Annotated in this window: 44 protein-coding genes and 2 pseudogenes (1 of these 46 running past the window's edge); 26 read left to right on the top strand and 20 right to left on the bottom strand. The window is 41.8% G+C overall.

Translation table 11 applies throughout. From position 1 onward, the window contains the following. Nucleotides 1-30: 30 nt before the first annotated feature. A complete protein-coding gene (locus tag RMY63_RS14775) occupies nt 31-1,101 on the bottom strand; it encodes a filamentous hemagglutinin N-terminal domain-containing protein (protein ID WP_322729422.1) in 1,071 nt (356 codons plus the stop codon). Nucleotides 1,102-1,280: 179 nt separating this feature from the next. On the opposite strand from RMY63_RS14775, the gene RMY63_RS14780 reads away from it, so the two are divergent. Next, nucleotides 1,281-1,619: a hypothetical protein gene (locus tag RMY63_RS14780; RefSeq protein WP_322729423.1), complete on the top strand. Its 339-nt coding sequence runs from the start codon at nt 1,281-1,283 to the stop codon at nt 1,617-1,619. 743 nt (nt 1,620-2,362) lie between these two features. Here the strand turns inward: RMY63_RS14780 and RMY63_RS14785 are convergent. Further along, the gene (locus RMY63_RS14785; protein ID WP_322729424.1) at nt 2,363-2,488 is read right to left on the bottom strand and encodes a hypothetical protein; all 126 of its coding nucleotides are present in this window, start codon (nt 2,486-2,488) and stop codon (nt 2,363-2,365) included. A 117-nt stretch (nt 2,489-2,605) separates the two neighbouring features. On the opposite strand from RMY63_RS14785, the gene RMY63_RS14790 reads away from it, so the two are divergent. Together RMY63_RS14790 and RMY63_RS14795 are read left to right on the top strand one after the other, a co-directional pair. Next, the gene (locus RMY63_RS14790) at nt 2,606-3,958 is read left to right on the top strand and encodes a histidine phosphatase family protein (protein ID WP_322729425.1); all 1,353 of its coding nucleotides are present in this window, start codon (nt 2,606-2,608) and stop codon (nt 3,956-3,958) included. 179 nt (nt 3,959-4,137) lie between these two features. After that, nucleotides 4,138-5,487 (top strand): dihydroorotase, encoded by a 1,350-nt coding sequence (locus tag RMY63_RS14795; RefSeq protein WP_322729426.1) that lies wholly within the window; start codon nt 4,138-4,140, stop codon nt 5,485-5,487. Nucleotides 5,488-5,914: 427 nt separating this feature from the next. Here the strand turns inward: RMY63_RS14795 and RMY63_RS14800 are convergent, their stop codons facing one another. The 5 genes from RMY63_RS14800 to murC form a co-directional block, all read right to left on the bottom strand. Next, nucleotides 5,915-7,468, bottom strand: coding sequence for a PAS domain S-box protein (locus RMY63_RS14800; protein ID WP_322729427.1), 1,554 nt, complete (start codon nt 7,466-7,468; stop codon nt 5,915-5,917). Between the two features lie 517 nt (nt 7,469-7,985). After that, entirely contained in the window at nt 7,986-8,489 is a 504-nt protein-coding gene (locus RMY63_RS14805) for a low molecular weight protein-tyrosine-phosphatase (RefSeq protein ID WP_322729428.1), read from the bottom strand. 205 nt (nt 8,490-8,694) lie between these two features. Further along, nucleotides 8,695-9,042, bottom strand: a complete 348-nt coding sequence (locus RMY63_RS14810) for a YbaB/EbfC family nucleoid-associated protein (RefSeq protein WP_322673862.1) — start codon at nt 9,040-9,042, stop codon at nt 8,695-8,697. Nucleotides 9,043-9,363: 321 nt separating this feature from the next. After that, a complete protein-coding gene (gene murB / locus RMY63_RS14815; protein ID WP_322729429.1) occupies nt 9,364-10,365 on the bottom strand; it encodes a UDP-N-acetylmuramate dehydrogenase in 1,002 nt (333 codons plus the stop codon). A 123-nt stretch (nt 10,366-10,488) separates the two neighbouring features. Beyond that, nucleotides 10,489-11,952: a UDP-N-acetylmuramate--L-alanine ligase gene (gene murC / locus RMY63_RS14820; protein ID WP_322729430.1), complete on the bottom strand. Its 1,464-nt coding sequence runs from the start codon at nt 11,950-11,952 to the stop codon at nt 10,489-10,491. A 404-nt stretch (nt 11,953-12,356) separates the two neighbouring features. Here murC and nadD point away from each other — a divergent pair, with 404 nt between their 5' ends. Both nadD and RMY63_RS14830 read left to right on the top strand, forming a co-directional pair. Continuing rightward, entirely contained in the window at nt 12,357-12,983 is a 627-nt protein-coding gene (gene nadD, locus RMY63_RS14825; protein ID WP_322729431.1) for a nicotinate (nicotinamide) nucleotide adenylyltransferase, read from the top strand. Between the two features lie 116 nt (nt 12,984-13,099). Then, entirely contained in the window at nt 13,100-14,113 is a 1,014-nt protein-coding gene (locus RMY63_RS14830; RefSeq protein ID WP_322729432.1) for a type I glyceraldehyde-3-phosphate dehydrogenase, read from the top strand. A 79-nt stretch (nt 14,114-14,192) separates the two neighbouring features. Here the strand turns inward: RMY63_RS14830 and thiL are convergent, their stop codons facing one another. Then, nucleotides 14,193-15,218 carry a thiamine-phosphate kinase gene (thiL, locus tag RMY63_RS14835; RefSeq protein WP_322729433.1) on the bottom strand — a complete coding sequence of 342 codons (1,026 nt, stop codon included), beginning with the start codon at nt 15,216-15,218 and terminating at the stop codon, nt 14,193-14,195. 89 nt (nt 15,219-15,307) lie between these two features. Here thiL and RMY63_RS14840 point away from each other — a divergent pair, with 89 nt between their 5' ends. Next, nucleotides 15,308-15,889 (top strand): Uma2 family endonuclease, encoded by a 582-nt coding sequence (locus RMY63_RS14840; protein WP_322729434.1) that lies wholly within the window; start codon nt 15,308-15,310, stop codon nt 15,887-15,889. An 80-nt stretch (nt 15,890-15,969) separates the two neighbouring features. On the opposite strand, the gene RMY63_RS14845 is transcribed toward RMY63_RS14840, so the two are convergent. Then, on the bottom strand, nt 15,970-17,076 hold the full coding sequence (locus tag RMY63_RS14845) for a peptidylprolyl isomerase (protein ID WP_322729435.1): 1,107 nt from the start codon (nt 17,074-17,076) through the stop codon (nt 15,970-15,972). Nucleotides 17,077-17,249: 173 nt separating this feature from the next. Here RMY63_RS14845 and efp point away from each other — a divergent pair, with 173 nt between their 5' ends. The 3 genes from efp to RMY63_RS14860 all read left to right on the top strand — a co-directional run bounded on the left by efp (nt 17,250) and on the right by RMY63_RS14860 (nt 18,884). After that, a complete protein-coding gene (gene efp / locus RMY63_RS14850; protein WP_094349903.1) occupies nt 17,250-17,807 on the top strand; it encodes an elongation factor P in 558 nt (185 codons plus the stop codon). A gap of 109 nt (nt 17,808-17,916) precedes the next feature. After that, nucleotides 17,917-18,474, top strand: coding sequence for an acetyl-CoA carboxylase biotin carboxyl carrier protein (accB, locus tag RMY63_RS14855; RefSeq protein ID WP_322729436.1), 558 nt, complete (start codon nt 17,917-17,919; stop codon nt 18,472-18,474). A gap of 62 nt (nt 18,475-18,536) precedes the next feature. After that, nucleotides 18,537-18,884 (top strand): ArsR/SmtB family transcription factor, encoded by a 348-nt coding sequence (locus RMY63_RS14860; protein WP_104909018.1) that lies wholly within the window; start codon nt 18,537-18,539, stop codon nt 18,882-18,884. 275 nt (nt 18,885-19,159) lie between these two features. Here the strand turns inward: RMY63_RS14860 and RMY63_RS14865 are convergent, their stop codons facing one another. Beyond that, nucleotides 19,160-19,771 (bottom strand): GerMN domain-containing protein, encoded by a 612-nt coding sequence (locus RMY63_RS14865; RefSeq protein WP_322729437.1) that lies wholly within the window; start codon nt 19,769-19,771, stop codon nt 19,160-19,162. A gap of 280 nt (nt 19,772-20,051) precedes the next feature. Then, complete coding sequence (locus RMY63_RS14870) at nt 20,052-21,866, bottom strand: proline--tRNA ligase (protein ID WP_322729438.1); 1,815 nt, start codon at nt 21,864-21,866, stop codon at nt 20,052-20,054. A 204-nt stretch (nt 21,867-22,070) separates the two neighbouring features. On the opposite strand from RMY63_RS14870, the gene RMY63_RS14875 reads away from it, so the two are divergent. Continuing rightward, the gene (locus RMY63_RS14875) at nt 22,071-22,640 is read left to right on the top strand and encodes a Uma2 family endonuclease (RefSeq protein ID WP_322729439.1); all 570 of its coding nucleotides are present in this window, start codon (nt 22,071-22,073) and stop codon (nt 22,638-22,640) included. A 274-nt stretch (nt 22,641-22,914) separates the two neighbouring features. Further along, nucleotides 22,915-24,294, top strand: a complete 1,380-nt coding sequence (locus RMY63_RS14880; protein WP_322729440.1) for a 1-acyl-sn-glycerol-3-phosphate acyltransferase — start codon at nt 22,915-22,917, stop codon at nt 24,292-24,294. A gap of 379 nt (nt 24,295-24,673) precedes the next feature. On the opposite strand, the gene RMY63_RS14885 is transcribed toward RMY63_RS14880, so the two are convergent. After that, a complete protein-coding gene (locus RMY63_RS14885) occupies nt 24,674-25,075 on the bottom strand; it encodes a filamentous hemagglutinin N-terminal domain-containing protein (RefSeq protein ID WP_322729441.1) in 402 nt (133 codons plus the stop codon). A gap of 305 nt (nt 25,076-25,380) precedes the next feature. Continuing rightward, nucleotides 25,381-25,620, bottom strand: a pseudogene (locus tag RMY63_RS14890) (type II toxin-antitoxin system prevent-host-death family antitoxin); the annotation flags it as partial. A 329-nt stretch (nt 25,621-25,949) separates the two neighbouring features. Here RMY63_RS14890 and aroF point away from each other — a divergent pair. The 11 genes from aroF to RMY63_RS14945 all read left to right on the top strand — a co-directional run bounded on the left by aroF (nt 25,950) and on the right by RMY63_RS14945 (nt 41,284). Then, a complete protein-coding gene (gene aroF, locus RMY63_RS14895) occupies nt 25,950-27,059 on the top strand; it encodes a 3-deoxy-7-phosphoheptulonate synthase (RefSeq protein ID WP_322729442.1) in 1,110 nt (369 codons plus the stop codon). A gap of 147 nt (nt 27,060-27,206) precedes the next feature. Beyond that, the gene (locus tag RMY63_RS14900) at nt 27,207-28,904 is read left to right on the top strand and encodes an aromatic amino acid ammonia-lyase (RefSeq protein ID WP_322729443.1); all 1,698 of its coding nucleotides are present in this window, start codon (nt 27,207-27,209) and stop codon (nt 28,902-28,904) included. Between the two features lie 319 nt (nt 28,905-29,223). Beyond that, nucleotides 29,224-30,669: a cytochrome P450 gene (locus RMY63_RS14905; RefSeq protein WP_322729444.1), complete on the top strand. Its 1,446-nt coding sequence runs from the start codon at nt 29,224-29,226 to the stop codon at nt 30,667-30,669. A gap of 35 nt (nt 30,670-30,704) precedes the next feature. Then, on the top strand, nt 30,705-32,225 hold the full coding sequence (locus RMY63_RS14910) for a long-chain fatty acid--CoA ligase (RefSeq protein ID WP_322729445.1): 1,521 nt from the start codon (nt 30,705-30,707) through the stop codon (nt 32,223-32,225). Between the two features lie 313 nt (nt 32,226-32,538). Continuing rightward, nucleotides 32,539-34,392, top strand: coding sequence for a ScyA-related TPP-binding enzyme (locus RMY63_RS14915; protein WP_322729446.1), 1,854 nt, complete (start codon nt 32,539-32,541; stop codon nt 34,390-34,392). Nucleotides 34,393-34,647: 255 nt separating this feature from the next. Then, nucleotides 34,648-35,793 carry a 3-oxoacyl-ACP synthase III family protein gene (locus RMY63_RS14920; RefSeq protein WP_322729447.1) on the top strand — a complete coding sequence of 382 codons (1,146 nt, stop codon included), beginning with the start codon at nt 34,648-34,650 and terminating at the stop codon, nt 35,791-35,793. Nucleotides 35,794-36,109: 316 nt separating this feature from the next. Next, complete coding sequence (locus tag RMY63_RS14925) at nt 36,110-36,769, top strand: PEP-CTERM sorting domain-containing protein (RefSeq protein WP_322729448.1); 660 nt, start codon at nt 36,110-36,112, stop codon at nt 36,767-36,769. A gap of 172 nt (nt 36,770-36,941) precedes the next feature. Next, nucleotides 36,942-37,574, top strand: coding sequence for a PEP-CTERM sorting domain-containing protein (locus RMY63_RS14930; RefSeq protein ID WP_322729449.1), 633 nt, complete (start codon nt 36,942-36,944; stop codon nt 37,572-37,574). A gap of 171 nt (nt 37,575-37,745) precedes the next feature. Further along, nucleotides 37,746-38,900, top strand: coding sequence for a bifunctional chorismate mutase/prephenate dehydrogenase (gene tyrA / locus RMY63_RS14935; protein ID WP_322729450.1), 1,155 nt, complete (start codon nt 37,746-37,748; stop codon nt 38,898-38,900). A gap of 80 nt (nt 38,901-38,980) precedes the next feature. Beyond that, a complete protein-coding gene (locus RMY63_RS14940) occupies nt 38,981-40,714 on the top strand; it encodes a multicopper oxidase family protein (RefSeq protein ID WP_322729451.1) in 1,734 nt (577 codons plus the stop codon). Nucleotides 40,715-40,777: 63 nt separating this feature from the next. After that, the gene (locus RMY63_RS14945) at nt 40,778-41,284 is read left to right on the top strand and encodes a hypothetical protein (protein ID WP_322729452.1); all 507 of its coding nucleotides are present in this window, start codon (nt 40,778-40,780) and stop codon (nt 41,282-41,284) included. A gap of 154 nt (nt 41,285-41,438) precedes the next feature. On the opposite strand, the gene RMY63_RS14950 is transcribed toward RMY63_RS14945, so the two are convergent. Then, nucleotides 41,439-43,061: a tetratricopeptide repeat protein gene (locus RMY63_RS14950; RefSeq protein WP_322729453.1), complete on the bottom strand. Its 1,623-nt coding sequence runs from the start codon at nt 43,059-43,061 to the stop codon at nt 41,439-41,441. A 669-nt stretch (nt 43,062-43,730) separates the two neighbouring features. Between RMY63_RS14950 and RMY63_RS14955 the strand changes: the two are divergent. Then, nucleotides 43,731-43,928, top strand: a pseudogene (locus RMY63_RS14955) (endonuclease domain-containing protein); the annotation flags it as partial. Here RMY63_RS14955 and RMY63_RS14960 read toward each other — a convergent pair. Together RMY63_RS14960 and RMY63_RS14965 are read right to left on the bottom strand one after the other, a co-directional pair. Further along, a complete protein-coding gene (locus tag RMY63_RS14960) occupies nt 43,925-44,524 on the bottom strand; it encodes a DUF4058 family protein (RefSeq protein WP_322729454.1) in 600 nt (199 codons plus the stop codon). The pseudogene RMY63_RS14955 and the gene RMY63_RS14960 overlap by 4 nt on opposite strands. Before the next feature lie 76 nt (nt 44,525-44,600). Further along, entirely contained in the window at nt 44,601-45,140 is a 540-nt protein-coding gene (locus RMY63_RS14965) for an SH3 domain-containing protein (protein ID WP_322729455.1), read from the bottom strand. A 352-nt stretch (nt 45,141-45,492) separates the two neighbouring features. On the opposite strand from RMY63_RS14965, the gene RMY63_RS14970 reads away from it, so the two are divergent. Then, the gene (locus tag RMY63_RS14970; protein ID WP_322729456.1) at nt 45,493-46,311 is read left to right on the top strand and encodes a TauD/TfdA family dioxygenase; all 819 of its coding nucleotides are present in this window, start codon (nt 45,493-45,495) and stop codon (nt 46,309-46,311) included. 100 nt (nt 46,312-46,411) lie between these two features. Here the strand turns inward: RMY63_RS14970 and RMY63_RS14975 are convergent, their stop codons facing one another. From RMY63_RS14975 to RMY63_RS14990, 4 genes are all read right to left on the bottom strand, one after another. After that, nucleotides 46,412-47,920, bottom strand: a complete 1,509-nt coding sequence (locus tag RMY63_RS14975; RefSeq protein ID WP_322729457.1) for a UbiD family decarboxylase — start codon at nt 47,918-47,920, stop codon at nt 46,412-46,414. A gap of 661 nt (nt 47,921-48,581) precedes the next feature. Further along, nucleotides 48,582-49,304 (bottom strand): carbonic anhydrase, encoded by a 723-nt coding sequence (locus RMY63_RS14980; protein ID WP_322729458.1) that lies wholly within the window; start codon nt 49,302-49,304, stop codon nt 48,582-48,584. 199 nt (nt 49,305-49,503) lie between these two features. Next, nucleotides 49,504-53,217, bottom strand: coding sequence for a diguanylate cyclase domain-containing protein (locus tag RMY63_RS14985; RefSeq protein ID WP_322729459.1), 3,714 nt, complete (start codon nt 53,215-53,217; stop codon nt 49,504-49,506). An 879-nt stretch (nt 53,218-54,096) separates the two neighbouring features. Further along, on the bottom strand, nt 54,097-54,888 hold the full coding sequence (locus tag RMY63_RS14990) for a hypothetical protein (RefSeq protein WP_322729460.1): 792 nt from the start codon (nt 54,886-54,888) through the stop codon (nt 54,097-54,099). Between the two features lie 155 nt (nt 54,889-55,043). On the opposite strand from RMY63_RS14990, the gene RMY63_RS14995 reads away from it, so the two are divergent. Both RMY63_RS14995 and RMY63_RS15000 read left to right on the top strand, forming a co-directional pair. After that, entirely contained in the window at nt 55,044-55,949 is a 906-nt protein-coding gene (locus tag RMY63_RS14995; protein ID WP_322729461.1) for a hypothetical protein, read from the top strand. 13 nt (nt 55,950-55,962) lie between these two features. Then, nucleotides 55,963-57,671, top strand: partial view of an Hsp70 family protein gene (locus tag RMY63_RS15000; protein WP_322729462.1) — the 5' portion only. The gene runs 238 nt beyond the window's last position; 1,709 of the gene's 1,947 nt are visible here — the first part of the coding sequence; it begins with the start codon at nt 55,963-55,965; its stop codon lies beyond the right edge, outside the window.

Here is a 57,671-nt window from a genome sequence, read left to right on the forward strand (position 1 = left end):
TACATTGTCGCAGTTTTTGATCCCATTTTTTCAGATTTTGTGAGAAATCCGCGTAGAAGTAGTTGATACTTGTGTTCCATCCTGCACACTCAAGCGTTTGGTGTTAATTGTCAAGTTTCCTGCATTTCCAGTACCTTCAGCACCTTCAGTTCTAGTAAACAAGCCGCTACGAGAATTACGAGCATCACTTAGTTCCACAGAATCAGCAGCATTAACCTCTATCTTTGCAGCAGAAATCAATGAGCCTCCTGTGACAACCAAATTCCTGCTCTGAATCTGAACATCACCGCCAATATCACGAACATCGACAAATGCTTTGTCTTGTAATCGAATATCGCCAAAATTATTTACAGAGGCGTACCCCAATACCCAATTGTTATCTTTCTGGTTCAAGCTCACTTCTCCAACACCAGCAACACTACCTAACTCAATCCGTACTCTTGGAACTGTCGAATTCGCTTGTTTTAAAGCTTCTAGTTTACCTCCTTGTAACGTCACATCACCGCCCACAAGTGCTAGAGTTTTACTAGGTTCCACTCTGAGATCAGATCCTTCTACACGAATACTTCCTGCTGTTCCCTGAAATTGCAAACCAATGGGGACACTTACCGTTAGCAGAGGTGTGCTTTGAGAAGGAAACGCGCTAAACAGAGCGCCATCTGCAAATTTGAGACTATTTGCTGTAGTTGCAATCAAAGAACCTTTGATGTTCAATTCAGCCTTAGATCCAAAAATAATTCCATTGGGATTGATAAAAAACAAGTTAGCAGAGCCATTGGCTTTAATCAGACCGTCAATAACAGAAGCAGAACCACCCGTGACGCGGCTGATGATATTTTGAATATCGAGAGCGTTATTGAAGTAAGCCTGAGTGTCAGTGGGTACAGAAAACTGCTCAAAACTGTGGTAAAGATTACTTCCAGCTTGAGTTCCTCCTTCAATAATTCCGGTATTCTTCTCGAATGTGGAATTATTGGGTAAAGTCCTATCAGGCGTAATTTGAGCAAAAGTGCAATCCCAAACATTGACGTATGCACCACTAATAACTACAGAAATTATTAGCCTTAATAGCCAAGATGAACTGCGTAAGTTTTCAGCCATTTGATGATTTTTTAACAACATTATTAAGTATGACTTTTTTTGCTATTTCTACCGAAAAAGAATTAAAGTTTTGTAATTAATTGATACAAAAGGCACGAAATTAATACTAAAATACGAAACATAAAAAGTAAACAGAGGTAATTTTGCCTCGACGACAAATAGCCAATTAGGTGATTAAAATGCATTATTGTACTAAAATAAAAATCCTCGCTTTAGACCATGTTGAATCAATTATTTTGGAGGAAATTACAGTAGCCGAGGCTGAAAAAATTATTGGTGGAAATTTAGCTAAAACAGAACTAGAACCAGCGATTAATGAATGTAAAGTTTCATCTGTAGGAGATTGTTTATGCGAGGGTGAAAATAATAAGTATTGGCTCATACATTTTTCCCCAATAGACCCCCACCATACGGAAAATAGAGATCCGCTAAAAAATCAAAGCTATTTGTATAATTCTTCCATCACTTCATTGAACTTCAGTAGTACGGAATCAGTAATATTACAAAGTAAATCTTAAGTAAGGTGTGTTATGGGTTTAGCCTAATGCACCGCCACATAATACGGTGCGTTAGGCGTTTGACCAAAATTTTTCGTGACAAATCATATTAAAATATGCGCCTAAGAGGATGTTTTAAAAGTCATGATTAATGTATCAAATATTTTTACCCCACCCTAACCCTCCCCTTATAAAGGGGAGGGAACTAGATTATTTTCCGGTTTCCCCGCTTGTAAAGGGGGATTAAGGGGGGTAATCATTCTATTAAAATCACAGCCAACCACTTTTAAAACATCCTCTAACACACCCTACAGTAATTTTATTTTTACTTTATAAATAAATAGTCTCTCATTGGTACGCAACCAGTAATATTACAAAGAAAGGCTCCAGGGCTGAGGGCAGATCGCGCAGCGTGTCGTAGACAAGGCTTTTAGAAAGAAGTATTAATAAAAAATTTGGTTCTGGGTTATTGCCCAGTTTAAAAAAGATATTGGTACGAGCAATACCGCGAAATACAAAGCCTCCACAGCCTAAGTATCACGTTTTTAAACGTGCGAACATAGCTGCCCTCTAACCAGGGTACTTCTGCCTTCTGAATGTTGGCGATGAGTTATATATTAATTTAGAAATTAATGTTACACATCCAACTTTTCTGCTTATTTGTGTGCAGTTTTCATTCCTGGGAAATGCACTTAGGCGATCGCGTGAGTGCAGAAAACTGCATAATTATCTGTGTTCAACCTAATACCCGTGAATGAATTTTCTCAGATATCTCTTAAATGCTCTTGATGGGCGATTTTGAGCGTTTTACGAATGGCTCTCATTTGCCATTGCCTTCGACGTAGCGATCGCAGCCAATCGTTAACATAACAGCGCTTTTTGCTGCTCATTTTGCCTCTTCTAAGAGAATAAAGTTTCGTACCTGCCTCAATCCACCTTCTTGAGTCGATAATTATGCAATCATTTTGCAGTAAAATTAATCGTCAAGATCAGAGGAGGGCTTTGAGATGACTCGTGTCATCATTGTGCGCCACGGTCAAAGCGGTTATAATACCGAGCGGCGTATTCAAGGACGCACTGATGCGTCAACATTAACCGAAAAAGGTCGTAACGATGCCAGTAAAGTAGGCAAAGCCCTCAGCAATATCTTATTTAATACGATTTACAGTAGTCCCTTACAACGAGCGAAACACACAGCAGATATTATCCAGAATGAGTTAGCTACTCAGGCTAAACAATCTGCTGTACTCCAAGTTTCTGATTTGCTGCTAGAAATCGACCTGCCTTTATGGGAAGGGCTGTTGACTGCCCAAGTCAAGCAAAAACTTGCTGAAGATTACCGCACTTGGCATCAACACCCCGACGAACTGCGGATGCTGCTTAATGATGCAGAAGGAACAAGAGAACATTTTCCCGTTCTTGCTTTATACGAACAAGCACGGCAGTTTTGGCAAGAAATTTTGTCTCAACATCAAGGCGAAACTATTCTCATAGTGGGACATAACGGAATTAATCGCGCCTTGATTAGCACAGCGTTGGGAATCCCTCCCAGTCGTTACCACTCAATACAGCAATCTAACTGTGGCATCACTGTATTAAATTTTGCTGGAGGATTGGGCGAACCAGTCCAGCTAGAATCCTTAAATCAGACGCAACACACCGGAGAAACTCTACCTTCATTGCGACCGGATCATCAAGGAGTACGATTGTTACTAGTGCGTCACGGTGAAACCGACTGGAATCGCCAAACTAGGTTTCAAGGGCAAATTGATGTCCCCCTCAACGATAACGGTAGACAACAGTCACAAAAAGCAAGCGAATTTCTCCAAGAAGTAGCAATTGATAATGCTTGCAGTAGCACAATGCTGCGCCCTAAAGAAACAGCAGAGATTATCTTAAAACAACATCCGAATGTAAAGTTAGAATTGCAAGATGGTTTAAGAGAAATCAGTCATGGTCTCTGGGAAGGAAAATTAGAAACAGAGATAGAGCAAGAGTTTCCGGGAGAATTGCAGCGATGGCGGCTGATACCAACGCAAGTGCAAATGCCTGAAGGGGAAAATTTGCAACAGGTGTGGGAGCGCAGCGTTGCAGCTTGGCAATCAATTCTGCAAACAGCATCAAATAATCAATTCAAAACTGTATTAGTAGTAGCTCATGACGCTACTAACAAAACCTTGCTTTGTCACATTCTCGGTTTATCGCTGGAAAACTTCTGGAGTTTTCGCCAGGGTAATGGTGCAGTCAGTGTTATCGACTACCCTGCTGGAATCGATGGTTTACCAGTACTGCAAGCAATGAACATCACCTATCACTTTGGTGGAGGCGTACTAGATAAAACAGCAGCGGGGGCATTGTAAAAAAGTTAGGAGTGAGGAGTTAGGAGTTCGGAATAAAGTTAGGAGTGAAAAATTATGAGTAATGAATAAAGTTAGAAGTGATGAGCAAGGAATAAATAACTCATAACTTCTAACTCTTAACTCTTAACTCTTAACTCCTAACTCCTAACTTTATTCTTAACTCATAACTAAAAACTTTTATGACTGAACTGCTGCAAAAAGTACGAGTGATTGACCCTGTTTCTAAAATCGACGAACTCTTTGATGTGCTGATTGCTGATGGTTATATCCGAGAAGTGGCTTCGGACATTTCTGACATCAGTTCCGATACTCAAATCAGAGATTGTCAAGGATTAGTTCTCGGCCCTGGATTAGTGGATTTGTACAGCCACTCTGGTGAACCTGGCTTTGAAGAACGAGAAACCCTCTTGTCTTTCTTACAAGCTGCTGCTGCTGGCGGCTTTACTAGAGTTAGCATTTTACCCGATACATCGCCAGTTATTGATAACCCTGCGCTTGTGACACAGTTGCAGCAGAAGAGGGCAGAGGTGCACAGAAGCCGAGAGGCAGAAAAGAGTTTATCTCCCCTGCTCACGCCAGTTGCTACAACGGAGGGAACCTCCGCAACGCACTGGCTCCCCTGCTCCCCTGCTCCCCTGCTTCATCTCTGGGGTGCTATCACCGTAGATATTGCTGGGAAGCAGATGACGGAATTGGCAGATTTAGCGTCTGCTGGAATTGTTGGTTTTACTGATGGTAAACCTTTAGAAAATTTGGCGCTGGTGCGGAGAGTGTTAGAGTATCTCCAGCCATTGGGTAAACCAGTAGCATTTTGGCCTAACGATCGCCAGTTAACAGCGAATGGGGTAATGAGAGAAGGGACAGATGCTCTGTGTTTTGGTTTACCCCCAATACCCGCCAGCGCTGAAACTACTGCGATCGCAGCAATGCTTGAATTGGTTGCAACCATCGGCACACCAGTCCATATCATGCGTGTCTCCACAGCTCGCAGTGTGGAATTAATCGCCTCAGCCAAAGCAGCTGGTTTACCCATCACCGCCAGCACCACCTGGATGCATCTTTTACTTGATACCAAAGCAGTTAAGAGTTATCACACCAGCTTGCATTTAGACCCGCCTTTAGGTAATCCCAGTGATATGGCGGCGTTACGTGCAGGGGTACGTGCGGGTGTAATCGATGCGATCGCTATCGATCACACACCCTACAGCTACGAAGAAAAAGTCCAAGCCTTTGCCGAAGCACCCGCTGGGGCAATTGGTTTAGAGTTAGCATTACCTGTGCTGTGGCAATATCTCGTTGAAACTGAGGAATTTACAGCTTTAGAATTATGGCGGGCATTGAGTAGCAATCCAGCCGAGTGTTTGGGGCAAAAAGTAAGTGCGATTGTACCTCATCAACCAGCAGAACTTACTTTATTTGATCCCCAGCAAACCTGGAAAGTCGAACGTAAAAGTCTTTATACACTTTCACAAAATACACCTTGGTTAGGGCAACAGTTGAAGGGTCATGTTGTGCAAACCTGGTGTTGAAAAAGCGTACTTAAAACTACAGAATATAACTCATCCCCTAAAAGATTAAGATAGATTTCCCTTACCCTCTGAATTACTATTTTGTAAATTTCTCTTTTACTATAATTATATTTGTAAGCATCCACTAGCAAGGCAAACTAACACTTACACTAGTTCCTTTTTCAGGAATGTTAGCAATCGTCAATTCACCACCATATAATTTATAGCAGTCGAAGTATAGGTTAGGACTATGTTGGTTGCTGAAACCTTTGATAATACTGAGTTTCTACTCAGCACGGGCTAAACGCCCCGCTTCCGCTAACAGCACTCAGCACTTTGCTATAACTATATGCTGAACAATAGCTACAGATTTATTTTCCGAATTGAATCAGCCTGCTTTCTCCTTGTGTTGACCTATTACTCTTTGATATAAAAGGGTTTTGCTGTCTTATGATTTGCATTCGCCCTGTGGTCGATTACATTCAGAACTCGTGGGATCTGTAAATTGCGGACTATTTTCCATAAAGCCCAATTCTTGATCAACAAAAGCATCTGTAGTCAAGTTAAAACTTTCAGCTAAATGGTGATTAATCCCTAAATAATGTTCATCAGAATTTACCCAAGAAACAAACCCAGGTACTGCATCTAAAACCGTTTGTAATTGCTCTTTTGCTTGTTGCAGATTTTTTTCTGCTCGTTTGTATTCTGTAATATCCTCGGAAATACACAACAGGTATTCGGGTTGTTGGTTTTTGTCATATAAAGGAATTTTAGTTGTGTGTAAAATTCTTCTACCAAAACTAGGGCTGTCAATAGGTTCTTCAGAAATATCTTGAGGTAAACCGCTAGCAAAACTTTCTAGGTCTTTTTGGCAGAAATAGTCTGCTTGTTCTTTTGGGAATAATTCGTAATCTGTTTTGCCAATAGCCTGCTCTGCTGTAATGCCAAAAATATTTTCGCAGGTATGATTCCAAAGCTTGAATGTCCCAAAACTTTCTGGTTTAGCATCTTTAACAAAGACGGCTACAGGCAGGTTATTAATCATCGACTGTAAAAAGTTGCGAGTCTGCTGGAGTTCCTCTTGTGCTTTTCGGCTTTCAGTAATGTCAATGCCTGTACAGACAATATAATCAATTTGATTATCCCGATTAAGTAAGACTTTATTTGACCAAGAAATTAAGCGGCGATCGCTATCCTTAGTAACTAAAGAAGTTTCGTAACGTTGAGGAAATTCTCTATCAGCTAAATTTTGAAATATATCTTTGATACATTTTGTTGTTTCAGGTAACAGCAGCACATCCCAAACAAATCTTCCTTTAACTTCATCAAATGTGTAACCCGTAGCTTGTTCGCAAGTATAGTTAAAGCGAATAATTTTTCCCTGAAAATCTAATACAATAACTAAAGCATCTGCTAGATTTAAAACAGCAGAAACAAAATTACGCTCCAATCGCAGTTCTGTTTCTATTTTCTGGCGTTCTACAAGTTTAACTCGTGTATGATTGTAAAGTTCGGCTTGTAGAATAGAAACTGCCAGCAGACTGGTAGGAGTAACTAATCCAATTAATTCTCCTTGATCCCCAACAATAGGCAGATGGCAAATCCGATTTTGCCTCAGCAAATTCAAGGCAGTAAAAACATCTTTAAAATCTTTTAACCTTAATATTATTAACTCTCTGGTCATCACTTGGGCAACACTGATATCCTCTATATTTTTACCTTGTGCTGTCAGCTTAATTAAATCTCGTTGCGTAATTATCCCCACCAACTGTGAGTTTTCTATAACTAAAACACAACTGGTGGCTTGAGATGTGTTGCTAGCTATATCTTTACCTGAGTTGGTCAAATAATTGCTATCTTTGATTGCCAAGCTATCATGATTACCTGATGCATCATTGATTAGTGCAATCACATCTGGAAGCATAATCTCAGAGCTAACAACAAGCGGATGATGAATGATTGTCTGTTGTAAATTATCAGAAATGAGAGAGTTAATGAACATTATGTATAGATGCCTGGAATAAAATTATTTATAAAAAAGATGCAAATAATATTTTGGCTTATAATGAATCAAAACGCATCAGTGTTTTCTATGATTATTTTTTTCTAATTTTTTATGGAAATTTTATATTATTTGTAATAAACTCTATACATTTTTAAATATGGAGTTTTTAAGTAGAGTATATTATTGTCTCATGGCTTGAGTTATGAGCTTTTCCCTGATTTCAACAAACTACGGTTTTCAAGGTAGATTCAGCTTAACCGTAATCCAAGCAACTGGAACTAAGTAAAAATTCAGATTTGAGCAAATGACTAAGCTTTAAAACATTGGACTATATTCAAAATGCAGCTATCAGTTGCAATTCCACAAAGATATATTTTGCTGATTTGATTAAGAAAAAGTAGCGTATTCTTGTTTTACTTGGGTTCCTGACTACTATTTATACTCAACTTGGTGGTCAATCGTTTACTCCTGAGTAGGCTTTCTTGTAACTCCGAAGAAATGGGCGAACCAGGAGTCATAACTCTTCACTTTTAACTTTTGTGAGCAGACCTTCACAAGCATCGATCAGTAAATCAATCACCTGATTAAATCCTTCTTGACCACCGTAATAGGGATCTGGAACTTCCTTTAGAGTGTGTCGAGAGCAAAACTCGCATATCAAACGCACTTTATGCTGATATTGCTTAGTTTGATCAAGAGTGAGGATGTTCTCATAATTTTCTCGATCCATAGCCAAAATCAGATCAAAGTCTTGAAAGTCAGACTTTTGAAACTGGCGTGCTCGACCACGCAGTTTAATTCCCAACTTAGTAGCAGCCGCAGCACTCATACGTCTGTCAGGTGGGCTACCAACGTGATAGCTAGATGTACCAGCAGAGTCACAGAGGATGCGTACGCCTTTGGGGTCGGCGGAGTCATCGTTCAAGCCAGCCTGCTCAATTAGATGATTCATGATATTTTCTGCCGATGGCGATCGGCAGATGTTACCTAAGCAGACAAACAGCAACTTGTAAGGCATAGATATACTTTGTCAATAGTCAATAGTCATTTGTCCTTTGTCTGGTGACTAATGACCAATGACCCTTACGGGTGACGCTTCTCTACGAGACGCTTTGCGTTCGCGGAGCGTTCCGTTCGCGTAGCGTCCCGTAGGGAAGGAAAGGCGAAAGGCGCTAGCCTCTCCCTTTGGGAGAAGACCGCGCTAGCTCACTAATGACCAATGACTAAAATCCAGGTAACTCCAACCCACTGGTTAATTCTTCCATACGTTCTCGCATTGTTGCTGTGGACTTGTTGTAGGCTTCTTTCATTGCTACTGTTACAAGATCAGAAAGTACTTCTGCACCTTCTGCTAAAGCATCTGGAGAAATTTCTACCCGCTTGGGTTCTTGGTTCCCACTGACAATCACCCTCACAAGACCACCGCCAGATTCTCCTTGAATCTCCATTTGCTCCAATTCTTCTTGGAGTCGCTTTGCGCCTTCTTGAACTTGCTGTGCTTTCTTAAAAGCTTCAGCTAATTCTTTCATTTTTCCCAAGCCAAAGCCGAATCCTTGTCCTTTACCTGTCATAATTGGTTTTACGCGTGTGCGTTGAATAACAAATCAAATTCAATTATAGATGCGGTAAGTAATTTGCCTCTTTTTTTACCAATAATTAATGCATTATAGAATGGGGAGTAGGGAATAGGGAATGGGGAATCGGGAATAAGGAATTGGGCATCCCTTCGGTTTACCTCAGCTCCGGTTCCATTTCCGCTTTTTTGAGATGCTCGGCACGAGTAACTCAGGGCAAGTGGGCATTGGTTTCTCCCACTCCTCATCTCCCCCTGCTCCCCCTGCCTCCCCACTCCCCACTCCCCACTCCCCATTCCCCATTCCCACTCCCACTCCCTATCCACAAGCACCTTGAAACTCTCCGAGCATTTTGACTTCTGGCTCTAAATTAATAGACCAACGTTCTTGTACTTGATGTTGGATGTGGCGAATGAGACAGAAAATATCACTAGCTTTTGCCCCACCACGGTTAACGATAAAATTAGCATGGAGTAGTGCAACTTGTGCGCCACCAATTTGGTAGCCTTTCAGACCCGTTTGTTCAATTAACCAGCCAGCACTGTAAGGTTTCGGATTGCGAAACACACTACCACAACTGGGAAAGTTGTATGGTTGAGTGTTTAAGCGATGCTTTTTATGTTCTTTGGTGATTGCCACAACTTTTGCTGGGTCTGCACCTGGCGCGAGTTGTAAGGTGGCTTGGGTGACTATGCGATCGCCACCTTGTAATAATGAAGTTCGGTAGCTATAACCTAACTGTTCCGGGGTAAGAGTTTCCAACGTACCATCAGGTGAAAGTACCTGAGCACTAACTAACATATCTGCAATACAGCTATTATGTGCCCCCGCGTTCATTACCACTGCACCTCCGGCTGTTCCAGGGATACCAACAGCCCACTCCAATCCTTGCCACCCTAATTCTGCTGCCGCCAATGCCAAGCTAGGAATTGATTCTCCAGCAGCAACGGTTAATTGACCGGTTTGGGGGTCAAAGTTGCTGAAGCGGAGATGACGAGTAGCAATGACTAAGCCTGATATACCACCATCACTCACCAGCAAGTTAGAACCTGCTCCCAGTGTTGTCACCTTTAAATTACGTTCTTTTGCGTATTTAAGACTTGCTTGCAGTGCTTCTAAGTTTCGGGGGGCAACGTATAAATCAGCGGCTCCCCCAACTCTATAGGAAGTAAATGCTGACAAAGAAGCCTGGGACTTGATCGCACAATCAGTACTGGGTAAGTAAATTACTTCGCTCTCCACTGAATTAGCTGTTTGCTGTTTCTTTGTATTCAAAGCAGGAACTGTGCAGACGTTTCCAGCTGCCTGGGAAATGGTCATCTTTACTTGTTTTGGTAAAATTTTTACATTAATTTACCGCAAAGATACGGTAATCGAATTCACCGATGAAACCGTTGCTAGAGGGGCGCTTTGCTTGGAAATAAAACTTCGCAAAGTCTCCACTTAGGATGTGGCTTTAGCCGGCTCACAAAGTGTCGTAATTATTTCAGGAATCACCTGGTTCAAATTTCCAGCCCCTAAAAACAGCGCCAAGTCTCCTGGGCGTAGTGTTTCTAGCAAGTACTCACACACTGCGGGTAAAGTTGGTTGATAAACTACCTGCGAATGCTGTTTAGCAATTTCTGCCGTTAGACGTTCACCACTAATTTGCCCTAAATTAGGTTCACCTGCACTGTAAATATCAGTCAGCACAACCAAATCAGCATGGGTAAAGGACTCAGCAAATTCTTCTAAAAAGGTCAGTGTACGGCTATAGCGATGGGGTTGGAAGATGGCAACCACTCTTTGCCCTGGTCTTGCCTGTAAACGTGCTGCGGCGAGAGTAACGCGAAGCTCGCTAGGATGATGAGCATAGTCATCAATAAAGGTAATGCCATTGACTTCACCTCGGAACTCAAAGCGTCGTCTTGCTCCTTCAAAAGTGGCGATACCTTTGGCAATTGCTCCAAATTCTAAACTCAAAGCACGACCAACAGCTACTGCGGCTAGGGCATTGCTGAGATTGTGCCGACTGAGCAGGCGCAACGTCAACACGCCCAAAGCTTTGCCTCTTTCCCAAACCAAAGCCGTAGTACCATCAGCACGATAATCAATATTGGTGACGGTGTAATCGGCGTCGGTATCTGAGTGTAAGCTGTAGGTAATTGTGGGTTGCAAGCGATCGCGTACTGTCGCACAATCAATGCTACCTATTAACGTTTTACAACCCTTAGCAAATGTCTGGAAGGTGTCAATGACTTCTTCTAATGTATCGTAGTGGTCAGGGTGATCGAGTTCAATATTGGTGATGATACCAATTTCGGGAGCGTGTTTTACCAGAGAACCATCTGATTCATCTGCTTCAGCTACCAAATATTGGCTTTGTCCCAATCGAGCATTACCTTCCCAAGCATTGACTTCGCCACCGACTAAAATCGTTGGGTCTAGACCTGCTTCCAGAAGCATATAGCCAATCATACTACTGGTTGTAGTTTTGCCGTGTGTTCCTGCCACTGCAATACTGTAGTAATCGGCAATTAAAGCTGCTAGTACATCTGAACGATGTAAAACTGGACAACCTAATTCCAGCGCTGCTTTGTATTCTAAATTATTAGTATTAATTGCTGTTGAACAAATGACTTGAGGCAGTTTTGACTTAGTAGCAGTAAGTAATTGTTCTTGTGAATTTAATACTACTGTATTAGCTAATACCTGAGGGTAAAAGAATTCGAGATTGCTTGCCTCTTGTTTACCAAAAATATGAGCACCGATAGATTCCAACTTGTGCGTAATGTGATTAGGACGAAGATCCGAACCTGATACTGGAAATTGACGCTTTGCAAGAACGTATGCCAGAGCAGACATACCTATGCCACCGATGCCAATAAAATGAAATGGTCTACCACTAAAATCTACAGAATTAGTCATTTATTACTCCTCTTACACCACACCACACCATAATCACAAATGACACGCGTATCATAACAGGAATTTGATTTTTACCGTAACTACTCCTGTATCATGTTCATGTTTGCTGCCCAAATGATGTTTATGCTCTGGTTTTCCTGGTTGAGAATGATTTTACCTTGGTTGGAGGTTTTTGCTATTTCTGAACTGTTCTTAAGATTATTCGCAAAATTTTGGTCGCGTCGGGACAGAAATTCTTGTAATGACAAATACATATTTTTGGCTACCTTACTGTAATTGACTACGATAGTACATTGTTAGCGAAACTGATTTTAAATTGCATCAAGTCTACTTTGAGAATTGAGTACAATAGTACATTGGTAATGAAACTATTTTTCAATTGCATAAAACCCACGCATAACTAGATGCAGGAACTAGCAATTTTTGGTGGCACATTCGATCCAATTCATTGGGGACACCTGCTCGTAGCCGAGACAGCTTTGCATCAAGTATCCCTTGAAAAGGTAATTTGGGTGCCATCTTTAAATCCTCCTCACAAAGAAGCAGCTTTGTTTGGGCATCGTGTAGAAATGCTGCAATTAGCTACAAAAGATAACCCATCGTTTACTGTCTCACTAGTGGAGGGAAAACGCTCTGGGACTTCTTATGCCATTAGCACCCTGATCGATTTATCTGCTTGTTACCCAAATACTCACTGGTACTGGATTGTGGGCTTGGATACTTTCCAAACCTTACCCGGTTGGTACCGGGGACACGAATTAGCACAAATGTGTGATTGGTTAATCGCACCCCGACAGCTAGGTGGTGAGACTATAACTCAAAGCAAATTAATCTGCAAGCAAGTGGAGCAACAACTTAAGGAGCAGTCTTTGATCATTCACTGGCAACTCTTGAATATACCTTTAGTGGGAGTTTCGTCAAGTCTAATTCGCAAATTTTGCCGCGATCGCCAGTCAATTCGTTATTTAGTCCCGGAAACGGTCAGATCATATATCATTAACAACAATTTCTACTCGAACAAATCTGAATAAATTATGTGTTTTTTTATTGATCTAACACTTTATGGTTAATAGTGACCCCCCCCTTTGCGATATGATTGGGGTCAACGATATCAACATATAAGCATAAATACAGAGGGCAAGACACTGTGATTAGAGTTGCAATCAACGGTTTCGGGCGGATTGGACGTAACTTTGCGCGTTGCTGGGTGGGTAGAGAGAATAGCCGGATCGATCTTGTCGCTATTAATGACACTTCAGACCCTAGAACCAATGCTCACCTGCTGAAGTATGACTCGATGCTAGGGAAGATCAAGGGTGCTGAGATTAGTGCCGATGATAACTCTATCATCGTTAACGGTAAGACCATTAAGTGCGTATCCGACCGTAACCCAGAAAAATTGCCCTGGAAAGATTGGGGAATTGACCTAATTATCGAAGCAACCGGGGTATTTACTAGCAAAGAAGGAGCGCTCAAGCACGTAAATGCTGGAGCCAAGAAAGTTCTGATTACCGCTCCTGGTAAAAACGAGGATGGCACTTTTGTGGTTGGTGTGAATCATCATGACTATGACCACAACAAACACCACATTATCAGTAACGCTAGCTGTACTACCAACTGCTTGGCACCAATTGCCAAGGTGTTGAACGATAAGTTTGGCATCATCAAAGGTACGATGACCACCACCCACAGCTATACAGGCGATCAGCGCTTGCTAGACGCTTCTCACCGGGATTTGCGACGGGCAAGGGCCGCAGCGATAAACATTGTACCCACCTCTACTGGTGCAGCAAAAGCAGTGGCGCTGGTTATCCCAGACCTTAAAGGCAAGCTAAATGGCGTTGCCTTGCGCGTACCAACCCCGAACGTCTCAATGGTAGATTTCGTAGTTCAGGTTGAGAAGCGTACTATTACTGAAGAAGTTAACCAAGCTCTCAAAGATGCTGCCGAAGGCCCACTTAAAGGCATTTTGGACTACAGCCAACTAGAACTAGTATCTTCCGATTATCAAGGTAGTGATGCTTCTTCGATTGTCGATGCTAGCTTGACTTTGGTTATGGGCAATGACTTAGTAAAAGTTATGGCGTGGTATGACAACGAGTGGGGTTACAGCCAACGAGTCTTGGATCTGGCAGAGTTGGTAGCTGAAAAGTGGCAATAATTAATTTGTCATTAGTCATTAGTCATTAGTTATTGGTCATTAGAAAAAGGACAAAGGACAAAGGACAAAGGACAAAGCACTATTGACCAAAATGTTGAAATCCCTGGCTAAGATTCAGAACTTGGTCGGGGAATTTTTTTTGCTCGTCGTGTAATATTACTGTCGATCCGGCTGTAATCCTGCCTGCGATCGCAGCTACTTCACCAAGATGTTGCACTAAGGCTGATGCTAACTCTTGTGGTAAGCACAGTACTAATTCAAAGTCTTCGCCACCATATAGGGCATATTTTAGCGCTTGGTCTGGTGTCAGCCAATGGTTAAAAGTTTTTGGTATGGGAATTTGTCTGTGTTCTAAGACAGCGCCAACGCCACTGGCGTGGCAAATTTGGATAATCGCATCTGCTAAACCATCGCTGCTATCCATACCAGCAATGGAGAATTGGGAATTAGAAGTTAAGATTTTCCAGAGGATTGGTAAGACATCTAATCGTGGCTGTGGGCGTTGGTGGGCGCGGATTAGAGCCGTCTTTTCTTCTTTGTTGAGGTTTTGTCCTAATTCGGGATGCAAAAGCAGTTCTAAGCCCGCTCTTGAGGCTCCATGAACGCCTGTAACAACGATCGCATCTCCTACAACAGCAGTAGAACGGCGGATAATTTGACTAGGGTTAACTTGACCAAAAGCGGTAATTGCCAGAGTAGTAACAGGCGATCGCACCACATCACCCCCAACAATTGGGGTATTGTTGTATTTTTGCAGGCATTCCGTCATTCCTTGGTACAAGCGTTCTACCCAACTCACCCTAAGTTCACCGGGTAGTCCCAACCCGACAGTGATTCCCAATGGGGAAGCGCCCATTGCTGCTAAATCTGATAAATTGGCAGCCGCAGCTCGCCAACCAGCATCTTCTGGGGAAGTAGTGAGATTACTAAAATGTACGCCATCAACCAGTACATCTGTAGTCACTACCAAAGATTGCCCTGGTGCAGTTTCAAGTACTGCGGCATCATCGCCGATAATTTCTGGAGGACAGAAGCGCTGTAATTTTTCTAAAAGACCTTGTTCACCAATGTCTTTTACCTGTTGAGAAGATAAATCACTGTTCACAATCGGTTTTCCGTGTTGCAAAATTACGAAGAAAACTGATGATTTACTTTACTGTTTAAGATAAGGGTATCGTCTAGGAGTCAGTTGGAATGGTAACAACACCAGTAACCAGCATCACATTTGAGGAGTACTTAACCTATGATGATGGTAGCGATTTCCATTATGAACTGGTGGATGGCAAGCTAGAGCTAATGAATCCACCTACTATTGAACATTTTCTGATTGTCGATTTTTTGGATACTGCCTTGAAAGCAGAAATCAAACGTTGTAACTCTACTTGGCTGTGTTTTCGGGAAAGTGGGGTGAGAACGGGTAGAAATAAATCTAGGTTGACTGATTTGTGTGTAGTGACACTGGAGCAAGCTAGAGAATTGTTGAATGCTTCAGCAGTATTTGAGTCACCACCGTTACTAATTGTCGAGGTGGTTAGTCTAGAGTCGGTGAAACGGGACTATCGCCATAAGCGATCTGAATATGCGGCCTTAGAGGTTCCTGAATATTGGATTGTAGACCCACTGAAAGCAAAAGTTTCGGTGTTATTACTGGAAGATGGATTTTACGAAGAAACGGTTTTTACTGCCACTCAGCAAATTGTATCACGGACTTTTCCAGAATTAGCGATCGCAGTTGAGCAGATATTCACCGCCGGGAATCTAAATCAGGGGAGTTAGGAGTCAAGAAGTTAGAAGTTAAGAGTTAGTAATTATTCTCTCCCTGCTCCCCTGCTTCCCTTGCTTTCCCTGCCCTCTTGTTATGCAGCTTGCGGCTCAACCAGATTTTCTATTCCTTGAACCACGGTTGCCGATTCAATTTTGTCACCAGCCTTCAGTTTATCCAAAACTTCTTTGCCTTCGGTGAGATAGCCAAAAACAGCATAGCGACCATCCAATAGGTTGCGTCCGGCGGGGGTAAGTTCTGGTTCAAACAAAAAGAAGAAAAATTGTGATGAACCTCCATTAACTTCACTTTCGGGACGAGCCATCACTACTGCACCAAAGGCAGAGAAAGGTAGAACTGGCATATCAACGTAACGACCAGCTTCTTCTAAAGTGATGCCATAAGTAGGTGCTTTATCGCCTTGAACTAAGACTTCTAAGGGAATAGCACGATATTTGCCTGTTTTTGGGTCAATAAAACCCACATCTTTCCCAGCAGGATCTCCAGTTTGCAGAAAGTAAGATTCTTCAGAACGGGTAAATTCTAAGCCATTATAAAAACCCCTCTGTACCAAATCTACAAAATTCCCAGCAGTTACAGGGGCGCTGTAACCGTCTACGACAAGGGCCAAATCGCCTTTGTTGGTTTTGATTTCTACAGTGGCACGACCTTTAAGTTGTGGCAGGTTACTGTATTGGGCAGGAACTTCAAAGGGGAATTGTTTCACCATTGCCTCTTCTAGCCCAGTAACGAGATTTAGCAGTTTATTTCTCTCTTGCAGAATTTGTTCTTTATCTTTGTTGTTCGCCAATTCTTCCAATTTACCAACCCCAGCTTTCAACTCGGTAATCCAAGCTTCGGCTTGAGGTTGGCGTTCTGCAGGAACGCTTGTTAAGATTTGGGAAGGTTTATCGAGAATGCGGGATGCTTGGCTGATGTCTTTGGAAATAGCACCCCAACGTCGATTCGCCCGCAGTTGGGCAGAGATGTCCTCTAAACTGCCTTGTAGTTGCCGCACAGGTTTGTTATCTATCGGGAGTGCATACCGCAACAAAGCCTTTCCGTCGGTAATTGCATTGCCAGCTGGCAGTGCGGCGCTACTGGAGGGAGTCCACCCAGCTGTAGTTATGCCTAAAAATATTGTTATCAGCAGTATTGCCATTAGGCTGTTCTTCAGCCAGGATTTTAATAAGTTAAGCATGGGATAACTCAAATGCAGCAGTGAATTGTTGACTGGACGTAACCCATCAATAATCTTCCCACGTTAAGGGCGAAGGATAAATGACAAATGACTAATGACAAATGACAAATGCCCAATGACGACCCTAGAAGGGTACAATAAATGCCGATTGTCTTCCAAAATTTGAAAGTTTCATGATCTCCAGTAACGACTTTCGACCCGGTGTTTCAATTGTATTGGATGGGTCTGTATGGCGAGTGCTTGAATTCTTGCACGTCAAACCAGGCAAAGGTTCTGCCTTTGTACGAACTAAACTAAAAAATGTCCAGAGTGGGAGCGTTATGGAAAAAACGTTCCGCGCAGGGGAAACAGTGCCGCAAGCCACTCTAGAAAAAAGCACGATGCAGCATACCTATAAAGAAGGCGATGAGTTTGTCTTTATGGATATGGAAACCTACGAAGAAGGCAGATTGACTCGCGAACAAATTGGCGATCGCGTCAAGTACCTCAAGGAAGGTATGGAAGCTGAAGTTATTCGGTGGGGCGAACAGGTGCTAGGAGTAGAGTTACCTAAGTCTGTGGTTCTGGAAATTGTACAAACAGACCCAGGTTTAAAAGGTGACACCGCCACAGGTGGCTCAAAACCAGCAACTCTGGAAACTGGTGCAGTTGTGATGGTTCCTTTATTTATTTCCCAAGGAGAACGTATCAAAGTTGATACCCAAGAAGATAAATATATCAGCAGGGAATAACTTTCATCTCTAGGGAGATGCTTGCTCCCGATTGAAATCCCTACATAGGGATTAATTCCCTGCCACACTTAAGATGCTCATTTACGGATAGGTCGAGGTAATAAAAACTGTGCCATTGGACTTTAATGAAATCCGCCAACTTCTGGTAACTATCGCACAAACAGATATTGCAGAAGTTACGCTCAAAAGCGATGATTTTGAGCTAACAGTCCGTAAGGCTGTGAGCATTAGCAATCAGATGTTGTCAGTAGGTCAAGGGACTTTAGGCGGTGTGGTAGGTTCAGGCTTGACATCGGGTTCATCTGGGGGCAACCAGGTGAGCGGAAGTCAGCTAACAGAGGTGTCGACATCTCGTGTATTTGAGAATACTGGAACTAGCACACAAATGCAGTTATCAGTAAATCCTCCCTCAACCATTGACCAAAGATTAGTAGAAGTGCCTTCCCCAATGGTCGGAACGTTTTATCGCGCTTCTGCGCCTGGGGAAGCAGCATTTGTGGAAGTGGGCGATCGCATCCGCAAGGGTCAAACAGTCTGTATCATTGAAGCCATGAAGCTAATGAATGAAATCGAAGCCGAAGTCTCTGGACAGGTGATGGAAATTCTCCTCCAAAATGGCGACGCTGTAGAATATGGTCAACCTTTGATGCGAATTAACCCTGATTAAGTATTAATGTATATATCAAGTGAGTAATTGTTAAAACTTTCAGTCTTTGCGGGTTAATCCTGATGAAACAAACGTTGCCTTTACCACCAGAAGTGGTGCAACAAGTAGCTGAATACTTCAGTCTGTTAAGTGAGCCAATGCGCCTGCGGCTGCTACACTTATTACGGGATGAAGAAAAATGCGTGCAAGAGTTGGTAGAGGCAACACAGACTTCTCAGGCAAATGTGTCTAAACACCTGAAGGTAATGTGGCAAGCAGGTATCCTTAGCCGCCGCAGTGAAGGAACTTGCGCCTATTACCGGGTGGAAGATCAAATGATTTTTGATTTGTGTAATCGGGTTTGCGATCGCCTCGCTACAAGGTTAGAGCAGCAAGCCCGTAATTTTCGTGTGTTAAATAGCAAGCGTTAGGTCAGTTGTCATTTGTCCTTTGTCATTTGTCCTTTGTCATTTGTGAAAAACTAATGACCAATGACCAATGACTAACCCTCTTCTGTCACTCTGGGAAAATAAAAATAAGAGCCAAATTTTGAACTGTAGATAGAACGCGCATTTGAGCGTTTATTTTTTAACAGAATGACTGAAATCAATATTTTTGGTAAAAGTCTTATGTTGTAAGCCTTTTAGATTATTCTCTTCCGAAAGTGATAAAAGAGGGCTAATGACTAATGACTAATGACTAATGACTAAAGTGGATAATCTTTCTGAAACTGTTCACGAGTTAGCGGTTGTTGTAACTCTACACCCTCGCCGCCTAAAACATCCAATGGTTTGCCGTTCACGTCAATGTACACCTTGGCTTTGGGATTTAAACTTGTCGCAGTATAAACAACTTGTCCGATGCGGCCCATCATTGAGGTGCTACCACCACCACTGGTAAAATCTTCAGATAAATTAACGTGAACCTCGTTATTTTCCGCCTTCAGTCCCAATAGCTTGGTTCCTTTAGGGATAGTTGTTGAATCTGTCCCTTCTGTTGGGCCTGCTAACAAACTCTGGAAAGCTGCTTCTAAAGGCTGGTTGGGTCGAATAGAAGCGACTTTAACAGGCTGGGGAACCAAAGCAACACTTTTGTCTTTTGGTCTGAGCCAATAAACATTAGGCGTTTGCTCATTAGATGGCTGCCTAGTTGATGGCTGTACTGGCTGTTCAATGCGGCTAGAAGGGTTTGACGGTGTAGGAGTATTGCCAGATTGTGTGGTAAACCAAGCTACACCGCCACCCACCGCTACAACCGCTGCTGACACGGCTGCAATTACGCCTGAAGAAATACGATTAGATCCTTGTTGGTCTTTCATGTTCAAAACCTTCCTAACTGAGGGCTGATATGGTAGTTATGCGAGGAGCAGCCTGGTTAAAGACGATACTTATAAGTAGAGAGTTTCCCACAATCTAGAGGAGACTTGATGGCTTTTAATTCTGCAAGTCCCTAATCCAATTTTAGAATTTTTACTTTTAATCCGTCACCTACTAAATGATGTAAATTTTGGGGAGTGGAGGATGGGGAGTGGAGGATGGGGAGTGGAGGATGGGGAATGGGAAATTTTCTACTCCCTACTCCCTACTCCCTACTCCCCTTTATTTTTTACCCTTTATTGCTTCCGTAATCCACTTATGAAGTGTTGTTGTAACTTCATCAATTACTATTTCTTGAGATTTATGGGTGGCTCTTTCTACAACTTCAACTTTGCCATTAGCGATCGCCCGCCCGGTTACAATTCTATAAGGTATGCCAATCAAGTCCGCATCTTTAAATTTCACTCCTGCCCGTTCATCGCGGTCATCTAGTAGAGTTTCAATTCCCCTGGAATTGAGTTCTGTGTAAAGTTTTTCGGCAATTTCGATTTGTTGAGCATCCTTAATGTTAGGAATTGTGACGATCGCGTGATAGGGTGCGATCGCAACTGGCCAAATAATCCCATCTTTATCGTAAGATTGCTCTACAGCAGCTTGCGCTAATCGCGACACCCCTACACCAAAACAACCCATAACTAGCGGCTTTTCTTCACCCTGTTCATTGGTATAAGTTGCACCCATCGCTTGGGAATATTTAGTACCTAATTGGAAGATGTGACCTGCTTCAATTCCACGGGCGCTGAAGAGAGTTTGTTCTGGGTTGTGGATGGCGCGATCGCCTGGTCTGGCTTTACGAATATCTACTACTCGTTCTGGTAACTTAAATTGCTCACCCCAATTAGCACCAACTACGTGATAACCAGCTTCATTCGCGCCTGTAACAAAGTTTTTTAAATCAACGGCTGTTTGATCCACTAAGCGCAAAAACTTAGGATGAATCTGTTTATTGGCAGTAATATACTCATCTTTGATGTCTGGTGCAATGTAGCCTAAAGGTAGAGATTTAGTTGTCCATGTTTGTTGGGCTTCTACATTTGGTACATCCAAACTAATAATAGTTTTAGCATCATACTCAGGAGCTAATTTGGTCAATTCATTTTGCAATTTGACTTCATTAACTTCCTGATCGCCTCGGATGCTCACCAGAACCAATACCGTTATACCACTATCATAAACTGTCTGATAAAGGACATTTTTCACCAATTGAGTCGGAGAACAGTTGAGGAGTTGACAGACCTTTTCTATCGTTTCTGTTCCAGGTGTATCGCGTTTCTCGTAGGTTGTAAACCGTGAGGTTTCGGCGTCAATTGGTAAAGAAACAGCTTTTTCTACGTTAGCGGCGTATTTACCATCTTCAGTGTAAAGAACTTCGTCTTCGCCAGCTTCCGCCAAAATCATAAATTCTGTGGAACCAGAACCACCAATTGCACCAGAATCAGCTTCCACTGACCGAAAAGCTAGACCAGAACGCCGCAGCATATTGCTGTAGGCTTTATACATATCTTGGTAAGTTTCTTTGAGGCTGGCTTCATCGGCATGGAAGGAGTAGCCATCCTTCATGATAAATTCCCGTCCGCGCATTAAACCAAAGCGGGGACGAATTTCATCACGGAATTTGGTTTGAATTTGGTAGAGGTGTAGGGGTAACTGGCGATAAGAGCGAATCATATCACGAGCGATCGCTGTGATGACTTCCTCATGAGTTGGGCCTAATCCTAATTGTTGCTCACGGCGGTCAATTAGGGAAAACATGATCCCCTCAGCTTTGGTGTAAGTGTCCCAGCGTCCCGATTCCTTCCATAAATCAGCAGGTTGTAATTGTGGTAAAAGACATTCTTGTGCGCCTGTAGCGTTCATTTCTTCCCGCACAATCTGGGAAACTTTTTGCAGTACCCGCCACATTAGCGGCAAATAAGCATAGATCCCACTACCGATGCGACGAATGTAACCTGCACGGAGTAATAATTTATGGCTGGGAATCTCAGCTTCAGCTGGATCATCCCGCAGTGTAACAAATAACATTTGTGAAAGTCGCATCGTTTATTCCCTTTCCAGAATCTCTAATTTCTTTATAAACCACCTGGCGATTAGAAATCGCAGCCACACAAACCTCGTTTGCCTGCGCGGACTAAGAAGGTATCCTAGTTTTTGATGCGCCCAGAGCAAGCGCGATCCGCATCATACAGCCGTTAAAATATGGCATGATATAATCTTTGCAACTATTTAATCTAGGTCTAGGTTATGAGTCCTTTGACATTAAAACTAGACACCGTTCACCTGAGTGACGAACAATTTTATCACTTATGTCAAAATAACCGCGAATTGAAGTTTGAACGCACTACCAAGGGAGAATTAATCATCATGTCCCCCGTTGGTGGTGAAAGCGGGAATCGAGAAGCAGATTTAATTATCGATCTGGGAATCTGGAATCGGCAAGCTGGCCTTGGTTTTACCTTCAGTTCTTCTACTATATTTAAATTACCCAATGGTGGCGATCGTTCCCCAGATGCCGCTTGGATTCAACAAGAACGTTGGCAAGCACTTACGCCTGAACAAAGACGCAAATTTCCCCCCATTGCACCCGATTTTGTCATTGAATTAAGGTCAGCAACAGATGATTTGGAAATGTTGCGTTCCAAAATGCAAGAATATATCGATGCAGGGGTGCAATTGGCATGGTTAATTAACCCCCAACAGCAGCAAGTAGAAATTTATCACCAAGAACAAGATCCAGAAGTGCGAAATCTACCCACAGAATTATCGGGTGAAGATGTATTGCCAGGATTTAGCTTGAGTCTATCCTGTTATTAAGATTTGCAAGTGCTGCTAAACCTCTACTATCTGCCCACAATTCCATTGCAGCAGAAAATACTCTATAAGTCTGCGTAAGTACGCTTCATTAAAATAACTTGCGTACACTAAGAATGTATCCTAAGTTTTCTAACCTGAATGATGTGCCAACCACAGCGCCATAGGCAGATTTTAACGCTACTTCATTACTCAGGGTATACTACAGCCGTTAGGATATCTTAAAAGAAATAACCATCAGGCGATTAGAATCAGGGCATCTTTAGGAGAAACTACGTTGTCTAATGTAATTTATCAAGCACAAGCACCCTTAGAATTTATTCCTCCCGCGTTTAACCCTTTATTATTACGAGTTGTCCATCTGTTGCTACCCAGTTGGATAAAATGGCAAACACCTATTACCCAAATTGAAGCAGACAACGTAGAGGTTCTGGTGGATCTCTATCGCCAGTTTCAGGAGGGTAAGATCCGTTTTCTGCTGGCATTTCGCCATCCGAAAACAGACGATCCGTTTTGTTTGGGTTACTTGCTGTCTCAACTCGTGCCAAAGGTAGCACGATCGCAAGGTACAACACTACAACTTCCCATTCACGCTCATTTTATCTACGATCGCGGCATTCCTCTCTGGGCAGGTGCTCACGTTGGCTGGATTGTTTCTCATTTAGGCGGGACTCCGATTCAGCGAGGTAAAGCTGACTGGACGGGATTACGTTCGGCGCGTGATTTGTTTGCCAATGGTAAATTTCCGATGGCGGCTGCGCCTGAAGGTGCTACTAATGGTTTATCGGAGAATATCAGCCCCCTAGAACCTGGTATTGCCCAATTAGGCTTTTGGTGTGCTGAAGATTTGCACAAAGCTGGAGACGACCAACAGGTTCTAATTGTACCAGTTGGGATTAAATATAGTTATGTTGATGCTCCTTGGGAGGCGATCGCCAATCTTTTAAGTGAATTGGAAGCGGCTAGTGGTTTACCTGTGAATCCAGCAAAAAATGCTTCTGTGGAGTCACTTTATCCCCGGTTGTTGACTTTAGCAGAACATTTGCTTTTGCTCATGGAAGAATTTTACACCCGATTTTATCATCAAAAACTGCCAGATTCCAAGATTGTCAACGGGCAAATTCCAGATAGAAATGAAGCGTTAGCAGTTCGTTTACAAGCTTTGTTGAATGCAGCCCTGTTAATCTCAGAACAGTATTTTAATTTACAGTCAAAAGGTAGTTTGAGTGACCGTTGTCGGCGGGTAGAACAAGCAGGTTGGAATTATATATTTAGAGAAGAATTTAAGAATGTAAAAGGAGTATCTGCTGTAGAAAGAGCTTTAGGCGATCGCATTGCTGAAGAAGCGAATGCACGGATGTGGCACATGCGTTTAGTAGAAAGTTTTGTGGCAGTTTCTGGTAATTATATTCGGGAAAATCCAACAGCAGAAAGGTTCGCTGAGACGACTTTAATTTTATGGCAGATGATTGCTAAAATCAAAGGCAATAAAGTGCAACGTCCGCAATTGGGTAAGCAAAAGGTAAAAATTACTGTGGGTGAACCCATATCTATTTCTGAGCATTACCCAGCATATAACGAAAATCGTTTGGGTGCTAGGCAAGCTGTTGCTGATGTGACAAATGATTTACAGCACGCGTTAGAAAAATTGATTTAATTCGGCGTTGCATAAATGCGGAATCGACAAATAGACCATTTGTAGAGACGCGATTCATCGCGTCTTTACTCCACCCAACGATGTATTGCAATCATTAATTGAATTAGTATAAATTTTGAAAATATCTTTATCAAAAATCGAGCGATCGCCACGCTTGAAAAAAACTATACAGTAATTCTCATAATGAGAATAATTACTCGCCGCTTGCTCCCATACAGAAGTTAATCATACAGTTTTCTGAAATGAGGCGATGCCTACGGCGGGCTACGCCTACGCATTCGTACATTCTCCAAATATCAATACTGCACGCAAACAAGCACAAAAGGTGGATGTGTAACATTAATTAGAACATTCTCGACTCAATAGCAACTGCCCATTATCAAGCCGTGAGATTGATTAAATATACATTAGGATTAGAACTACCAAGTGTGCCGAGTCTGCCCAAAATTTCTGAAGGGTTATTCCCCGTCACCCGTGCCAGAATATTTTGAATATCTGCGCTAGGACTGAAGAAATAAGCCCCCCGTCCCTCGCTGATATTAAATTCTTGAAAGCTGTGAAATAGATTGATTTGACGAGTTGCACCACCAGTAATTACTTCTATCGGTAGTCCCAGAAAGTTGTCTATAACTTGAGAGGACTCACCCCCAAGTGTGTTATCCGGCACGATATTGCTTTGCTGTGCCTGGGTTTTAGCAGTGAAGATACTTGCACTTAAGCAGCCCGCTAACCCTGCCAGTCCAAACTGCAAACACTTGTGTAATGCGTATCTTATCGTCATAGGGTGCTATTCATCTTGATTATCTGAGTATCTAATAAAACTGCACCTTGGGACGATAAATAAGCGAATATTCGTTAATTATGCAGTTTTCTGCAATGAGGCGATGCCTACGGCGGGCTACGCCTACGCATTTGTGCATTCTCCGATTTTTTGGAGTTTTCCTAAAACAACGTTCTCAATGCAAGGTGCGATCGCATTTATTTAGTACATAAGTTTTATATTGAAAGCAGGCGATGCCTACGGCGGGCTACGCCTACGCATTTTGGTTTTTGAGGAGTACGATTGTTAGACTAATCAGTTTGCTTTTAGCCTAATAAACGCTTGAGTTCTGCCGTAAAAGTTTCTGTACCAACCATCCGTGAGTTAGAGAGTGCAGTTTGAGCTTGTTGACCGATAATTAAATCTTCCAATTGAGCAAGTCGGTTGATTAATTGTTCGTAGTTTTCGACAGATATAATCACATAACTAGGTTGTGATTCTTTTGTTAGTAAAACAGGCTCAATAGCAGCTTGGTTTAAAATTTCACTATGGGTATTTTGGATTTCTGTAACAGAAAAGCGCTACATCTTAACAACTTTACCAAAAACTTATAGCTATATTCTAACGTGCGAAGCGCAAAATTGATTGTTAGCAAAGATGGCAATACAGTTTTCTGAAATGAGGCGATCGCATTCGTGCATTTTCCAAGAATGAAAACTGCACCCAAACAAGCAGAAAAGGCGGATGTGTAGCATGAATATGTCGGATATTGTGTAATTCATCGGCAGCAGTAAAACTACTGACTGCTAATTAGTCCCTTGATTTTTCAGCTAAGTAATTACACAACTTCAGCTTTTTACAAATTAATTGCATATTTTAGCAGGATGTGAAAACAATGATTATCGTCATGAAATCCGGTTGTCCTCGACAAGAAATTGAATTATTATTGACAGAACTTTCGCGCTGGAAGATTGTCCCAGAAATCTCTGTAGGTAAACACAAAGTAGCAATTGGTTTGATTGGTGATACAACGGAAATCGACGTGCAGCAAGTGCAAAATCTCAACCCTTTTATTGAGCAAGTGCTGCGGGTAAAGAAGCCATTCAAACGAGCTAGTTTAGAGTTTCGTTATGGTGAACCCAGCGATGTAAACGTGTCTACACCCTCCGAAACTATCACCTTTGGTCAAAACCATCCTGTAGTCGTAATTGCAGGCCCCTGTTCTGTCGAAAGCGAAGAGATGATTATAGAAACTGCGCTGCGAGTCAAAGCCGCAGGTGCAAAGTTTCTCAGAGGAGGTGCTTACAAACCACGAACTTCACCTTATGCTTTCCAAGGACATGGAGAAAGTGCTTTAGACTGGTTAGCAACAGCCAGATCGGTTTCTGGCTTGGGTATTATTACTGAGGTGATGGATGGGGCTGAATTAGAAATGGTGGCATCAGTCGCAGATATCGTGCAAATTGGTGCCCGTAATATGCAAAACTTTTCCCTTTTGAAAAAAGTCGGTGCAACAGGTAAACCTGTGTTACTCAAACGTGGTTTGTCAGCCACTATTGAAGATTGGCTGATGTCTGCTGAGTATATTTTGGCAGCAGGAAATCCCAATGTGATTTTATGCGAACGGGGCATTAGGACTTTTGATCGGGAGTATACACGCAATACTTTAGATATATCTGCAATTCCGGTTTTGCGTAGTCTGACTCACCTGCCAATTGCTGTTGATCCTAGTCACGGTACTGGTAAATCGGAATTGGTGACACCAATGGCAAAGGCTGCTTTAGCAGCTGGTTGTGATTCGCTAATGGTCGAGGTTCACCCTAATCCTCAAAAAGCCCTTTCAGATGGGCCTCAGTCGCTCAATTTTGCCAGCTTTGAAGAATTTATGAGAGAAATGGCTCCCTTGGGCAAATTCTTTGGTCGCTGGCAAGAACAGAAATACACAAAAAGTGTCGAAACTAATTCTCTACTCCCCTTACTAAATTGGAAGATTGGAGTTCTTTAACAAGAGAAACAGGAGGCAGGAGGCAGGAGGAATACTGCCCAACGCTGCGCTGCTAGACTCGCTACCACTCTACCACTGCACTATCTGTCTCCTGCCTTCTTCACTAATTGTCAAGGTTGAAAACTTTAGTCATAAACTCTCAAAAGTATGGATACACTTCGCTTAAATAAAAACACTGCTAATAAAACTGTCTTTCCTTTTGTGTATGGTTGTGATGAGACTGTAATTGTAGGCGATCGCAATCTCACTGTTGAAGAAGTAACTAGTGTAGCGCGTTATGGCAAACAAGTACGTTTAACTGACGATCTGGAAAAATTGGCTAATATCCAAGCATCCTGCGATTTTATTAGCCATGCAGTTGAATCTGGCGAACCTATTTATGGGGTGACAACTGGTTTTGGCGGTATGGCAAATGTGGTGATTTCTCCTGAATCTGCGGCTTTACTACAAAATAATTTGATGTGGTATCACAAAGTAGGTGCAGGAAAAAAATTACCTCTGGCTGATGTTCGGGCTGCAATGCTTCTACGTGCAAACTCGCACATTAGTGGTGCATCGGGGATTCGTTTGGAAATCATCAAGCGGATGCTGATATTCCTCAATGCTGGTGTTACACCTCATGTCTGCGAATATGGTTCAATTGGTGCTAGTGGTGATTTAACACCTTTAGCATATATCACTGGGGCATTAATTGGTTTAAATTCCAGCTACACCGTTGACTTTAACGGTGAAGAAATGAATGCACTAACAGCCCTAAAAAAGCTCGGTTTAGAACCATTACAACTACTTCCGAAAGAAGGGTTGGCGATGATGAATGGCACATCAGTGATGACAGGTATCGCTGCCAATTGCGTCTACGACACCAAGAATCTTTTAGCATTAGCAATGGGCGCTCACGCCTTAGCTATTCAAGGTTTAAATGGGACTAATCAATCATTTCACCCATTTATCCATAAGCTGAAACCACATTCAGGACAAAAACGGGCTGCTAACGAAATGCTCAACCTGTTGGAAGGTTCACGCTTAGTTCGAGAAGAGTTAAATGGTTCTCACAATTATCGCGGCGAAGATCCAATTCAAGACCGTTATTCACTGCGTTGTTTACCTCAATATATGGGGCCAATTGTCGATGGACTTGAGCAAATTCAAAAACAAATTGAAGTAGAAATTAACTCTGTAACTGACAACCCACTTATCGATGTAGAAAACCAAGCAAGTTATCATGGTGGTAATTTCTTAGGTCAGTACATTGGCGTAGGCATGGATCAATTGCGTTACTACATTGGGTTATTAGCTAAACATCTAGATGTTCAAATAGCCTACTTGGTAGCACCAGAATTTAACAATGGGCTTTCTCCATCTTTAGTTGGTAATAAAGAACGGAGTGTAAACATGGGGTTGAAGGGATTACAAATTACTGGCAACTCGATTATGCCTCTGTTAACCTTCTATGGAAATTCTATAGCTGACAGATTTCCTACCCACGCGGAACAATATAATCAAAATATCAACAGTCAAGGTTTTGCGTCCGCAAATTTAGCGCGTCAATCAGTAGAAATCTTTCAACAATATATAGCGATCGCCTTAATGTTTGGCGTGCAAGCAGTTGATTTACGCACATACAAAACTGTTGCACATTATGATGCTCGTGTCACCCTCTCACCTGCAACCAGAGATTTATATCTTGCAATCCGCGATGTAGTTGGACAAGCGCCTTCTCCTGACAGACCTTACATCTGGAATGACCACGAACAAGCCCTAGACGAACACATTGCCAAAATTGCAACTGATATCGCTAATGGTGGACAGATTGTGCAAGCTGTTAATGATCTTTTGTTGATGTGACACTCCTATTACTAATTCGTAATGACGCTCGATGACTCGCTAACGCTACGCTAACGTAATTCGTAATTAGGAAAATCAAATTCAATCAGGGTTTTAAGGTTTGCATCTGTAGGGGTGCAAAACCTTACATCCCCTCTTTGGAATAATTGGTATTAATTCACAACTATAGCTATAGCGAACAAGGTTAGGACATCAAGTGATGATAAAACTTAGACACCAAAAGACTTTTCACCCAGTTCCCAGTCCCTTGCTATAAATGCAGTCTCAATCTGTTACGAATGGTGATGATTTTTTCTAATTAAATAGGAGATAAAATACAATGGTTAAACAAAGTATCTACCAAAATGCACGTAAAAAACCTCCTGGACCAACAGGTTTTCCGATTATTGGCTGCTTTCCCCAAATGTCAACAAATCCGCTGCAATTCCTCACCAATGCAGCGCGTAAGTATGGTGGAGTTGTGCATCTGGGGGCAATCGGGCCACAACAACTTTACTTGATTGCCGATCCAGATTGTGTAAAATATGTCCTGCAAGAAAATCCTCAGAACTACACAAAAGGTGAAAATTTCCAGGACATGAAACTGGTTATTGGTGAAGGCTTGGTGATTAGCGAGGGTGATTCATGGCGTTCCCAGCGTCGCCTAATGCAACCATCTTTTCACCGCCAGCAAATCGCCGCGATGGTCAATGACATGACACAGCTTACCGCCGAGATGGTAGAACGCTGGCAAAAAAAACCCGCAGGTGCAACCCTCGATATCTCTGCGGAAATGCTGGTGCTGACACAGAAGATTCTCCTAAAGACGACTTTGAGTCTCGATGCTGATAGCGACACCACTGAACTAATTCAGGCTTGGAATACTATCTACAAGTTCCTGAGCGATCGCTTATGGGCTATCATCAAACCACCTATTAACTTCCCTACGCCAAAAAACCGCCAGTTTCAACAAGCAATTAACACCCTGCGCACAATTGCCAACAACATCATCCAACAACGCAAACAAGGCAATCATACCACTCATGACATACTTTCAATGTTCATGAGTACTCAGGATGAGTCTGGTAAAGGATTGAGTGACCAGCAATTACATGACCAGATAGTTGGACTCTTCTCTGCTGGATTTGAGACTTCAGCTGTAACACTTGGCTGGATCTGGTACTTGCTTTCCAAATATCCCACTGTGGAACGCCAGTTACAAGCAGAACTGACTACGGTATTGGCTGGAAGAACCCCGACCTTTGAGGATCTGCCGCACCTGAAATATACCAAAATGGTTGTCCAAGAAGCAATGCGACTTTATCCAGGTGCTTGGGTTTATGCCCGCAACAACTTAGCCGATGATTTAATTGGCGGCTATCATATCCCAGCTGGCTCGATGCTTTTGTTCAGTCCCTTTGTCACGCACCGCCTTCCTGCTTTTTGGGATAATCCTGAAGGCTTTGATCCTGAGCGATTCACACCAGAACGTTCTGTTGATCGTCCGCGTTATGCATACTTTCCTTTCGGTGGCGGCCAACGTCAATGCTTAGGTGACATATTTGCATTAACGGAAATTCAGTTGATTGTAGCAATGGTGTGTCAACATTTCCGCCTTAATCTACTGCCTGAACACCCAGTTGAGTGCCAGCCATTACTAACTCTGCAAACATGCAAAGGCATCCTGATGACATTGCAGCCACGAACTGAACTTGATAATGTCAGTCAAAATACTCAAAAGACATTATTAACATTGAATTCTGACTATCAATCACTGTCGAAATAGACAAAAGTAATCAAGTCGAGTGAGTCTTTGTAGCCATGAATATTGCTCATCATATCGAACGGGGTTGTCAACTCTATCCTGATAAAATCGCTCTGATTTTTGAAGATAAATCTTTTACTTACAAACAGCTTAATCAATTAGTAAATCGTCTAGCTAACAGTTTACGTGGATTAGGAATTAAAAAAGGCGATCGCGTAGTTTTGTTTTTGCCAAATATTCCCGAATTTATCATTTCTTATCTTGGCATTCTCAAAATCGGTGCAGTTGTTGTCTCAGTCAACGTTATGCTGAAAAGTAATGAAGTTAGATACATTCTCAACGATTGTGCTGCTAAGGCAATAATTACCACAGAGTCACTCATTGAAAATGTACCAGACGCAGATTTACCCGAACTGCAACACATTTTGATTGCCGAGGGTAGGGCCAAAAAGGGAATTTCTTTAGCGAAACTGATGGAAAGTGCTTCTAGCAATGCAGATGCTATTGAAATAGATCGCCATACTCCTGCTAGCATCGTCTATACATCGGGAACAACAGGTTTTCCTAAAGGAGCGACACTTTCCCACAGCAATATAATTTCTAATATGTATTCCCAAAACCGTTGTTGTGGAATGCAACCAAATGATCGATTACTACTTTACTTACCATTATTTCATTGCTTTGGTCAAAATGCTATTCTCAACGCAGCATTAAATGTCTGTGCCACAATTATCCTAAAACGTCGATTTGATCTTGAGCAAATACTTAATGCGATCGCTACTCATCAAGTAACAATGTTTTTTGGAGTACCAACGGTATTCATCAATCTTCTAAATAGTGATTTATCTGGCTACAACCTCAATAGTGTACGTTACTACTTTTCAGCCGCCGCACCGATGCCAATTGAAGTTGCCCAAACTTGGCGAGATAAGTATGGAAAAGTCATTAATGAAGGATATGGTTTAACTGAAACATCGCCATGTGCATCTTATAATCACGATTTGAAATACAAACTTGGTTCCATTGGCGCTCCAATTGAGAATGTAGAAATGAAAGTTATTGACGACAATGGTCGTCAGGTACAGCTTGGTGAATTGGGTCAGATAGTCATTCGAGGGCCTAACGTCATGCTTGGTTATTGGAATCGCCCATTTGAAACTGCCCAAGTAATTAAAAATGGCTGGTTCCATACTGGCGATATTGGTCGGGTAGATGAAGATGGTTTTTTCTACATCGTTGACCGGATGAAAGATATGATTAATGTGTCTGGATTTAAGGTATATCCGACTGAAGTTGAAAATGTGATTTATCAACATTCATCTGTTGCTGAAGTAGCTGTATATGGCGTTAAAGATGCTATCAAAGGTGAGAGAGTTCAGGCAAATATTATTCTTAAGCAGGGCAACATAATTAGCGAAGAACAAATCCTCAAGTTTTGTTCGGAAAGAATGGCAAAATACAAACTTCCCTGTGCTATTAATTTTGTAGATTCCCTGCCCAAAAATCCAACTGGCAAAGTTTTAAAACGAATTTTACGCCAGCAATCAAGCTCTCAATTAGCTGCTGTTAATAACTAAATGCTATAGGAATCATATTTGATTTATGAAATTATCTACGTAGCTGGGGATGGTGGGGCCCCCTCTGGGGATAAGGGGTAATGGGGAGTAGGGAATAGGGCTGAAGGCTTTTCGAGTTGTAGGGAGTTTTTTCAAAAATCAAATCATAGTCCTATAGCTTGAGCCAAGTAATCAATATAGGACTTACGCAAAACATAACGAAAGTAGCGGTAATTCATGAATTACCGCTACGCAATAATCAGGTTTTCAGGCACATCTTGCGTAAGTCTTGCAATAAAGCTAAAAAATCAACAAATAGGAATCAAGGTTGGCAATGGTGAATACTAAATCTATCAACAAAAACGCTCATTCTTCTCAAGCTTTGGGAACAAAAATTAACCCTGCATCTAATCAAATTTTATTTGAAACTTCAACTGGATCTTCCATTTTCTCTCCGGCATCGCTGAATGAAAAATCTCTAGAGTCAGAATTAACCCCTACCATCGCAGAGGCTCTAGTTGAAATCCTGGAAAATTTGGGAGTTAACTATGCATTTGGTGTTTCAGGAGGCGGTATTGGGCCATTATGGGCAACATTAAACCGTAGCAGCATCGAATTGTTGCACTTCCGCCATGAATCAGGAGCAGCTTTTGCCGCTACCGAGACTTATTTTGCCAGCGATCGCCCCGTCGTGGTATTCACTACTACAGGCCCTGGTATCACTAACGCTCTGACTGGGCTTTTTGCTGCACGAGGGGAAGGAGCAAAGGTAATTTTCTTGTCAGCTGCAACTTCAACTGGAAATCGCGGTCGGGGAGCTTGTCAAGAAACCAGCGCCCACACAATGCCTTTCTCAGGAATTTTTACATCAGGCCCACTATTCAATTACGCAACCATATTAGAGTCTGGAGATCAACTACCAGAAATTTCTCGCAGACTTGCCCAAGGTTTAGCACAACCAGGCAGCTTTGTAGCCCATATTAGTGTTCCTACGCCAATACAGACGACACGATTAAAAGTACAGTTACCTCAGCCAGCATTTTCTCAAACTGTACCAACTGCCAGTGAAGAAGCGATCGCTGAATGTGTAAAGTTGTTATCAGCAGAATCTTTTGCTATCTGGGTTGGCTTCGGTGCACGACACGCCGCAGAGGAAATCTGCCAATTGGCAGAAAAAACTGGGGCGGCGGTAATGACATCACCTCGCGCCAAAGGCATTTTTCCAGAACATCATCCCCAGTTTATCGGTGTCACAGGCTTTAGTGGGCATTTATCTGTCCTGAAATATATGCAGGAACAACGACCACAACGCATACTAGTGTTGGGAACGCGCCTTGGTGAGCCGACTTCATTCTGGAGTCCAGCAATGATTCCTGTTAATGGGTTCGTCCATGTTGATATCGACCCACAAGTTCCAGGAGTGGCTTATCCATCAGTAGAGACTCTTGCTGTCCACTCGGAAATCAAAGCATTCCTCAAAGCTTTATTAAAACACCTTCCAGAACGTCTTAATTGGTTTCCCACTTCCTCACTACCCCGTCCTGAAGCCTACACCAATACTCAGCGCCCAAATGGCTTAGTGCGACCCGAAGCACTGATGGATGCAATTCAACGGCTGATTATTGAGGGCAGCGATGCCTCAATCTTAGCTGAAGCAGGTAACTCCTTTGCTTGGGCAACTAATTTACTGCGATTTAACCAACCAGGTCGTTACCGGATTAGTACTGGTTTTGGGTCTATGGGTCATGCTGCCACTGGGGTAGTTGGTACTGCATTAGGACGAAAAGGTAAAGCCGTTGCGATTGTTGGCGACGGAGCAATGTTGATGAACAATGAAGTCAGCACAGCCGTAAAATTCGAGATTCCAGCTGTCTGGATTGTCCTCAACGATGGACGCTACAATATGTGCGCCCAAGGAATGGCATTGCAGGGATTAAGTGGGAACGTCCCTATAGATACGGAGATACCGAGTACTAATTTTGCTGCGATCGCTAGAGCTATGGGAGCCGATGGCATCTGTGTTAATACTGAGTCTGACTTAGAAGCAGCTATAGAAAAAGCACTTGCCTCTAGGGTTCCATTCATTATTGATGTGAAGATTGACTCAACGCGACCCGCACCGATTGGAGGTCGCATTCAGAGTCTGATTAAGCAAGGAGCCATAGAAGCCAAAACAGGCCGTTCCTAAATCCGTACATCTAATCATACCAATAGAACGAACTTACGCAATAACTCTCTAAAACTCTTATTTCTCTACGTCCTTTGCGTCCTTAGTACAACATTTCATTAATTCGTAGCGAATTCTCTGCGTGCCTCTGCGCTTTCCTTTGCGTTTAAATCTCATACCTCAATTCGCCACGATTTTCCACAAAGCTGTACTTAGCGGTTCGTTTTTTCATTATTTTGCGTAAGCTCTATTCCATTAATCAAAAGGAGATTTGTCATGACAACATTAGAACCAGTAGGTATTCGCGCAGTCTCAGTTAACTTTCCTAGCATCATCCGCACAAACGATTACTACAGAGAAAATTTCCCCAAGATGGTTGCTGAGGCTGAACAAAAAACCCTAGCTAAACTTTTTGTACCCGATAATGCCACAGTCAATAGTGACGACGATATCTGGTCACAAGAGGTAGCACCGTATATATCAGACCCCTTCCGTGGGACTGTCGAGCGAAGGGTATTAGCTGCCGATGAGACTTCGCTCTCACTAGAGTATCGCGCCGCTATCGATGCTCTCGAAGCTGCAAAGCTATCTCCTGAAGACATCGATTTGATGCTGGTTACTTCACTGTTTCCAGAGCAAATCACACCTGGTAATGCTGCCTTTCTCGCTGGGAAATTAGGACTACAAGGTGCGGCGTGGAATATAGAATCAACTTGCACTTCAGTATTGGTTTCCCTTCAGACGGCCTGTTCTTTGGTGCAAACGGGACAGTATCGCAATGTGTTAGTGGTTGTCTCAACTACCTACTCACGCTATACCGACGAAAATGATACTCTGGCGTTTTTATCAGGCGACGGTGCTGGAGCCTTTGTAGTTGGTAAGCTCAAACCAAATCAAGGTATTCTTGGTACGAAAATTGCCAATACCTCTGCTACCTGTGGAGCTTTCTATAATGAATTCACCACCGATGAGCATGGCAACGTCAAAATGTTCATCCGAGGCGGCAAGGGTGCAAGTAAGATGTTTAACGAGACGACGGTGAAGTTTATTCGTCTATGTTGCCACGGTGCGATCGCTGATGCTGGACTCACCTTAGATCAAATTAACTTTTTTGTTTTCAATACACCCAGCGCTTGGTATTCACGAGTTTGCATCCGCGCTTTAGATATCGAACCAGAGCGTACAATCAACATCAATCCCCTATATGCCAACATTGGGCCAACCTTTCCCGTTGCTAATCTCTATCACGCCGCTCACGCAGATAAAATTCGTGAAAACGATTTAGTTCTCGTCTATACAATGGGTTCGTCATCTAATGCTGGTGGTTGTGTAATGCGTTGGGGCGATGTCGCGTTAGGCCCTGCTCCCGCTTCCTCAGTCAGCCTTTCTCAACCAGAGGATAGAATTCTGATCCGTCACTAGAATTATAGTCATATATAGGACTCATATTTGATTGCGTGAAAAAACTCCGTACACTCAAAAAGTCTTCTTTCCTACTCCCCACTCCCTACTCCCCACTCCCAGCCTACACAAATAATTTCAGGAATCAAACCAGATTCCTATATCAATTTGAGATTGTGCATAAAACTGTATTGCTATTTATTTCACAATACAAGGATTATGTACATACAGATGGTATTTTTGCTGATAATGCGTAGGCATAGCTCGCTGTAGGCATCGCTTGCCAAACGGTCAACTTCCCAGCATTCAAGTATAGTTATATTGCGAGATAACTAAAATGGCTTTGTTGAATAAATTCTCGATGGCTTCTGCTATCAGCATCGCAGCATGTTTAGTTTTAGGAATGGTTGGCATAAATCCAGCCGAAGCTGCTCTTTTTAAATTTACTTTCGAGGGTGAAGGAGCAAATGGTTACTTTATTTATGATGACTCAGCTAATAAGATAGAACCTCTTGGGCCGAACGTTCCTCTTGCTGAGTATGATGGCTCAGTGGAAAAGTATTTTGTTAATGCAGGGGATATTCTGGCTCAGGGAACAAAAGGATCGCAGGAAGATATACATAATGAAGCCAGAAATATTGTTTATCTTGGACGTGCCGGTAGTTTGGGCTACGATGGCGCCATTGATGACTTTATTCTTTACGTTCCTCCGGCTGCTCGTGGGCAGCAATACGGTTTATCAATTCGCTTTAGTTACCCAGAGGGTACCTTTTCAGATTCTGTTGCCATCAGAACAAGCGTACCTGACACCGCGAGACTCAGAGTTTACCCATACTGGGACTTTCCTAATACAACGGGAGACTACACCTTTGAAGGAACTGTTAAAACAAAAATCGAGCAAATTCCTGAACCTGCATCAGTGGCTGCATTACTGGGAGTAGGTGCTTGGTTTATCTTCCGTCGTCAGCGCCGACAATTATTATCTGCACAGGATTAATTACACCGAACCAGTTTAATATATTTAGGTCAAAAAAGAATGCAACAAATAGACCATTTGTAGAGACGCGATTCATCACGTCTTTAACCAAACATGTGTTGCAATCATTAATTTAATTGGTATTAGTTTCAAAAACTAATTTAGCAATCAATCTTTGAGAAAGGTAATAAAAATGACTCCATTGAATCAATTATCGCTTCCTGCTATTTCAAGCGTAGTAGCATTAGTCATATCAGCAACATTAAACATAGATACTGCTCAGGCAGCATTGTATAAATTCACTTTCGAGGGTGAGGGAGTGAACGGTTACTTTACTTACAATGACACTACCATAGGGTTTGCAAATTCACCGAACGCTACCGGATATTTTGAAGGGGGATATGATTATAAATTTGACTTGGGCGAGAAGGGAGTTTTTCAAGGAACTATTGGCAATCCGATTGTTTTTTTGCCCCGTCTAGAAGATGGTATTACAGCACCTGAAACCGACGATTTTCTTTGGGAAGTACTCGCTTCTCAACGGCAGCCAGCGTCTAAGTTTGCTTTGGTGAACTATTTTCATTACCCAAAGGGTTCATTTGATGGCTCTACTGCAATACGGACAACAGTCCCAAGTACTGCAATCCTTGATGTCTATCCAAATGTGGACTTTCCTAATTCAATAGGCAACCTGTTGTATACAGGAACTGTCCAAACCCGAATTGAGAAAGTTCCTGAACCTGCATTATTGCCTGCATTGTTGGGAGTAGGCGCTTGGTTTATCTTTCGTCGTAAACATCACTCTTCGATGCGGCAAACAAATTAAACCAATTCGCAATTCGCAATGACGCTCGCGGACTCGCTAACGCTGCGCTAACGCAATTCGCTTTTTCCGTGTTGTAACGGGGATAAAGACAAGAGCCACAACACTTGCGGCTTGATAGAAGCCGGAGATTTAAACCCCTACACTTTGTTAATAATATATTTTGAAAGTCTTATGCTTCCAGAAAAGCTGAAAAAAATTGACCAACAACTCATTGATTTACTAGGTAAAAGAATTGCAGTTTTGGCTGAATCACAATCCATTTCTTTAGAAGAACAAATTACTAATTTTGCATTTGACTTGGTGCAGGCTGGTGTTCCAGAGTCGATGTGGCAAAATCTGGTTACAGGTTGTAGCTCTGCTGTTGCTAGTGCATTTTCGCCTCCAACTAAGACCAAGCCACGACGGGTTACTCTAGTTGGTGGACGGGGGATGATGGGGCACTTTTTCCAGCAGAAGTTATCAGCCGCCGGTCACTACGTCAGTATTCTCGATCGCGGTGATTGGGAACAAGCAGAATCTCTGTTAGAAAAAGCAGATTTAGTTTTAGTCTGCGTTCCGATTGAAGATACAATAGAGGTTATTTATAAGCTTGCTAAATACCTTTCTGGGACTACTGCTTTAGCTGACATTGCGAGTATTAAAACTCCAATATTACAGACTATGCTTGAGGAGCATAGTGGGCCTGTAATGAGCTTGCACCCAATGTTTGGCCCAGGTATCAAATCGTTCTTGTCTCAAAAAGTTGTAGTCTGTTCTGGTCGTGGAGACGATGCTTTTCAATGGCTTCTGGATTTGATTGAAAATGATGGTGGTAAACTAATTGTATCTACACCAGAAGAACACGACCAAATGATGATTGCTGTTCAAGCAATCCGTAACTTTAAAACCTTTTGTCTTGGAGTTTTTCTAGCAGAAGAAGAGATTGACATCCGTCGAAGCTTAAATTTTTCTAGCCCAATTTTCCGTCTAGAAATTGACATAGTTGGTCGCTTGTTTGCTCAGTCTGCACCTCTAATAGTAGATATTATGCTTGCTACATCAGAGCGCCGTGAAGCTATTAAACGACTAGCGGTAACATATAATCGGTTGGCGCAATTAATTATTCACAACGATCGAGATAACCTGATTCGGGAGTTCAAAACAACCCATAGCATTTTGGGAGAAGAAATGAACTCTGCTGTAGAGGAAAGTACTCAGATGATTAACACCCTGAGTACACTCTTAGCAGCTAGGGATGTCGAACAAAAACAACCATATTTTGTTAGTAAACAAAGTGCGATGCCTTTGGCGGGCGTAGCCATCGCTAATCAACCTATAGCATCATGAGCTGATAAGAGTTTCAGAGAGTTTTTGCATAAATCCAAGACCTTATAGACTCAACGCTAATTTTTACAATACAACCAAAAATGTTAACCAGAAAACAATTTTTAACGATGAGTGCAGGTTTAGGAGTAGGAATTCTGCTTCCCGAAGTACTCAAAGCCAAGAAAACCTATGCAGCCTCGCCTCAACTCTCAAAATTTACCGAGTCTCTGCCCATTTCATACCCGATTTCACCACCTAGTACCTTAGATATTGCCCCAGGTAAACATTCGTTCCACAGCAGCTTAGGGTCTTTTCCCACTTGGGGTTACGGCGGATTGTCTTATCTTGGCCCCACTTTCGAGGTAACAAGGGGAACGCCAGTTAGGATTCGGGCATTCAACAAACTCGGTACTCATCCATTAGCTGGCTCAGTCGATACAAGCTTACATGGTGTCAATGCGTCTGACATAACTAACCCACGGACAGTCATACACTTACACGGCAGCAATACCGAACCTGACAGCGACGGTTATCCAGAAGACACATATCTGCCTGGACAGAGCAATGTGTACAACTACAACAACAATCAAGAAGCAGGGACACTCTGGTATCATGACCATTCCCTTGGCATGACCGCCTTGAACCTCCAAGCTGGGCTGGCTGGGATGTATCTGATTCGAGATGATGACGATCCCATCGGTGGCAATGGCCCTCTTGGTATCCCTGCTGGAGCGCCCTATGAAGTGCCCTTGATACTACAAGATCATTCTTTCAATTCCAATGGTTCGATGTCCTTTCCAGCAAAATGGGATCATGAGTTTTACGGCGATGTTGCTGTTGTCAACGGCAAGGCTTGGCCAAACCTCAATGTTGACCGAACTTTGTATCGCTTCCGCATCGTTAACGCTTCAAACTCCCGATTCTTCAGACTTAAGCTGTCGTCAAATCAGCAACTAATTCAAATTGGCTGTGACGGAGGATTCTTGAACACTCCAGTATATTTGTCTAAGCTACTGCTGGGGCCTGGTGAACGAGCTGATGTACTAATCGATTTTTCTACAAGTCTGCCAGGAGATAAGATCGTATTGCAAAATGACGCTGCTGCACCGTATCCCAAAGGCTTGGCTACAGTCATTGACCAGGGTTACTTTAGAATGCCAGAAATCATGCAATTCACAGTGAATCGGGGCGCTGCTGTTCCTAAAGCTATTCCCATACGGTTGCGAGTAAACAATCCATTGATAACAAAGATTGCTACCAAACCAGTAAGACAGCGCAACCTGGTTCTAACAGATATTTTGAACTCTAAATTTCAGGTGTTAGCGATGATGCTCAACGCAGTTTACTGGCATGAAGCAGCCAATCACCCAGAATTAAGGGAGCAACCACAAGTAGACACAGTAGAGCAGTGGAACTTCATCAATCTACAGCCATTCGCTCACACAATGCACCTGCATCTAGTACCATTTCAAATCCTCAACCGCCAATCAATTAATGATACTGCCTACTCCGCAGCATACAGGGCTACTGGGCCGCGTCAAGTACTTATGCACCATGCGCCTGGTGGGGATAAAGTGCCATTCGGTTATCCACCACTTGACCCTACCCCCTATTTAAAAGGTTTGGCAAAACCACCAGCAGCAAATGAAGCTGGTTGGAAGGATACTGTGGTAGTCAATCCGTTTGAGGTTGTTCGTCTGATAGTTCCCTTCGGTGCTAAAGCCACAGCGAATTTACCTTTTGGCAATTCATTTACTGGACGCTTCGTGTGGCACTGCCACATGCTTAATCACGAGGATAACGACATGATGCTACCCTTTGACGTACTACCGTAGCCCTTGCCAACACCTATTAGTTACACAAAGTTAATAATGGTTTGAAATAAAAGGGAAAATGGAATGAATTTTGACAAAAAGCTTGCAGTTACCATCACTAGTACGGTCTGCCTTTTAACAACTACAATGGCTCCTGTTTCAGCCGCAATTTTTAATTTTTCCTACTCTGGTACGAGTGTACTTGACCCCAATGACATTGTTACAGTTGCAGGAAAATTAACAACTAACTCCTACGATTCAGCCACAAATAGTTATGAAATTATAGATATTACTGGCACAAGAAATGGCAACCCAATAGAGTCTTTGTTATCTCCAGGATCATTTCTTGACAATGATAATCTCTTATTCGCTGAAACTCCGGCGTTGGATGAATTCGGATTTGCTTACACCGTAGGAGGATCGTCATATAATGTGTTTTACACTTATGACTATTTAGAAATAGGAGAGCAAGGTTATTACACAGGTTATCCCCTCACTTCTTTTTCTATAACACCTATCCCTGAGTCTTCGTTAATGTTAGGTATACTAAGTATAACTGTTTTAGTGGCTATCAAAAAAAAGAAAGGGTAGATTAGCTCATTTAAAAAACTCGATAATCCCAATGTGGGCGTTGCTGATTCAGGTCAAATGATAGAGACAATTCATTAGCAGCAGCATCACCTAAATCAACTAAAAATAGCCAGATGGTAAACAAATTTTGGAGACTACTTCATATAGCAATTATCTAGAAGTTTAAAATATCTAATGATTCTTCTATCTCTAAATCTAATATTATTTCTCGTGTATCTTTGAGTGCTTCTAGTTTACCTTCTTTACGATAGATGTCTGCTGCTTTTTGAAAATCTTCAATTGCTCCCTGTTTATCTGCAATTTCTAAACGAATATTACCACGATTATAATAAGCATCAGCATAATTAAAATTAATCTGAATTGCCTGAGTATAATCTTCAATTGCGCCCTCAAAGTCTCCTAAATCTGAACGAGCATTACCACGGTTGTAATAAGCATCAGCATAACTGGGATTAATCTGGATTGCTTGAGTATAATCTTCAATTGCACCCTCAAAATCTCCTAAATCTGAACGAGCATTACCACGTTTTTTATAAGCTATGGCATCTTGAGGATTAATTTTGATTGCTTGAGGAAATCCTGGCTGAGAGCCTAATAAATAACGAGCAATCCCACGGTTTTTATAAGCATCAGCATAATGAGGATTAATTTTAATAGCCTGGGTATAATCCTCAATTGCTCCTTGGTTATCTCCAACATGAGAACGAGCTTCAGCCCGATTTTTATAGGTTACGGCAACATTAGGATTAATTCTAATAGCTTGAGTATAATCATTAATTGCTTCCTCTAATCGCCCCAATTGATAGAGAGCTAAACCTCGTTTATTGTAAGATTTAGCATCATGAAGATTTTTTTGGATTGCCTGAGAATAATCTGCGATCGCAGCTTCATAATCTCCTATTTGATAATTAGCTAAACCTCGTTTATAATATACAAAATCAACATCACTTTGATTAACTTGTAAGGCTTGATTATAGTTAGTAATTGCATTTGTATATTCTCCCCTTTGAAAGTATTCATCACCCAATTTTACATAAAACATATTTAAATCTTCATGATCATATTCAGGCTGAAAAGAAGATTGGAGTACCTGATGATTAGTTGGCTTAGATAGAATTTCCTGTTTCGGAAGATATTTATAAATAGGTGGTTGTTGCCGAGAAGAATTATTTATAGAAGATTGTAACTGTTCTAGATAGCACCATAAACCACCACCATATAGTAATTGTTCTATTCCAAAAGAAATTTTACCAGTCTTTAACTTAATCATTTGGGTTGGGAGAAAGCCAGCCAAAAAAAGATGATACTCAGATTGTGCTTCACTGACATCTTCTTGAATTAAAATGCAAACTACAACTGCATTTTTTTCAACTTCTTCAGAACTAATTGACCATCTAACTCTGTCAATGCGACCATGACGAGATTTAACTTCAATACCAATGGATGGGTCAGAAGTCAAAGTAAAATCTATATTGCCATCGCCGCCAAATCGCTTTTCATAATCGACTTCGGTAATAAAATCAGCTAAACGTTCTTTGACAACTTCCTCACCCAACTTTCCTTTGAGATAGCTAATAAAAACATCACGGACTGGTAAAACACGCTTATATTTTTCAGCCATCTGCCAGCAAAATTCCCGTAGTGCCTTTAACCTCTCTCCAGAAATTATAGTTAATTCACTATATTGACCTTCTGTTTCACAATGAAGCAGACAACCAGATGCTAACCTTTTAATAAAATCAGACTGTAGCGATCGCAGTAGTGTAATCCAGTCCATTTATGTTTCTGCGAATCTTTTGATGAGATTATTCTATTAAAATATCCATTCGGCGTAAACCTTTTAATTAGCTTGGATGATATTCCCAAAAATTGTTTACTATTTTGTAATAATTATTCATTTAAATTAATATATTAGAATGGGCTATGATACTCGTCGTTGGACATTGGCGTAATTTAGATTAGTTTTGAAGGTGCGGCCATGTTTGATTATGCCAGAGTATTGAGGAGTTGGGGGGAAGAGTGCGATCGCTCTTAATAATACATGAAATATTAATTAGCTAACCACCAAGATCGCAAATGACCCAAAATCACAACCCCAAGCCTCCCACCGACTCCAGTCCCCCCTCCTCGCTTGCGGGCTATCCATTAGTCACATCTTTCTTTACAATCTTGAAACGCTTGTTTTGTAGGCATCTTAAACACGCTCGGTGTGAGGCATACTTGACAAGTTACCTCTTAATATTCTCGCTAAAAGTAGGTTTTTATTGAGAATTAACGACGAACGAATCAGGGTTATAAAAAACGTGAGTGAATACTCTCGCAAATGTTAAGAAAGATCCGGGTAATGGATAGGCTTGCGGGGAGGGGGTTAGGGAGTGGGGTTCCAGGATACCCTTGGCAAACCCCACAGGAATTTTGGAAAAAACTTAAGCCATTGGCGCGACAGATGCGGTGTCAACCAACTCCAGCAGAAAAGCTACTTTGGCAGAAGTTGAGACACAAGCAAATTTTGGGTTTCAAGTTCCGCCGTCAGCAAACAATTGACCGTTTTATCGTCGATTTTTACTGTAATGAAGCGCAGTTAGTGGTGGAAGTAGATGGCGAAATTCATGACTATACCCAAGAGGAAGATGCGATACGTCAAGAATTTTTGGAGAGTTTGGGGTTGCAGGTTGTGCGATTTAGAAATGAGGATGTATTTTGCATACCATCTCCAAAAACTAACATTGGTTCTCCAACGCGTAATAAATCAATTTCTACCACATGTGTTGAACTTCCTAATACTCGTTGTCGCTTAGTTTCGTATGCGTTGCGTCCTTCCCCTTTACGTTTATTTTTAGGTGAGAGAATTTCAATCACTGTCACCACTTCTTTTGTTCCTACCTTTCGCACCTCTAAATATCTTTCCTTTACTATCTCAGGTATAGGAACTGTCACCGTTTTAGGTTGAATAGCAGGTGTAGCTACAGCTATATTCGGTATTTTAGGATTTATTGCTGTCTGTGAATTTTGTACTATTACATCAGGAATACCAACCAAGAGTTTATCATTGCCAGTAGTTTGATAAATTCGTTCTTCAATGGCGACAAAATATTTAGGACGTAATTGAGGAAAGAGGTAATCTGCGTAGATGCGAAGCAGCTTGTCGTCAGATATCGCTACTATTAGTCTCCCATGTAATCCTGGCCATAATTCAGGATCTTTTAAATACGGGTTCATTCCTGGAAATGGATAAGCCATAACAAATATCTCAAAACCAAAATTTTAAAAGTAATTCTCATAGCCCCATCCTCGCTTATGGGGAGGGAGTGAGGTTCTAAGAACAACTAGTAAGGGCTGCGCCACATTGATCTTCCCTTGTCAACCAACCCTTAACACCTTGATATTCCACCTGCGCCCAATCTCCTTGACAGCCTAGCAATTTGACAGCCGTATTAGCAGGAATTCTTCTCCCTTTTTGGCTTTCTTGATTTATGCCAGTATATAAATACACGCCCTTAGTACCGTAGCCCCGCGTTGTTAAGCCTAACTTTGGCACAAATACCCATCCAGTTCCTTGAAAACCATTGCTAGCATTAGTAATCTGCACCCAATTTCCAGCAGCACCAATAACCTGAACTGTTTCGTTGATGGGTATTTGTCCTATAATTACGTTATTTGTACTTGCACCACTCCGCACATTTAAACCTTGGGCATCTGTATCGGTGACGTAGGCAAAAAGATCGCACTTTTGAGAATTAATTGATTTCGCTAAACTTATTTCACTAGCTATACCAGTATTGAGTATTATATTAATACAACTGAATGCCAATCCGATCGCTAACTTTGATGCTAGATTTTTCACTTTTTTTGTCATAATTTCTTCAAGTTTCTGGCATCATTACCCAAGGCTGAAGTCTTAGTTTATATCTCTGAATCTACCTAAACAAATTTTGGTTAACTTTGTAACGTAGTTCTATCAAAGAAATTTTAGTACTATAATAACACTTTTAATTTTACAAAATTTAGTTCTGCGATGTCTACGACGGGCTACGCCTATGCTGATGGATGCAACACAAAGATATGATTGAGTATTAATGTGTCAGTATATGGTGTAGTTAACGCCAACAGTAAGTTAAAATTTCGACAAAGATTCATTAAGTTATATGAATAAGAAAATACATTCCAGATCAGATAGCATAGTTCAAGAAATTAATAATCTCGACAATGTGAGTATTTTAGAATTAGACAAAGAAGAAATTATTAGCTTATTTAAGGCTAATGGAATCTTACTTTTTAGAGGATTTGATGTTGATGTTGATATTTTTAAAGAATTTACCAATCTCTTGAGTATCGATTTTATCAATTATGCTGGTGGTGCATTCAGTAGAAGGGTAATTAATGGAGATCAGACTCTTTTAAGCGTCAATGATTTTAAATCTGAGATTAAGTTGCACGGTGAAATGTATTATCAGCAAAATATCCCACTTATGCTGTGGTTTTTCTGTGCGAATCCACCATTAGAAGATGGTGAAACTACGGTATGTGATGGTAGACAATTTTTTAATGAAATTAGTAGTTCAACCAAAGAGTTATTCAGCAAAAAGAAGTTAAAATTTACTGTTCGGATATCTCAAGAGGACTGGCAGAAAAAATATCAAACAGATGATTTGAATCACTTAGAAGAAATGTGTCAGAAGAATAATACGCATCTGACAGTAAATAACGATCAATCGATTCTGCTTGAATACATTTCTCCAGCTATTATCCCCAGCAGATGTGGAAAATATCAGGTATTTATTAATAGTCTATTGCCCACAAAGCAGTTAAGCCCAAAGATTCTTAATTTTGAAGATGATTCAGAAATTCCTGAAGAGGTTGTCTCTGAACTTAATGAAATTGCTGAAAAAGTAACTACGGAAATTTTGTGGCAAAAAAGCGATATTTTAATGATTGATAATACAAGAATACTTCATGGAAGAAGGTCTTTTGCTGACGAGCAAAGAGATATTTATATCAGGCTGTGTTCTCCAGCTTTTTCGTTTTGATATTTTATTACAACAGATATCAAGAACCCCACCCCGCCTGCGGGGAGGGGTGCAATGACTGTGGAAATCATAACTAATTATGCGGACATGATATAATAGGTTACTTCATATCATAGCCAAACAAATTCGGGTCTACTTCTCCTAACTGCAACTCTGCCAAACCATACTCTGCCCATCGTCTCTCTACCATCGCCGCCACATCTGGGTCAGATTCTAAAGGCGAACCCCATTCATGGTTTGTTTCCGGCGGAATCTTTGTAGTTGCATCAATTCCCATACGTCCTCCTAAGCCAATCTTTTCACTGGCAAAATCCAAGGTATCAAAAGGTGTATTTGGCAAAATAAAGACATCTCGCACTGGGTCAACTTTGGAACTAATGGCCCACACAACTTGACGCGGATCACGAATATTTATGTCTTTATCCACCACAATTACAAATTTGGTGTATGTAAATTGTGGTAAGGCACTCCAAAACGCTAAAGCCGCCCGTCGCGCTTGTCCTGGATATGCTTTATCAATGGAAATAATCGCCGCCTTGTAACTCAAAGCTTCCATTGGGAGGAAAAAATCAACAATTTCTGATACTTGTTGCCGCAGTATGGGAGTATAAATGCGGTTTAGTGCGATCGCCATCATCGCTTCTTCTTTAGGTGGGCGACCGCTAAATGTTGTTAAGTAAATCGGATTTTTCCGGTGCGTCATACACTCAAACCGGATTAACGGCGAATCTTCCACGCCGCCGTAATAACCCATGTGGTCGCCAAAGGGCCCATCTGGTAAAACTTCCCCTGGTGTAATCGTTCCTTCCAAGACAAATTCGGAATCTGCGGGAACTTCCAAATCGACAGTTTTACACTTTGCTAACTGTACGCCCGAACCGCCGTAAAGTCCTGCAAACAGCCATTCTGATAAATCTACAGGGATGGGTGTGGCAGCTGCCATAATAATTAGAGGATCTACACCAAGTGCGATCGCAACTTCTAATTTTTTCCCACGTTCGGCTGCTTTTCGCAAATGCCTCGCCCCACCCCGCACCGATAACCAGTGAACCGTCATCGTATTCTGAGATTGTAGTTGTAAACGATACACTCCTACATTTGGAGTCCCAGTTTCACAATCCTTGGTAATTACTAGTCCCAGCGTGATAATCTTGCCAGCATCACCAATATAAGGACGTATCAAGGGCAACTTATTTAAATCTAAATCATTACCTTGAAGCACAACTTGCTGACAAGCGGGGAAAAAGTCTCGTCCTGGTTTCGCCTTTACCACATCAAACAGCACTTTTCCAAAATCTATCGCCTGGGAAATCTTCTTCGGTGGTTTTGGCTGTTGCAGCATACTTAATTTTTTCCCCAGAGTTTCCAACTCCTCTGGATGCTGCATATTCATCGCCCAGCAAATCCTTTCTACAGTTCCCATCAAATTCACCGCCACCGGGAAGGAAGCGCCTTTGACGTTTTCAAACAACAACCCTGGCCCACCTTTTTGCAGCATCCGGTTGGATATCTCAGCAATTTCCAAGTCTGGGTCAACTAAAGCTGAAATTCGCCGTAATTGTCCTCTTTCTTCCAAAATTTTCATGAATCCCCGCAAGTCTCTCGCCATTGTTCTAATAAAGCTGATTATTTAAGAAGTGTGAAGCGCTTTCTTATATTATGGGGCATTGGGGATTGGGCATTGGGAAGAGACAAAGAAGAAACTTGTTCAATCATTCTCCCTTGTTCCCCTTATCCTCCCCATTCGGGAAATTGTTGGTTTTAATTCAATACAGTTTAGAATGAGCAACAAAACCCTAATGTAGAGACGCGATTTATCGCGTCTTGAAAAACTAATTATTTAAACCCAATAACTCTTAACCCCAGCGTATTGGATTTTAATTGGAAATTAACCTATTTAGTAACTTTTCTTAACTGTGTTTTCCGAAGCATTTAGTTATTGTATTTAGGGATACGCAATTATTTTTTACAAATAAGCGCTAACCAATCAAACATGGCTAGAATATACTATACCTTCCTGGCAGGCAACCTTGTTATATACTCCCTGCTGGGTTTATTTGTTTACAAGCTTTAAGTTTTTTCTAAATTTTCGTGAGTTTGGGTTAGCGTAGATCAATTCAAACATCACCAACACTATTTTAAAAAATCTTTATAACAAATGCATTAACTGTAGGGGTATACAACTCTATATTGGTGCTAAAAAAATATATAATTAATAATTGTTTAACATCATTTAACTAAGAATTCTACACTTTACAACTGTGAAATATTCAAGTAATAATATTGACTTTGCCAGTGTCAATATCGTAACAAGCACCAACAATTTTTAGTTTACCTTCACGGATTAATTTAGCTAAAATAGTTGAGCTTTCCTGCAATTTTTCAGTCTGATACTGAATGTTGGCTATAACTGCATCTTGCATATTATCACCCGTTGTGAACTTTACCCTTTCTACAGATGGTTTGATACCTTCAATAATTAAACCAATTCTTCCAGGAAGTGGTTCGTTTTTGATTGCTTCTGCTACTGCACCGCATCTTCTATGACCCAAAATTATAATTAACTGCGAACCCAATACTGCTGTAGAATATTCCAGACTACCTATTACCGTGTCACTGACAACATTACCAGCAACTCGCACGACAAATAAATCTCCAAGTCCTTGATCGAAGACAATTTCCGCAGGTACTCTAGAATCTGCACAGCCCAATATGGCGGCAAAGGGATACTGAGCTTTAGCAACTAATCGTAGGTGTTCTAGTGATTGATCGGGATATTGACGTTTTTGATCAATAAATCTTTGATTACCATCAAGCAAGCGTTTGATGGCTTCATTCGGACTGATTGAATTAGGGTTAACTGGGTGAATATCAGCAACAGCAGTTTGCTCTGTATTCCAAAAGCTATCACCAAAAGTAATAGCTGCAATACCTACAACACTGGCGAATTTCAAGAAATTACGTCGCCCGACAAATCCATTAATTCGACTCATCAATCTACCTGACAACAACAAAGCTGTTCCCCAGAAGATATCAGACTTAAGTAAGATGCAAGAGTACCTGATGACACAGTTTAAGAGTCATTTAATATTCACCTGATTTAGAGTTGTTAGAATCCAGTCTGCGTTAGCGATGAAAGCAGCTGAACAAGCGATAGAAGATAGTCGTTAAAGCGGCTTTATTGCTCACTCCCTAAGAGAGTGTATTTATACAAGAACGATTACGCCCGTTTGCTTTGGCTTGATAAAGGGCTTGATCTGCTGCTTCAATCAAATCTAAAGAAACCATATTGGGTGTTGGAATCACTGTAGCAATTCCGATACTCAAGGTGACGTGATGCTTCACAGCCGATGCTGCATGGGGAATATTTAGCTGTTCTAGAGCTTTATGAATTTCTTGGGCAACGCAAAAAGCCCCATCACTATCAGTATCAGGCAAGATGACAACAAACTCTTCTCCGCCATAACGAGCAACTAAATCTCTAGAACGTTTGACACTTTGTTTGAAAGCTTTGGCAATAAAGCGCAAACAATCATCTCCGGTGGCATGACCATAAGTATCGTTATATTGTTTAAAATAATCAATGTCGCATAAAAGTAATGAGACAAAACCTTGTTCTCGTAAAAGATATTGCCAGACAGAATTAAGCCGATTATCAAAACATCGACGATTGGCGATTTGAGTTAATTCATCTACCATCACCAGATTTTCAAGTTGCTGGTTGGCACGCTGCAATTGTTGATAAAGTTCTGATTGCCCAATAGCGATCGCTACCTGTGTTGCCAATTGTTGAAGCAGTTTGCTTTCCCAAGGTTGCCACTCACGCGGGGCGCTGCAATGATGAGCAACCAAAAGACCCAAAAGGCGATCGCCTTGTAAAATTGGTACAACTAGCTTGGCTCTGACTTGCAACTGTTCTAATAACTCTACATGACAAGGGGCAAATCCGGCAGTGTAGATGTCTGGAGTAACTTTGAGCGTACTTTCTTGATAAGACTGTCCCTGTATTTTTACAAAATAGCTGTCTGTAATTTCCATATTCAAAATCGATTGCCAACCTTCTGCTACAGACTCGGTGACAACCACACCACTCCAATCACGGTTAAAGCGATAGATGATGACGCGATCGGTTTGCAGAAAATTTCGAACTTCGGCAACAGTTGTGTTCAAGATTTCATCCAAGTCCAAAGACTTGCGGATATGTTGAGCGATCGCATAGACCATGTGTTCCCGTTCTGTTTGCTGTTGCAGGGCAATTTGTGCCTGTTTGCGGTCTGTGATATCTGTAAATGATGTTACCGCTGCATAGGGTTTTGATTCATCAGATTCAAACAGTGGTTGAGAATTGATGGAAATCCAAGTCAAGCTGCCATCAGGTTTGTGAACTCCCATAATCACATGAAATTGAGGTTTTCCGGTGCGTAAGGTGACGACAGCGGGATGAGTTTCGCCTGGAAAAGAAGTACCATCTTCATGAATAGCTTGCCATCGCGGATCGATGGAAGTTCGCCCGATCATTTGATCGGCTGTTAACCCTAAAATTTTTTCGGCACTGTCATTACAGGTGGTAATTCGCCCATCGGATTGCTGTAGGACAATACCTTCTGCCATCGCTGTAATTACGGAACGATAGCGTTGTTCGCTTTCTCGCAGCGCTTCTTCCATACGCTTGCGTTCGGTAATATCAGTATGGGTTCCTAGCATCCGTAGAGGAAAACCATTGGCTGCGCGACTCGAAATTTGCCCCCGATCTAAAATCCACTTGTAGGTTCCATCTTTGCACTTAATCCGATATTCACTGACATATTGTTGGGTTTCACCGTATAAATGCTTGATAATCTCCCCGATAACCCTCGCTTTATCATCTACGTACACCCGTTCTTCCCATTCACTGAGGGTATTTCCAATTTCATCCTCTGCAAACCCTAACATTTGTTTCCACCCCCGGGAGAAAAAGACTTCGTTAGTTTCAGCATTCAAGTCCCAAACTCCGTCCCCATTTCCTTCCAAGGCATACTGCCATCTTTCTTCACTGGTTTTGAGTGCGGCTTCGATTTGTTTACGTGAGGTGATGTCTTCAAAAATATATAACCGCCCAAAGTATCGATCCTGAGTATCCCGAATTTGGCTGGAAAAGCGGCGAATCGTTCGCCCATCGACAAATAAAATTTCATCCTCAATCGTGCAACGATTTTCTTCAGACTGCAACGGTTTAGAGGATTCAGCAAATGCGGGTACATCGGCAATTAAAGGTATACAGTCAGGAATGATGTCATTATTTTTTAAAGCACCCTGTCGCATTTGGGTTTCTAGATGTTCGATGCCCCATATTTCACAGAAGTGGTGATTGAAATAGAGGATTTCGTCGGTGCAATTGTCAACAACAAAGAATCCCAGCAAAGAAGTGTCAGTCATGGAACGCAGCAAAGCTTCCCGCCAGCGCAATTCTGATTCTGCACGCTGGTGTTTTTGTAGTGCAGCTTGTTGCTTGGTAATATTCTTTTCGTTGATGAGGATGATGGAGTCACCCGTTACTGGATCGCGGGTAGATCGTATATCCATCTCATGCCATTGAATCCCCTCAGTGGTGAACACCTGAGCCTCTATGCTGAACGCCTCACCGAAATTAATCGCTTTCATCGCTTGTTGTCCAACACTCTTGTCAACAAAGTGACTCAGGAAAATATTCTCAGATGACGAGTTAGGGTACAGGGTATCCCGATAACAGCGAAGGGCTGCCGGATTTTGCATCAAAGGTACACCATCCATCGTGTAAAGGGAGACGATCGCTGTGGTGTGACGTAAGGCTTCAATCGATCTGAGTGTTTCTCGATCGATCTGATTGATAAGTTGTGTTGTTGCTTCAACCAGTATCGCCATTCGCCCTTGTTCAATAGGAATTCCAGAAAAGATGCAGCGAAGAGAAACAGGTTTTCCTTCTGGGTAAAATGTCCAGTTTTCAGTAATGGTTTTTCCTTGCTGAAATTCTTGCAGATAGCTTTGCAGTCGAATGTGAGTAGACTCGGAAACATCACTGAAGTTGCGATTGAGCAATTCTTCTCGACTTTGAGCGTTCCAAATATGCACAGCTGCCTGATTTGCCCACCACATCTGCAAGTTTTGAATATCATAAATCCAAACTGGAGTTTGTAATCGGTCAAATGCAATCAAGTCTGCAACTGATATATTCTTTGGCAATGGTGTTCTGGTTATAATGGATTTTCTAAAATTCTTATAGAGAGTTCTTTTGATTGACCTCAACTTCAATTTTGGCTCAACTGTTAAATTTTTCCGGTTTTGATTGAGTTGCAGCGTTAGTTTTTGGCAGGATGTAGCCCCTCGCTGATGGCGTTCTGCTTCCCCAAGAGCGATTTGTAGCTCTCCGGCTACTAGTTGAAGATACTCAATTTCTAAAAAACTCCATTGACGTGAGCCACTGCACTGGTGAGCAATTAGTAAGCCCCACAAATGAGGATATGTACTAGAAACTCCATCAATTTGTTGATTATTTACTAAAATTGGTACTACTAAATTAGCTCGAATCTGCAAGTCCGTTAATAGCTTTTTATAACAAGGATCAAGTGTTGTCGCATTAATGTCTTCAATGACACCAACGTATCCATCTCGATATCGCGTTGTATTGAAGCAAGGATCGTAAATTAATTGCCTTAAAATTGGTTTCCATCCATTACTTACAGACTCTTCTGCTATTACTCCATCTCCATCCGGCAAAAAGCGATAGATAATGACGCGATCGTTTTCTAAAGTTGTTCTAACTTCGCTGACAATAATCTTGAGAATTTCACTCACTTCAAGTGACTGATGAATTTGATCGGACAGCATCCTAATTTGATCGAGGATTTGCTTTAAATCAATTTCAGAACCCGATCGACGATTGAACAGCATAGTAATCTTATAGTAGGCATCTATGTATTTACATTTTTTTAAATGTAAAATTTTCCTTCAGTATCTCATTTTATTCTAAATTACCCAAAACGTTAAGTTAAATTCAAGCTTCAACTTTATGGTTAGTAACCGTGGATTGACTGTCCGCAAAACTTAGCTTGAGATCAACTAAGACAACTACAGACTCAAACACTGCTATCCCCGACTTATAGCAAGAGGCAGGAGGTAAAAACATTACTCTTCCTGACATTCACGCTTGTCATTATGTCCTAACCTATATGACTACGGCTATAAATCTGTGTCAGTGCATTTGTACTATATATTTTCTGTTTGATTTCTAGCCAGTTGTGGTGAAGCGGTGACGCTTGCGCTGTCATCCACCTTAAGGTGGTTCAAAGAGCGTGAACGTCAACAACTGGCCATTGGGTAGGATTTTGAGACGGGAATTGATCCCTTGTAGAATTTTCTCAATGTCCCTGTAACCCTGTTGATATATAAATTAAAACTGCAACAGAAAAACTTTGGATGCCAAATTGCCAAAAGCACGTGTTTCTAACCTACGATGTACACACAAGTCAAAAAAAGCTTGATTTTCCATTGTTCTCTCGTTTATCTCGTTCCCATACTCTGCATGGGAATGGCTATTATGTGCTGCTGCCTCCAGTCAGGCATTGAGTCAGAGACTCAATAAATGCATGGACAGTCGGAGACTGGGAACGAGAAAAGTCTTATCAAGCTAGGTTTTTAGGACTTGTATGTATAGCAAGCGAATTAAAGGTTAGGACATAATGACAAGCGTGGATGTTAGGAATAAGAACCCCTTGATTTACGATAAAGCCAGTCTGCACTCAGCCACAGAGAAAAGCCAACTACCCGATTTTAGGCAATTCGAGTTACTTGCTGATTCACACGGGGACGACCAAAGCGTTCCCAAGCACTCCCTCCTCGCAAAAATAGCTCTAAAAAGCGCAATGGTTCTCCTGAATCGCCTCTTGACCACCCGGAACTACCAGGAGCAAAGGCTAAAGTTCCTTCAGATACTTTGAAGCTGCCATCAGAATACACTGCATCACTGACCACATCCCCAATCCGGATCACAATCTTGGTTTGAGGCTCCAAATTAAGTGTATGGGCCCCGATTGTTGTTTTGATGTTGCCGTAGCCATCAATCCAGGCAATGCGATCTGGTGGAACATCTGGGATTTGCTCACTCTTAAGGCTATCTCCCAGAAAGCTAAAATCTTCATTCATAATGGCAGCCGCAGCCGGAGGAAATACATCCCGTGAGCGAAACTGCGATCCACCACGAGAAACGTTGACCACTCGCAACTCCTTTGTATAGTTTTTGATAAAGGAGAGGGTGTAGCCTGCATTCACACCCACGACTTTTACACCATTGGATAAAAGGGCATAAGTTAGTCCTTCACCTTCATTGTCTCTACGGGCTTCAGGATCATCTTGACGAGGCGCACAGTTGTGATAAATTAAGCGATCGCTAGGCCCTGGGTTGAGTCCCAGTTGGGCAATCCAGAATCCCGTTGCCAAGGTACTGAATGCTGGAACCGAAAGCAAATGAATTTGGGCATGGGGAAAAGCCATCAGCAGACGTTGTGTAACTTCTGTAAATGCCGGATCTCCTGTACCGTAGTCTGCAATGACGCAGATAAACATTCTGCTCCTCCTTTTGATGGGTAGTAATTTGCAATCAACCTAATTCATAATTACTAATTATGAATTATTCCGTCATTATGTGATTACAGAGTGAAATGAAAAAATGAGTGTTGATTTCACTCCTAATTAATAACGTTAAAGTCTTATTCAACGCAATGAAAACAATAACCTCACTTTTTCGCGAAGAACGCAACCAACTCCAGACAGATATTGAAAATACAACCAGTATTGAGGAGATAGTTAAGTTGGTTCAGAATCGACTCGATAATCTCGAAAGAATTTATATTGAAAAGCTGAATCTGGCTCAAGTTCGTCTGGCTTCCTTTTTCCTGGATACGCTGCGACAGTCCATCGCCACTCTCGCTGCGGCTAACTATTCTCAAATTGCTCCAATAGAACAAAGGCAAATTACTAACCCAGGTACAAAGTTGTTTTCCAGCAGATTAATCCTGAAACTACTAAAGGGACTAATTTATATAGGCATCTTGGGTTCGTTGTTCTCTTTAACTAAAACTAGCCCAGGTGCATGGATGGCTATCTTGCTAACCTCTATACTTGTAGGGGTAGAAGTTGTGCTTCAACTCGACTTAAACAACCAGCAAAATTCTATTTCTTCAGAGCTATTGGAATTACCTAAACCTATGCTCCGGGTTGATAGCAAAATATTTTTAGATCACCTTGGCGATGCTCTCAACACTATCGACCTAGCAGTAGCTAGAGTAGAAGAATGGAATAAACATGAAGGCGACTTAGCAATAGAAGAATTGCCAGAGCTATTAAATTTTCTGCAAAGGCTAATGGGCGCATCAAAACTTGATAAACCCCAAATGGCTTATGAACTTGCAAAACTTCTGCCACAGATTTTAATGTCTCAGGGAATTAACGCTCAAATTTACCGACCAAATGACCCTCACAGCGATCGCGAGTATTTTGACTTCGAGCCAAGTATCGACCCCGATACCAAAGATCACGTGACTCTAACTCCGGCTTTGTTAAAAGGCGATCGCTTGATTCGGCGCGGTAGGGTAATTGAACCAGCATATTCCTCTGCTAGAGAATAATAGATAATAAGGTATGGAAATTTTAGAAACAATCGGTTTTGATTTGGGACACGGTGAAACTGCTGTAGCTAAAGCGATCGTGGAAAGCATTGAACCCCCCCAAATGCTGGAGATTAATAACAAGAAGAACCAAATTACAGCTCTTGGCTGGCATCCCAAACTTGGTTATCTTGTCGGCGAACAAGCATTAATTCAAGCTGGTGTTACCCAACTGACAATCTCTTTCAAGCAAAAACCCAACAACGATCCCAAATATCGGGAAACAATTAGCACTTTTGTGGCAACCTACTACCGCCTTTTGCAAGAAAGTAAACAAGTTGAAGGTAGAGAAGGTAGCTATTTTTACATTGGTTGCCCTTCTGGATGGTCAGTTAGCGATCGCACCGAATACCAAAAGCTACTTCAAGAAGCTGGCATTCCCCGACTAAATGTTGTACCTGAATCGCGGGCTGCTTTCATGCAAGCCAAAGAAGCCGGGAAGTTGGAGTATGACAAACTTGTTGCATCGGTGCTAATTGTCGATATTGGTTCTTCAACCACAGATTTTACTCTGGTTAAAAGCTTAGAAGAGATCCCGATAGATTTCGGGAGTAATACTTTAGGTGCATCCTTAATTGACAAAGCTATTTTTGCCCGGACTCTCGCCAACCACGAACAAAAAGCATTACTCGAAAAAGTATTTAAAGAATATCCCCATCACCAAGCTCGTTGTGAACTTGCTTGCCGCAAAGCCAAAGAAGATTACTTTTCTAATGAACAGCTATACAGCGATCCTGAATCCTTTGCGCGTGGCTTCGAGTCAATCAACGAACAGATTTATTTTATTCCCCAAGTGAATAAATTAATGATGGAGGAAATTTTAAACCAGCCCTTACTGGAACTGGGACATCATAGTTGGGTGCGATCGTTTAGCGACTCTTTAACCGAGGCGAAAGAAAAACTAGAAAAACTTGGAATCGTGCCAAAACTTGTGCTGATGACTGGCGGTGCATCTCGGATGAAGTTCACGCACGTTCTTTGTCAAGAAATGTTTCCCGAACCAGAAACGCTGCTTCGCCCCGATCCGGAGCCGGAACGGTGCATTGCAATGGGTTTAGCACGGGTGGGACGATGGGATCTGCGTGCTGCTGCTTTTAAGCAAGAAGTCAACCAACTTTTTACCTCAAACAAGCTTAAAGGTTTGATTGAGAGGCATATCCCGGAGTTAATCGAATCACTAACTAAGCCTTTGGCGGATGGCTTGATTGTCAACGCAGTTAAACCAGCTTTAAAAGATTGGCAAAAAAACAAAATACGGACTTTAGCCGATTTAGAAACATCTTTGATCGGTCGGGCAGAACAGTGGCTCAAAAGCGATGCCTCCGGCAACGTCTCCGACGAACGCGCCGTGCAGATAATTAATCATCAATGCGCTTCTTGGTTTAGCAATAAAATCCAACCTGATTTAGCCGCACAAACCGATCCAATATGTCGAAAGTTTCAGATACCTAGAAGCAGCTTAAGGTTCGAGGATAGCATTGACCCAAATTTTGTTAACCCAGAATTACAAATTGGAGATGCTATTCTGGCTGAGACAGTAGCGTTTATCGTCAATGTAGTAATTGGTGGAGGCGCTGTGGCTAGCATTATCACTCTTATACTAACTGGACATTTAACTTGGCCGATTGCACTAGTATATGGGGCTTCGGTGATGGCGGCAGGAATGGAGCTAAATCGTAAGAC

It is taken from the genome of Nostoc sp. ChiQUE01b, assembly GCF_034531255.1.
Classification (GTDB): Bacteria; Cyanobacteriota; Cyanobacteriia; order Cyanobacteriales; family Nostocaceae; genus Nostoc.

Coding starts and splice junctions, on each gene's coding strand:
- murB (WP_322729429.1), bottom strand. CDS start 10,365: ATGACCATTTCCCAGGCAGCTGGAAACGTCTGCACAGTTCCTGCTTTG.
- RMY63_RS14785 (WP_322729424.1), bottom strand. CDS start 2,488: ATGAGCAGCAAAAAGCGCTGTTATGTTAACGATTGGCTGCGATCGCTA.
- RMY63_RS14980 (WP_322729458.1), bottom strand. CDS start 49,304: ATGAGTCGAATTAATGGATTTGTCGGGCGACGTAATTTCTTGAAATTC.
- RMY63_RS14990 (WP_322729460.1), bottom strand. CDS start 54,888: ATGTTTATCTGCGTCATTGCAGACTACGGTACAGGAGATCCGGCATTT.
- RMY63_RS14885 (WP_322729441.1), bottom strand. CDS start 25,075: ATGACGATAAGATACGCATTACACAAGTGTTTGCAGTTTGGACTGGCA.
- RMY63_RS14930 (WP_322729449.1), top strand. CDS start 36,942: ATGACTCCATTGAATCAATTATCGCTTCCTGCTATTTCAAGCGTAGTA.
- murC (WP_322729430.1), bottom strand. CDS start 11,952: ATGACTAATTCTGTAGATTTTAGTGGTAGACCATTTCATTTTATTGGC.
- RMY63_RS14800 (WP_322729427.1), bottom strand. CDS start 7,468: ATGTTCATTAACTCTCTCATTTCTGATAATTTACAACAGACAATCATT.
- RMY63_RS14780 (WP_322729423.1), top strand. CDS start 1,281: ATGCATTATTGTACTAAAATAAAAATCCTCGCTTTAGACCATGTTGAA.
- RMY63_RS14810 (WP_322673862.1), bottom strand. CDS start 9,042: ATGACAGGTAAAGGACAAGGATTCGGCTTTGGCTTGGGAAAAATGAAA.
- RMY63_RS14960 (WP_322729454.1), bottom strand. CDS start 44,524: ATGGCTTATCCATTTCCAGGAATGAACCCGTATTTAAAAGATCCTGAA.
- RMY63_RS14965 (WP_322729455.1), bottom strand. CDS start 45,140: ATGACAAAAAAAGTGAAAAATCTAGCATCAAAGTTAGCGATCGGATTG.
- RMY63_RS14845 (WP_322729435.1), bottom strand. CDS start 17,076: ATGCTTAACTTATTAAAATCCTGGCTGAAGAACAGCCTAATGGCAATA.
- RMY63_RS14875 (WP_322729439.1), top strand. CDS start 22,071: ATGAGTCCTTTGACATTAAAACTAGACACCGTTCACCTGAGTGACGAA.
- RMY63_RS14905 (WP_322729444.1), top strand. CDS start 29,224: ATGGTTAAACAAAGTATCTACCAAAATGCACGTAAAAAACCTCCTGGA.
- RMY63_RS14870 (WP_322729438.1), bottom strand. CDS start 21,866: ATGCGACTTTCACAAATGTTATTTGTTACACTGCGGGATGATCCAGCT.
- aroF (WP_322729442.1), top strand. CDS start 25,950: ATGATTATCGTCATGAAATCCGGTTGTCCTCGACAAGAAATTGAATTA.
- efp (WP_094349903.1), top strand. CDS start 17,250: ATGATCTCCAGTAACGACTTTCGACCCGGTGTTTCAATTGTATTGGAT.
- RMY63_RS14775 (WP_322729422.1), bottom strand. CDS start 1,101: ATGGCTGAAAACTTACGCAGTTCATCTTGGCTATTAAGGCTAATAATT.
- RMY63_RS14995 (WP_322729461.1), top strand. CDS start 55,044: ATGAAAACAATAACCTCACTTTTTCGCGAAGAACGCAACCAACTCCAG.
- RMY63_RS14940 (WP_322729451.1), top strand. CDS start 38,981: ATGTTAACCAGAAAACAATTTTTAACGATGAGTGCAGGTTTAGGAGTA.
- RMY63_RS14790 (WP_322729425.1), top strand. CDS start 2,606: ATGACTCGTGTCATCATTGTGCGCCACGGTCAAAGCGGTTATAATACC.
- RMY63_RS14795 (WP_322729426.1), top strand. CDS start 4,138: ATGACTGAACTGCTGCAAAAAGTACGAGTGATTGACCCTGTTTCTAAA.
- tyrA (WP_322729450.1), top strand. CDS start 37,746: ATGCTTCCAGAAAAGCTGAAAAAAATTGACCAACAACTCATTGATTTA.
- RMY63_RS14985 (WP_322729459.1), bottom strand. CDS start 53,217: ATGCTGTTCAATCGTCGATCGGGTTCTGAAATTGATTTAAAGCAAATC.
- RMY63_RS14865 (WP_322729437.1), bottom strand. CDS start 19,771: ATGAAAGACCAACAAGGATCTAATCGTATTTCTTCAGGCGTAATTGCA.
- nadD (WP_322729431.1), top strand. CDS start 12,357: ATGCAGGAACTAGCAATTTTTGGTGGCACATTCGATCCAATTCATTGG.
- RMY63_RS14950 (WP_322729453.1), bottom strand. CDS start 43,061: ATGGACTGGATTACACTACTGCGATCGCTACAGTCTGATTTTATTAAA.
- RMY63_RS14925 (WP_322729448.1), top strand. CDS start 36,110: ATGGCTTTGTTGAATAAATTCTCGATGGCTTCTGCTATCAGCATCGCA.
- RMY63_RS14920 (WP_322729447.1), top strand. CDS start 34,648: ATGACAACATTAGAACCAGTAGGTATTCGCGCAGTCTCAGTTAACTTT.
- RMY63_RS14805 (WP_322729428.1), bottom strand. CDS start 8,489: ATGCCTTACAAGTTGCTGTTTGTCTGCTTAGGTAACATCTGCCGATCG.
- RMY63_RS14900 (WP_322729443.1), top strand. CDS start 27,207: ATGGATACACTTCGCTTAAATAAAAACACTGCTAATAAAACTGTCTTT.
- RMY63_RS14945 (WP_322729452.1), top strand. CDS start 40,778: ATGAATTTTGACAAAAAGCTTGCAGTTACCATCACTAGTACGGTCTGC.
- RMY63_RS14840 (WP_322729434.1), top strand. CDS start 15,308: ATGGTAACAACACCAGTAACCAGCATCACATTTGAGGAGTACTTAACC.
- RMY63_RS14860 (WP_104909018.1), top strand. CDS start 18,537: ATGAAACAAACGTTGCCTTTACCACCAGAAGTGGTGCAACAAGTAGCT.
- RMY63_RS14915 (WP_322729446.1), top strand. CDS start 32,539: ATGGTGAATACTAAATCTATCAACAAAAACGCTCATTCTTCTCAAGCT.
- RMY63_RS14910 (WP_322729445.1), top strand. CDS start 30,705: ATGAATATTGCTCATCATATCGAACGGGGTTGTCAACTCTATCCTGAT.
- RMY63_RS14975 (WP_322729457.1), bottom strand. CDS start 47,920: ATGGCGAGAGACTTGCGGGGATTCATGAAAATTTTGGAAGAAAGAGGA.